Source organism: Nocardioides lentus, assembly GCF_039529515.1.
Lineage (GTDB): Bacteria > Actinomycetota > Actinomycetes > Propionibacteriales > Nocardioidaceae > Nocardioides > Nocardioides lentus.
Genome location: NZ_BAAAMY010000001.1, coordinates 304,878 through 349,264, shown reverse-complemented (window position 1 = coordinate 349,264; position 44,387 = coordinate 304,878). Strand labels below are relative to the sequence as shown.

Below are 44,387 nucleotides of genomic sequence, written 5' to 3'. Positions count from 1 at the left end.
GCGGTGGTGGACCGTGCCGGCCGAGGACATCCCGGCGGGCCGCGAGGAGCGGATCACGTGGCTCTACGACTGGTGGGACCACATCGACGACTGGGTCGCGCAGAACCGGCCGACACCCCTGGGGGGTGCCGGCCGGTCCTAGGCCGCGGCCCGGGGGCCGCGGGTGGTGCACTTCTCGTGCTGGCTCAGTCGCGCTTGTCGCCGTCCACGTCGATCGACGCGGCCGGGTGGTCCGGGTCGGTGACCGGGTGGGGCGCGTCGACGCGGTCCGAGACGGCCTCGGCGGCGTCGGCCCCGCCCGGGTCGTCCTCGACGCCGGGGCTCACGGCCGGCGCGGGGGCGGAGGTGGTGCCGGTCGCGCCCGCGACGTCGCGCTGCGGGCTCGAGGCGGGGGCCGGGGTCGGGGTGTACGACGACTGCCAGTTGTCCTGGCCGGAGCCGCGGACCTTCGAGAACACCACGGCGCCCACGGCCAGGAGCACGCCCAGGAAGAGGACCTTCTTCAGCTTGCCCCCGCCCTTCGCCTTGGTGGCCTCCTTGCGCAGGGCGGTGGCGCGGGAGTCGATCCGCGAGCTGGACTCCTCCGCCTTGGCCGCCAGGAACGAGGCCCCGGCGGCGGCGCGCTCGGCGGCGCTGGCCTTGCCCTCGGCGAGCAGCGGCTCGGCGCGGGTGCGCGCGCTCTCGACGTACGGCGCGGTCTTCGCCTTGGCCAGCGTCACGTACGGGTCGGCGTTCTTGCGGGCCTTCGTGGCCTTCTTCCGGGCGTCCTTCACGTAGGGCTGCGCCTTGCTGCGCGCCTCGTCGACGTACGGCGCCGCGGTGCTGCGGGCGTCCTCGGCGAGGTGGTGCGCGCGGTCGCGGGCGTCGTCGGCGAGGACGTGGGCCTTGTCCCGGGCCTCCTCGGCCAGCGAGGACGCACGCTCGCGCGCCTCCTCGAGGACGGGGGTCGCGCTCTTCTTGGCGCTCTCGAAGGCGGACTCCAGCGCCGGCCGGACGGCCTCCGCCAGGTCGTTGGCCTTCTCCTTGCCCTGATCGAGCGGGGACTTCTTCGTGCGCAGACCCATGGGCCCTCCTCGTGACGTCGTCGTGCCGTCCCCCGATCATGCCGCACCGGTGCACACGTCCGCAGGGGCGTCTTGTCGTCACGTGGGAGGATCGAGAGCACCGGTCTCCCGTGGGAGGCCCCCTGCGACGCGCCCCGCGTCGTCCCCGAACCCGAGCCCCGCGCGGGCTCCGAAAGGCAGACATGGTCGACGGCACCACCACCGCCACGCTGAAGACGAACAAGGGCGACATCGTCCTCAACCTCTTCGGCAACCACGCCCCCGTCACGGTCGAGAACTTCACCGGCCTCGCCGGCGGCACGAAGGAGTACGCCGACCCGCAGTCGGGCGCGAAGACGACCGGCAGGTTCTACGACGGCCTCGGCTTCCACCGCATCATCTCCGGCTTCATGATCCAGGGCGGCTGCCCGCTCGGGACCGGCACCGGCGGCCCCGGCTACCAGTTCCAGGACGAGTTCCACCCCGAGCTGTCGTTCGACCGCCCCTACCTGCTGGCGATGGCCAACGCCGGCCCGGGCACCAACGGCTCGCAGTTCTTCGTCACCCTCGCCCCCACCCCCCACCTGAACCGTCGCCACACGATCTTCGGCGAGGTCGCCGACCAGGCCTCGCGCGACGTCGTCGACGCCATCGGCGCGACCCCGACCGGCCGCCAGGACCGCCCGAACGACCCGGTGGTCATCGAGTCGGTCGAGCTGGCCTGACCCCGGTCACGCACCAGGTCCCCGGCGCCCCACGATGACCCCGTCATGACGGAGACGTCCGGCCCGCGCGCGCCGGGGACCGACGCGCCCACGTGCTACCGGCACATCGACCGGGAGACGTGGATCCGCTGCCAGCGCTGCGAGCGCCCGATCTGCCCCGACTGCATGCACGAGGCGTCCGTGGGCTTCCAGTGCCCCGACTGCGTCCGTGAAGGGGCGAGGGCGACCCGCTCCGGGCGCACGGCGTACGGCGGGAGGCGGCCCGCCAACCCGGCGCTCACCTCGATCGCCCTGATCTCGGTCAACGTCGGGGTCTGGCTGGCGATCACCCTCAGCGGCGGTCGTGCCAGCGCGCTGCTGCCCTACCTCGCCCTGCGGCCCGAGGGCTTCTGCCGCTCCGGGAGCGGCGTCTACACCGACGTGCGGTCGCAGGCCGCGTGCGACTCCCTGCCGGCGGTGAGCTCCTGGGTGCTCGGCGCGACGGGTGGCGCCCCGTGGCAGGTGCTGACGTCGATGTTCACCCACGTCGACCTCCTCCACATCGCCTTCAACATGCTGGCCCTGTGGGTGCTCGGCCCCCAGCTCGAGCTGGCGCTGGGCCGCGCCCGGTTCCTCGCGCTGTACCTCCTGTCCGGTCTCGCGGGCTCGCTGGCCGTGCTCTACCTCTCGAGCCCGTACGGCGCGACGGTCGGCGCCTCGACCGCGGTCTTCGGCCTGATGGGCGCGCTGCTGGTCGTCGGCCACAAGCTCGGCGGCAACGTCACCCCGATCCTCGGCTGGATCGGCATCAACGCGGTCATCACCGTCGTCGGGAGCAGCTTCATCTCCTGGCAGGGCCACCTGGGCGGGCTGGTCGGCGGCGTCGTCGTGGCCGCCGTCCTCGTCTACGCCCCGCGGGAGCGCCGCACGCTCTGGCAGGTCGCCGGTCTCGGCGCGGTCGCCCTTGTGATCGTCGCCGCGATGGTGCTGCGCGCCGTCGTCTGAGCGCCGTCGTCTGAGCCCGGCCGTCCGGCCCGAGCGGTCGCGGTGACGCCGGCCCGGTCATGTCCACAGGTGTGGGGAACCCTGTGGACGGCTTACACCGGTGTAGTTCTCCACACCGGTGGACAGACCTGTGGAGGACTACACCGGTGTCATTCCCACTTCGTGGCGTAGGTGAAGCCGACCGCCATGAACGCGATGCCGACGACGAGGTTGAACTGACCGAGGTCGTTCATGAGCGGCACGCCGCTGATGTCGTTGGTGAAGACGTAGAAGGTGCAGATCCACACCAGCCCGATCAGGAAGCACCCGAGCATGCCGACGACCACGCCGCGCCCGCGCCCGAGCGGGGTCGAGCGGTGCGCCATCACGACCAGGCCGACGAGGATCGCACCGAAGCCGATCGCGTAGTTCCACCGCTCGAGGTCGGCCATGAAGGCCGGCGAGCCCGGCTGTCCGTCGGAGCCTGGGCGGACCTGGGCGTAGTACCAGGCCATCCAGGCGATGCCGCCGAGGACCAGCACGAGGCCGGCGAGGAACCGCGGGGAGCGGTAGGCGCGGGCCGAGATCGGGTCGTCCAGCGAGCGCAGCTCGTCCTTCGGCTTGCGCTGCCGCGTGGTGCGGCCGGCCGTGGCCTTCGCCGGGTTGCCCGAGCGGCCGCGGGTGGCCGGGGTCGCGCCCGCCTTCCCGGCGTCGGTCGTCGGTGACCGGTCGGCGTCGGAGGATCGGGCCGTCTCGGAGGTCCGAGCCGTCTCGGTGGTGTCGTCGGACTTGTCGTCGGCCATCGGCCTGGTCACTCCTCGGTCGCGGTCACGCCAGCCCGGCTAGCGTAGACGCCATGACGAGCGGTACCGACTCCCCCCGGCAGCGGCCGGGCCGCGCCTCGGTGACGGTGTGGCGTCTGGGCACCCCGCTCGTGCTCGGCCTGTGCGCGGTCCTCGTCATCACGAGCGCCGCCAACAGCGACGGCACCGACCTGCGCCCGGGTCGCTACACCGACCTCGCGGCGGTCGTGCGGGCCGAGGACCGCGAGGTCCAGCAGCTGCAGGACCGGGTGAGCGAGCTGTCCGACGAGGTCGACGGGCTCGGTCGCGCGCGCGGTGACCGGTCCGCCCAGCGCTTCCGCGACGCCGCGGCCGCAGCGGCCACCCCCGCGGGCCTCTCGCCGCGCACCGGTGAGGGGCTGGAGATCACCCTGGCCGACGCCCCCGAGGAGGTCTTCGAGGTCTCCGAGGAGGACCCCAACCGGCTCGTCGTGCACCAGCAGGACATCCAGGCCGTCGTCAACGCACTGTGGCGTGGCGGGGCCGAGGCGGTCACCCTCCAGGGTCAGCGGATCGTGTCGACCACCGGCATCAAGTGCGCCGGCAGCTCCGTGCAGCTCCAGGGCCGCACCTACCCGCAGCCCTACGTGATCGGTGCGGTCGGCGACACCGACGCGCTGCTCGACTCGCTCGAGGGCGACGACTTCGTGTCCCTCTTCCGCGAGGACGCCGCTCGCCCCGACATCGCGCTCGGCTTCGACGTCGACCTCGACGACAGCCTCACCGCCCCGGCGTACGACGGTCTGCTGGACCTGTCCTACGCCGAGCCGATGGACTGACCCACCGCGCCGGGCCGCTCAGTCCCAGCGGGGACCGGGCAGCGAGACGCCGGTGCCGGTCTCCCCGTTGCCCCCGCCGTTCCCGCCGCCGTTGCTGTTGCCGTCCCCGTTGCCGTTCCCGTTGCCGTTGCCCCCGCCGTTGCTGTTGCCGTTGCCGTTCCCGTTGCCGGGACCGGTGGAGTCGTCGGGCTCGCTCGGGGTGTCGGTGGGACTGGGCTCCTCGGTCGGGGTCGGCTCGAAGGTCGAGACGAACAGCACGATCTCGGTGCCCTGCGGCTGGGTCGTGTCGCCGTCGGGTGACTGGTCCACGACGGTGCCGGTCGGCTGCTCGGCGCTGCCCGGGTCGGGGGTGATCCGGACGGTGAAGCCCGCCTGCTCGATCGCCGCCGTCGCCGAGGCCTCGTCGAGTCCGATGACGGTCGGCACCGCGACCGGTCCCTCGGAGACCGTGAGCGTGACGACCTGCTGCTCCTGCACCCGCGCGCCGGCGCCCGGGTCGGTGCTCAGGACCTCATCGGCGTCCTCGTCGGAGGCGACGGTCTCGACGCGGACCCGCAGACCGGCCTCCCGGAGCTCCCGGCGGGCGTCGGCGCGGTCGTCGCCCACGACGTCGGGGACCTCGACCTCGGGTGGCCCGTTCGAGACGACGAGCGCGATGGTCGCGCCCTCGTCGACCTGGTCGCCGTCGGCGGGGTCCTGGTCGATCACCTCGTCGACCGGGATCTCCGGGTCGGGCTCACGGGTCACGGTGATCCGCAGTCCCAGGTCGCCGAGCTCCGCACGGGCCGTGTCCTCGTTCTGACCGATGACGCTGGGCACGGTGATCTGGTCCGGCTCGCTCTCGAAGAGCGTCGGCAGGAAGAAGGCCCCGACCCCGAGCAACGCGATGAGGAGCAGGGCGAGCAGGACGAACCAGGGTGTCCGGCTGCCACGGCGCTCCTCGGCCGGCGGCGCGGTCGCGGTGGTCGTGGTGACCGCGGCGGTCGGGGCGTCGTCGACCGGCGCGACCGCGGCCACCGCCGGGGCCTGCACCGGACGACCGGCCAGGTAGCGCTCGATGTCGGAGCGCATGGCCGCGGCGCTCTGGTAGCGGTCCTCGACCCGCTTGGCGAGCGCCTTCATGACGATCGCGTCGATCTCGGGATCGAGGTCGTCCTCGAGGGACGACGGCGGCGTGGCGGGCTCCCGCACGTGCTGGTAGGCCACCGCCACGGGGCTGTCGCCCACGAACGGCGGCCGGGCGGTCAGCAGCTCGTAGAGCAGGCAGCCGGTCGAGTACACGTCGGAGCGGGAGTCGACGGTCTCGCCGCGCGCCTGCTCGGGGGAGAGGTACTGCGCCGTGCCGACCACGGCGGCGGTCTGGGTCATCGTCGAGGACGCGTCGGAGACCGCGCGGGCGATGCCGAAGTCCATGACCTTGACGTCGCCGCTCGGGTTGAGCATGACGTTGCCGGGCTTGATGTCGCGGTGGATGATCCCGGCGCGGTGGCTGTAGTCCAGCGCCGAGAGCACGCCCGAGGTCAGCTCGAGGGCACGCTCGGGCAGGATCTTGCGCCCTTCGCTGAGCACCTCGCGCAGCGTCCGGCCCGCGACGTACTCCATGACGATGTAGGGCTGGGCGACGTCGCTGCCGTCGCTGGAGAGCTCCTCGCCGGTGTCGTAGACGGAGACGATGGCCGGGTGGTTCAGGGAGGCCGACGACTGCGCCTCGCGGCGGAAGCGCGCCTGGAAGGTGGCGTCGCTGGCCAGGTCGGTGCGCAGGCGCTTGACGGCGACCACCCGGCCCAGCCGGGTGTCGGTGCCCTTGCGGACCTCCGCCATGCCGCCGCGACCCAGCAGCTCGCCGAGCTCGTAGCGCCCGCCGACCGTCTGCCCGGACGACGAGCCCCCGGTGGTGGTCACGGCCGCACCTCCTCCTCCGTGCCGTCCGCGCCCGGCCCGGCGTCCTCCGGTCCGGGCTCGCCGGGACCCGCGTCACCGGGGGCGGCCTCGTCCGGCTCGGTGGGCAGCGAGCGCTGCTCGGGGCCGCCCTCGCCCGGCTCCGGCGGCTCGACCGGCTCGGTGGGCTCGGTCGGGGTCGGCTCCTCGGTGGGGGTGGGCGTGGGCGTCGGGGTCGGCGTCGGGGTGGGCGTGGGGGTCGGCGTCGGCGTCGGGGTCGGGGTGGGCTCCGGCTCGGGCGTCGGCTCCGTGTCCTCGGTCGGCGCCTCGGAGGTGGGCTCGTCCGTCGGCTCGGTGGTGGTCTCCGTCGGCGTCGGGTCGTCCGTCGGCTCGTCCTCGTCGCCACCGCTGAAGACCAGCGCGACGAGCAGGACGCCGAGCAGCGCGGCCACCACGAACACGGCGGCGGGCAGCCAGCCGGGGACGCCCTTGCGGCGACGGTCCTCGGGCTCGGTCCCGCCCTCACGCGTGGTGGTCGTGACCGCCGACGTGGGCGTCGGGGCCGGGCGCGACATCGCCGCGGCCGCCCCGCCCGCGCCGGCGGCGAGGCCGGCGGCCCCGGCGCCCACGGCGGGCAGCACCGAGGTGGAGCGGTCGGTGACCGCGGGCGCCACGTGGGTGGCCTGGGTGGCGGCTCCCTCGGGGTGGCGCAGCGCACGGGCGAACTCGTGGCCGTCGGCGTACCGCTCGGACGGGTCCTTCGCGAGGCCGCGGCGCACCACGGCGGCGAGGTCGGCCGGCACGTCGTCGGGCAGCTCCGGCACGGGCTCGCGCAGGTGGGCCAGCGCGACCGCGACCGACGACTCGCCGGTGAAGGGCCGCCGGCCGGCGAGGCACTCGTAGGCCACGCACGCGAGGGAGTAGACGTCGGAGGCCGGCACCGCCTCGCGACCCTCGGCCTGCTCGGGCGCCAGGTACTGCGGGGTGCCCATCACCTGGCCGGTCTGCGTCAGGGCGACGCCCTCCGCGGCCCGGGCAATGCCGAAGTCGGTGATCTTGATCGTCCGGTCGGGCGTCACCAGCAGGTTGGCGGGCTTGACGTCGCGGTGCACGATGCCGGCCGCGTGGGCGGCACCGATCGCGTCCGCCGCCTGGGCCAGCAGCGGCACGACGACGGCCGGCGGCATCCCCGCGCCCTGGCGCAGCAGTGCCGACAGCGGCTGGCCGTCGACGAACTCCATCACCAGGTAGGGGCGCGGCACGCTCGAGCCGTCCCGCGGCGAGGCCTGGCCGTAGTCGAAGACGCTGGCGACGCCGGGGTGCTGCAGGCGGGCGGCGTTGCGCGCCTCGGTCTCGAAGCGGGTCCGGAAGGTGCCGTCGTCGGCGAGCTCGGCCTTGAGCAGCTTGACCGCGACCTGGCGGCCGAGGACCTCGTCGGTGCCGAGCCACACCTCGCCCATGCCGCCGGTCGCGATCCGCGAGTCCAGGCGGTAGCGGCGGGCGTCGTCGGCGTAGCCCTCGGGGTGCGCCGAGACGCCGCCGGTCGAGTACTGGTCGCTCACCGGTCGATCACCGCCTCGCTCACCGCGCGGGCGATGGGACCGCCGAGCGTGCCGCCCGCGATCTCGGCGGGCTGGCCCGCGGCTTCCACCAGCACGGCGACCGCGACCTGCGGGTCGTCGGCGGGCGCGAACGAGGTGAACCACGCGTACGGCGGTCGGCCCGGCGCGCTCTCGGCGGTGCCGGTCTTGCCGGCGACGTCGATGCCGGGGATGGCGCCGGGCGTGCCGGTGCCCTCCGCGACGGTGTTGACCATCATCTCGGTGATCACCTCGGCGGTGTCGGGGTCGACGGCCCGCGAGAGGTCGCTGGGGTCGGTGCGCTCCAGGACGTCGAGGTCGGGGGAGCGCAGCTCCTCCACCAGGTAGGGCTTCATCACGGTGCCGTCGTTGGCGATGCCCGCGGAGACCATCGCCATCTGCAGCGGGGTGGCGGCGACGTCGGACTGCCCGATGCCCGACAGCGCCGTCTGCGGCTCGTCGAGGTCACCGGGGTAGCGCGACTCGGCCTGGAGCGGCAGGTCGTCGAGGTACTCGGAGTTGAAGCCGAAGGCCTCGGCCTGCTCCTGCATCGCCTCGACGCCCAGCTCGTCGGCCAGCGCGAGGAAGGTGGTGTTGCAGGACTGCTCCATCGCCTGGGTGAAGGGGATGGTGTCGGTGCCGCAGTCGCGCCCGCCGTTCTCGATCGAGATGTCGGTCAGCGGCAGCTGGTAGGACGAGCCGCCCGGCACCAGGTCGTCGGCGGAGCTGTAGGCGCCGGACTCGAGCGCCGCGGCCGCCGTGACGATCTTGAACGTCGAGCCGGGGGGCAGCGTGGTCTGGATGGTGCGGTTGAGCAGCGGCTCGTCCTCGCGGGCGTCCAGCTCCTCGAAGGTGTCGTTGAGCGCCCCGAAGTCGTGGTCGGCGAAGCGGTTGGTGTCGAACGACGGCGAGGAGACCATCGCCAGGATCCGACCGGTGTCCGGCTCGATCGCCACCACGGCGCCCTCGGTGCCCTCGCCGAGGGCCTCGAGGCCCTCGAACGCCGCGGTCTGCGCGCCGTCGTCCAGGGTCAGCTCGACGGACCCGCCGACCGGCTCGGAGTTGCTCACCATGTCGACCAGGCGGGTCACGAAGAGCCGCGAGTCGTCGCCGGAGAGCAGCGGGTTGTAGGTCCGCTCGATGCCGGTCTGGCTGAAGTAGGAGAAGTAGCCGGTGACGTGGGCGTACTTGAACGGCGCCGGGTACTCGCGCTGGTACTCGAACTCGTCGTCGCTGGGCACGCTGCGGGCCACCGGCTCGCGGCCGACGAGGATCGCGCCGCGGTCGCGGGAGAAGGTCGCGTCGACGACCCGGCGGTTGGAGGGGTTGGCGTTGAGGTCGCCCGCGTTGACGTACTGCAGCACGGTCGCGTTGATCATCAGCGCGCCGAACAGCAGCATGCAGAACACGGCGAGGGTGCGGATCGGGCGGTTCACAGCTTCACCACCTGGGTCGTGGCCGCGTCGGGCTCCTCGTCCTCCTCGGGGAGGGCGGCCGGCAGCGGACGACGGGCCTGGTCGGAGATGCGCAGCAGCAGCGCGATGATCACCCAGTTGGCGACGAGGGAGGAGCCTCCCGTGGACAGGAACGGCGTGGTCAGGCCGGTGAGCGGGATCAGCCGCGTGACGCCGCCGATGACGACGAAGACCTGCAGCGCGAAGGTGACCGCGAGGCCGGTGGCGACGAGCTTGCCGAAGCCGTCGCGGCACACCACGGCGGTGCGCAGGCCGCGCTCCACGATCAGGCCGTACAGCAGGATGATGCCCATCACCGCGGTCAGCCCGAGCTCCTCGCCGATGGAGGCGAAGATGAAGTCGGAGTTGGCGAACGGGATCAGCTCGGGGCGCCCGTTGCCGAAGCCGCGGCCGATCAGGCCGCCCCACGCCATCCCGAACATGGTCTCGACGGTCTGGCGCCCCAGGTCGCTGGTGCCCTCGCCGTAGTAGGCGAACGGGTCGAGCCACAGGTCGAAGCGCTGCCGCACGTGCCCGAAGGCCTGGTAGCCCGCGAAGGCGCCGGCGGCGAACAGGGTGCCGCCGACCACGAGCCAGCCGGGACGCTCCGTCGCGACGTAGAGCATCACGAGGAACAGGCCGAAGAACAGCAGCGACGAGCCGAGGTCGCGCTGGAACACGAGGATCCCGAGGCTGATCAGCCACATCCCGAGGATCGGACCGAGGTCGCGGCCGCGGGGCAGGTCGATGAACAGCACCCGACGCCCGGCGAGCGCGAGCGCGTCGCGGTGCAGCACGAGGTAGCCCGCGAACGCGACGACCAGCAGGACCTTGGCGATCTCGCCGGGCTGGAAGGAGAAGCCGGCGACGCGGATCCAGATCCGCGCACCGTTGATCTGCGTGCCGATCACCGGCATCAGCGGCAGCAGCAGCAGCACGATCGCCGCCAGGCCGGAGGTGTAGGTGAAGCGCTGCAGCGAGCGGTGGTCGCGCAGCACGAGCAGGGTGGCGATGAACAGCGCGATGCCGAGGGCCATCCAGATCAGCTGCCGCGAGGCGAAGCCGTCGTCGCGGCCCAGCTCGGTGTAGGTGAGGTCGAGGCGGTGGATGACGGCGAGCCCGAGCCCGTTGAGCGCGGCGACGACCGGCAGCAGCACCGGGTCGGCGTACGGCGCGACGAACCGCACCACGACGTGGCAGGCGATGACCATCAGCGCCAGCACCCCGCCGTACGTCGCCATGTCGGCGGGGATCTCGTCCTCCATGCCGAGCCCGACGGCGGCGTAGGCGCCGAGCCCGACGGTCAGCGCCAGCAGCAGCAGGAACAGCTCCGCGCCGCGGCGGGGACGGTGGACGAACTCGCCCGGGGTGGCCTCGGCGGCGCTCATCGGCGGGCCTCCCCACCGGTGGAGCCGGTCTGGCTGCTCGCACCGTCGCCCGGCTGGGTGGGGCTGGGGTCGGTCCCGCCGGAGCCGTCGCCCGGTGAGGGGGACTCGCTGGGGGAGGGGTCGTCCTGCAGCGGCTGGGAGGGCTCGTCGGCCTGGCGGGAGGCGAGCTCGGTGACGGTGGCGCGGGCGTCGTCGAGGTCGTCGGCCTCGATCCCGCTGCGCACGGCGTCGGCGTCGGTGGTCGGCAGGGCGTCGACCGACACGTCGCTCTCCTCGAGCGGCGAGGACAGGCTCAGGCCGGGCACCTCGGCGTTGACGCCGCGGAAGATCGTGACTACGCCGCCGGACTCGGCGACGTAGTACTGCTGCTGGGTCCACGACCACGCGGCGGCGCCCGCCACCCACACCAGGCCGACGACCACGGCCAGCACGAGGGCGCGGCGCAGCCACAGGAAGCGCCGGGGCGGCCGCGGCGCGTAGCGGGCGCGCTCGGGGTCGATCGGGTCGCTCGGGATGGCGTGGGCGGCCTCGGGCGGCAGGTCGGCGGCCGCGCCCCCGGCGTCGGGGTGACCGTGGTCGTGACGGCTGCTGCGGAACAGCCCGGAGACCGCGCCGCGGCCCCCGCGCCGGGGGAGCTCCGCCGCGGCGCCCACCAGCAGCGGCACCAGCGCGCCGGTGTCGTCGACGGCGGCCGACTCCGGGTCGGGCGGCTGGTCGGCCGGCACGACGTCCGCCACCACGCAGGTGACGTTGTCGGTGCTGCCGGCGTCGAGCGCGTCCTGCACCAGCGACAGGGCGGCGCTGTCCGGCGAGCCGTCGGCGAGCACGGCCAGCATCTGGTCGTCGGTCAGGGACCCGCAGGCGCCGTCGCTGCACAGCAGCAGGCGATCACCCACGGCGAGGTCCACCACGAACAGGTCGGGCTCGGGGTCGCGCTGGCCGTCGAGGGCCTTGAGGATCAGGTTGCGGTGCGGGTGGGTGCGCGCCTCGGCCTCGGTGATGCGGCCCTCGTCGATGAGGCTCTGGACGAAGGTGTGGTCGCGGGTGAGCTGGGTCAGCGTGCCGGACCGCATCAGGTAGGCGCGGCTGTCGCCGACGTGGGCGATCCCGACGCGGGACCCGTCGAAGAGCGCCACCGTGGCCGTGGTGCTGGTGCCGTTGAGCGCGGGGTCGTCGTCGACCAGCTCGGCGATGCGGTCGTGGGAGCGGTGCAGCCCGCCGGCCACGAGCCCCAGCAGGTCGGGGCCGGGCTGCTCGTCGAGCCTGCGCAGCTGGGCGACCGCGGTGCTGGAGGCGATGTCGCCGCGCGCGCCGCCGCCGACGCCGTCGCAGACCGCGAGCAGCCACGCCCCGGCGTACCCGGAGTCCTGGTTGTCCTTGCGCACGCGACCCACGTCGGACACCGCGGAGAACGCCAGGCGCAGCGACCCGGCGGGCACCAGCCCCTCGGGGCCCTGGGCGGTGTCGTCCTCGGCCAGGTTGGTGACGGGGGTCGGCACCGTCGGCGGAGGCGCGGCGGGCGGCGCGGACGCGGGTGCCGGTGTCGGCGCCGGTGCGGCGGGAGGGCCGGCGGCCGGGTCGGGCGGGGGCTGGGGGGAGCTCATCGGTCGCTCACTTCCTCAGCTCGAGGATCGTCTTGCCGATGCGGACCTGCACGCCGGGGGTGATGGTGGTCGGCTGGGTGATGCGCGCCGAGCCGATGTAGGTGCCGTTGGTCGAGCCGAGGTCCTCGACGAACCACTCGTCCTCGTACGCCGCGACGCGGGCGTGACGGGTCGAGGCGTAGTCGTCGTCGAGCCGGATCGCGGCGTCGCTGCCGCGGCCGATGAGCAGCGGGGCGTCGGCGAGCTCGGCGCGGGCGCCGGCGTTGCTGCCCTCCACGACCAGGAGGTGCGTCGGAGCGCCGCGGCGCCGGGAGGGCTTGGCGGCCTTCGGGGCGCGCGCCGACTTCTCGCGCCGCCCGAACCGGCCGCGGCCGGTGTCGGCCACGCGTGCGCCGAACATGTCGGAGCGGATCACCGAGATCGCCGAGAGCACGAAGACCCAGAGGATGGCGAGGTAGGCGAACCGGATCAGGAACAACGTCAGCTCAGACACGACCGTCCTCCCACGACGCCGCACTGGCGCCCTCCACCGTGACCGTCAGCGTCGTGTTGCCGATCTTGACCACCGAGCCGTCGCCGAGCGGCGACTGCGCGACCTTCACCCCGTCGACCGTCATGCCGTTGGTCGAGCCCAGGTCGCGGACCGAGAGGTGCAGCGGGCTGCCCTGGTCGGCGCGACCCTCGCCCACGCGGAACTCCGCGTGGCGCCGACTGATGCCGGGGTCGTTGATCCGCACGTCCGCGTCGGTGCCGCGCCCGACGACCAGGCCGGGGGCGCGCAGCGCGTGGCGGGTGCCGTTGACCTCGAGCACCGCGCGCGTCGTGCGCTGCGCGGGCCGCGCCGGTGCGTCGTACCCGCCGGCCGGGGAGGCGGGTCGTGCCGGGGCGGCGTGGGCCTCCGGCTCGTCACGGGAGGTGACCTTGGCCTGCGCCCGGCTGCGGATGCGGAAGCGGCCGGTGGTGAGGTCCTCGGCGGCCTCGAACGAGATCGCGATCGGACCGGGGAAGACGTAGCTCTGCTGCTCGGCGTGGCGACGCAGCGTGTCGGTCAGCTCGCGCGACATCGTCGAGTCGTACGGCGCGAGCCGCTCGAGGTCGGTGTCGGAGAGCTCGACGTGGAAGTCGTTGGGCACCAGGCGGCGGTCCCGGCTGAGGATCTGGGCGTTGTTGTCGACCTCCCGCTGCAGCGCGGCGGAGATCTCGACGGGCTGCACGGCGCTGCGGAAGGCGCGGGCGAAGACGCCGGAGATCGCCTGCTCCAGCTTGTTCTCGAAGTTCTGCAGCCGTCCCATCGCACCTCCTCGCTGTCGTGGTCGTGTCGTCGGACCGACGGCCTGGCGGCAGCACGCACCGCCCGCGCGCTGGTCGGGTCGTGGGCGATCGTAACGGGGTCACGGAGGCCGGGCGTGCGTGCCACGAGGATGGACCCCGCCCGGTTTGGGGCCGCGGGTCGGCCTGGGATACGCTCACCGGGCTTCTGGCGCGAGTGGCGGAATAGGCAGACGCGCACGGTTCAGGTCCGTGTGCCCGAAAGGGCGTGGGGGTTCAACTCCCCCCTCGCGCACCACCAGCAGCACTCGGCGAGGGCCGGTCCCGCACGGGACCGGCCCTCGCTGCGTCGTACCCGGCTACTCCGCGATGCGCAGGGCGCGGATCTTGGCGTACAGGGTGGTGCGGGAGATGCCGAGGTCGGCGGCGGCGCGGACCTTGTTGCCGCCGTGGGCGCGCAGGGCGCCGACGACGGCGTCGCGCTCGGCCCGCTCCATGGCGCCGAGCGGCCGGACCGGGTCGTGGCTGCGGTGGCCCTCGGGCAGGTCGTCGACGACGACCCCGCCGGTCGAACGACGCTCCAGCACGTGGGCGAGCACCGCGCGGAGCTCGACCAGGTTGCCCGGCCACTCCTGGGCGGTCAGCGCCCGCAGCGCGCCGGGCGTGAGGTGCAGCGACGGGTCGGCACCGAGCTCGCGCAGCAGGCTCCCCGCCAGCCGGGGCAGGTCGTGGCGACGCCCCGCGAGGGGCAGCAGCTGCTCGCGGCGGGTGCACAGGCCGGCGAGGGCGGCGGCCCGGCCCTCGAGCTCCTCGACGGGACCGGTGACCAGGACGACCCGGGGGGCCACGGCACGGGCGAGGTGGCGTCGCACGAGGTCGGTGAGCGGCGGGGGGAGGAGGTCGGCGCCGTCGACGACCACGGTGCCGCGGCCGCTGCGGACGAGCACGTCGAACGAGCGGGCCCACGCGCTCACGCTGCCGACCAGGGCGTCGGCGGAGCTCAGCACCGAGGTGGGCGCCTCGGCGAGCTCGTGGGCGCGGGTGGTGCGGCCCGAACCGGGGGGACCCGACACCAGCACCGGCGCCGCGCCGGTGGGCCCGGCAGCCGCCGCGGGCCGGGCCGCGAGACCCGTCGTACGACGGCCCAGGCGGCGGGTGCGCTGCCGGTTCTCGCCGGGCGCCTCGACGGCGAGCAGGGCGCCGCCGCGGCTGCCGCCGACCCGGCTGGCGTGCACGCGCACCTCACGGCCCGAGGCGAGCACGAGCGGGGTGCGGCTGCCGTCGCCGGCGTCGGCGGCCATCCCCCGCAGGACCGCGAGGTCGGTCGCGTCGAGCAGGTCGAGGGCGGCCTCGTTGGACATCAGCAGGTCGTGGCCGACCGCGACGAGCGGGCGCCGACGGCCCGCGGCCTGGAAGGCGGCGAGCAGCTCGCGGTCCGCGATCCGGGCGCCGTCGAGCAGGCGCTGCTCGATGTCGGCGACCGCCCGGGCCACGAGCGGCACCAGCAGGGGGTTGGCCTCCGTCGCCAGCGTGGTGACGTCGAGGACCCCCTCCACCCGCCGCGTCGTCGGGTGGATGACGGGCTGGGCGTAGCAGCTGAACGGCCGCAGCGCGACGGCGAAGTGCTCCTCGCCGTGCACGCTGACCCCGGTACGGGTCTCGAGGACGACCCCCGGCGCGGTGGTGCCGACGGACTCCTCGAGCAGCGACGCCCCCACGTCGACGCCGACGTGGTCGAAGGCCCGCAGGACCCGCTGGTCCCCGCAGGAGCGGGTGACCACGCGCCCGTCGGCGTCGAGCAGCATCGTGCTGATGCGGGTGCCCGCGAGCCGCGCGTCGAGGTCCTCGAGCACGGGCGCGGCGGCGGCGAGCAGGCGGTCGGCGGCGTCGACGGCACCGTAGGTGATGCGGGTCAGCGCGGAGGCGGGGTCGAGGCCCGCCAGCTCGGTGCGGCGCCAGGACTCGGCGATCTCGTCGCGCTGCGAGGCGGGCTCGCGGCGCGACGCGGGCGAGATCGGCGGACCGGACATGACACCCCCCGGGTGTGGTGCACGTCACGTTAGCGCCGGCCAGGCTGGTCGGAGGTTGTCCAGTTTGTGAACACCCGGCGGCGGACGCCGTTGCGAGTGTGGCGGGCATCACGTCCGCGACGCCCACCGATCCGCAGGAGAGCCCATGAAGACCAAGGCCGCAGTCGTCTACGAAGCCGGCGCCCGCATCGAGATCGAGGAGCTCGAGCTCGACAAGCCCCAGGAGGGCGAGGTGCTCATCCGCTACACCCACGCGGGTCTGTGCCACTCCGACGTCCACGTCGCCCACGGCGACCTCGAGGCCCGTCTGCCGATGGTCCTCGGCCACGAGGGAGCCGGGATCATCGAGGAGGTCGGCCCCGGCGTCAGCCGCGTGAAGGTCGGCGACCACGTGGTCTGCTCGTTCATCCCCAACTGCGGCCACTGCCGCTACTGCGCCAACGGCCAGCAGTCGATCTGCGACATGGGGGCGACGATCCTCGAGGGCTACCTGCCGGGCGAGCGGTTCCCGATCACCGGCCCGCGCGGCCAGTACGGCGCGATGTGCATGCTCGGCACCTTCAGCCAGTACGGCGTCATCTCGCAGAACTCCTGCGTCAAGGTCGACGACGACCTGCCGCTGGAGAAGGCGGTCCTCGTCGGCTGCGGCGTCCCCACCGGATGGGGTGCGGCGGTCAACACCGCCGAGGTGAAGGCCGGCCAGACGGTCATCGTCGTCGGCGTGGGCGGCATCGGCATCAACGCCGTCCAGGGCGCGGCCCTGGCCGGCGCCAAGAACGTCATCGCCGTCGACCCGCTGCCCAACAAGCGGGAGAAGGCGATGGAGCTCGGCGCCACGCACGCCTTCGCCAGCACCGACGAGGCGATGGAGACCATCACCAACCTGACCCGCGGGCAGATGGCGGACTCCGCGATCCTCACGCCCGGCCTCATGACCTCCGAGATCGTGGCGGGCGGCTTCCACGCCGTCGGCAAGGGCGGGGTCGTGGTGCTGACCGGCCTCAACAAGCTGATGGAGGAGACCATCCAGCTGCCGGGCTCGATCATGACGCTGTACCGCAAGCAGCTGCGCGGCTCGCTGTTCGGCGACTGCAACCCGACCACGGACATCCCGCGGATCCTGGGGCTCTACCAGTCCGGCGACATCAAGCTCGACGAGATCATCACCAACACCTACACGCTCGAGCAGGTCAACGAGGGCTACGACGCCCTGCTGAACGGCGAGAACGTCCGCGGCGTGGTCATCCACGAGCACGCATGACCGCTGCGGTCCACCGCGCCGCCACCCCGGTCGTCGACCGGGCGCGGGAGACCGAGCTCCTCGAGGCGGCGTTGGCCAGCGGTGCCCACGTCGTCCTCGAGGGGCCTCCCGGCACCGGCAAGAGCACCCTGCTGCGCCAGGTCGCGGCTCGCCGTGAGGCGCCGTTCTTCCTCGTCGAGGGCAACGCCGAGCTGACGCCGGCGCGCCTCGTCGGTCACTTCGACCCCTCGCTCGTCCTGGCGCGCGGCTACACCCCGGACGTGTTCGTCGACGGCCCGTTGCTCGCCGCGATGCGCGACGGCGGCCTGCTCTACGTCGAGGAGCTCAACCGGGTCCCGGAGGAGACCCTCAACGCCCTGCTCACCGTGATGTCGGAGCGCGAGATCGTCGTGCCCCGGCTCGGTCTCGTCGCGGCCGCCGAGGGCTTCGGCATCGTCGCCGCCATGAACCCGTACGACGCGGTCGGCACCGCGCGGGTCTCCAGCGCGATCTACGACCGGACCTGCCGCATCGTGATGGGCTACCAGTCCGCGGCGGCCGAGGAGCAGATCGCGGCGTACCGGGCGCCCATGCCCTCGCCCGCCTGGTGCGCCCGCGCGGTCGCGCTGGTGCGGGCCACCCGGGACCACCCGGACCTGCGGATCGGCGCGTCGGTGCGCGGCGCGATCGACCTCGGCGGGCTGGCCCACCAGCTCGCCCGGGCCCGCGGCACCGGTGCGGAGGACTGGCACGTCGGGCTCGACGCGGCGCTGGTCGCGCTCTCCGGGCGGATCCGCGTGGCCGAGGCGTCGGTGCGCTCCCCCGAGGACGTGGTCACGGAGCTGTACCGGGACGTCTTCGGGCCCCCGCCCGAGGAGCGGGGCGCCGACGACGAGGACGCGGCCGACGGAGGTGGTGGGGCGGGGGAAGCCCGCCCCCGTCCCTAGACGGGACGGGGACCCCGCCGCCCGGCAGCGGGCAGGGTGACGGCGAGCCGCGTCGCTCCCGCCGGGGCCGACCGGAGCGCACGCTCGGTCGTTCGGAGCTCTCGCGGCACCCGCGGTTCGCGGAGATCTCCCCCGAGGTCGGCGAGCTCGACCACGACGCGCTCACCCGGGCGGTCGCCGAGGACCCCGACAGCGTCGTGCCGCTGCTGGCGCTGATGAGCAGCGCGACTGACGAGTCGCTGCGCGCGCAGGTGCAGGCCGTCGTGCCGCGGCTGGTGCTGGAGCGGGCCCGCAGCGGCCCGACGGCACGCGCCGGCTCCGGCCGGCTCCGTCGGGCTCCGGCCGACCGGGGCGGCGACTTCGACGTCGACGCCTCGCTCGACGCCCTCGCCGAGGCGGCCGGCCAGGGGCGGCACCCACGGCTGGAGGAGCTGACCGCGACCTCCTGGCAGCGACCCGGCACGGCGCTGTGCCTGCTGCTCGACCGGTCGGGCTCCATGGAGGGCACCCGGCTCGCCGTCGCCGCGATGGCCGCGGCGGCCTGCGCGCTGCGCGCGGGTCAGGCGGGGGGCGAGCTGGCGGTCGTCGCCTTCGACCGCCGGGCCGAGACCGTGGTCGGGCTCGGCGCCGGGGCGTCGCCGCACGCGGTGGTCGAGCGGGTGCTCGGCCTGCGCGGTCACGGCATGACCTCGCTCGACGCGGCCCTGCGTGCGGCCGCGACCCAGCTGGCGGGCGCCCGCGCGCGCCGCCGGGTCACCGTCCTGCTGTCCGACTGCCGCGTGACCGACGACGTCGACCCCGTGCCCGTGGCGCGGGCCCTCGACGAGCTGCTCGTCCTCGCGCCGGCCTCCGACGCGGACGAGGCCCGGGCGTTCGCCCGCGCCAGCGGCGCCCGGCTCGCGGAGGTGCTCTCGCTCGGCGACCTCCCCGGCGCCCTCGACCTGCTGCTGCGACCGTGAGGTACCTCACCCCGCCCCCGGCGTGACGATCGGCCCGCTCGCGACGACCAATGACGACAGCCTCCCGCTGTCCAGGCGGGGGCCCGTCACGGGAGGACACGGCATCCGGACCCCGCACTGCGACATCCCAGAGCCCGACGAGACCGCCCGCGGCGGCGTCCACGGGAGGGGCGTGCGGGGGGAGGGCGCCCACGGGGAGGGCCTCGAGCGGGCCGTCACCGTCCCGGAGCTCGGGGCGCCCCCGGGTGACCTGTGTTCTCAGGTGCTGGTCTTCGCCCACCTCGCGCAGATCGCGCTGGGCCTCGCCGCCCTGGCGCCGGACCGTCGCGACGACGTGGTCCGCGACCTCGACGCCCTGCGCCACGAGTGCGAGGACGGAGCGCCCCGGAGGCTCGTCGTGAGCGCCCTGGTCGGCGACGTCGTCGACCTGCTGCTGCCCGACCTCGACCCGGCCGTCACCCGCAGCCTCCTGGACGCCCTGCCGGCGCCGCCCGGGGGGTGACCAGCGTCACCGGGCCGACGGCGTGCCGATCCGGGGGTCCCGGGCGACCAACCTCCGGATCGCCCCGGAACGGCCGGGGCCCGCCCGTTCGGAGGACCACCAGATGAGCCGCGACACGGCTTCCCGTCCCGTCACCCCCACCCTCGTGCACCGCAGCGCGGCCGAGGCCGTCGGCACCTTCTGGCTGGTGCTGCTCGGGTGCGGCACCGCTGTGCTCGCCGGCGACCAGGTCGGCTTCGCCGGCGTGGCCCTCGCCTTCGGCCTGTCCGTCGTGACGATGGCCTACGCCGTCGGCCACGTGTCGGGCGGCCACTTCAACCCCGCCGTCACGGCCGGCCTCGCCGCCGCCGGGCGCTTCGCCTGGAAGGACCTCCCGGCGTACGTCGTGGCGCAGGTCGCCGGCGGCAGCGCCGCCGCGGGCGTCCTCTACGTGATCGCGTCGGGCCGACCGGGCTTCAGCCTCGCCGGCGGCTTCGCCACCAACGGGTACGGCGACCTCTCGCCGACCGGCTACGGCCTCGCCGCCGTCCTCGTGGCCGAGGTCGTCCTGACCGCGGGCTTCCTCTACGTGATCCTCGGCGCGACCCACCACCGCGCGCCGGTCGGCTTCGCCCCGCTGGCCATCGGCCTCGCCCTCACCGCGATCCACCTCGTGTCGATCCCGGTGTCCAACACCTCCGTCAACCCGGCCCGCTCGCTGGCCGTCGCCTGGTTCGACCCCGCGGCCCTCGGCCAGGTCTGGGTCTTCCTCGCCGCGCCCACGGTCGGCGCGCTCCTGGCCGGCGTGACCTTCGCGGTCGTGACCGGCGTGCGTCGGGCCGGCGAGGACGTCGACGGCGCCGTCGAGTCGGACCCCCGGCGGTGACGGCCCCGGGGCGCACCGCGGCCGACGACCAGCGGGAGCGGACGGCGGCCTTCGTCCACGTCGCCCACATCGCGGCGAGCTCCGCGCGGATGAGCGCCCGTGAGGCCGCCGCGCTGCGCCACGACCTGCGGGTCCTGCGCGCCGAGGCCGACCGCGAGTGCTACCGCCCGGCGCTCGTGGCGGCCCTCGTCGACGCCGTGCTCGACGACCTGCTGCCCACGCTGCCCGCCCCCGCGGCGGCGTGCGTGGAGGCCGCGCGCCCCGCGACACCTTCTTGCGCATTGGTCGCAACAGCGTAAGATCGGCTCCATCGCTGGTGCGGTCGGGTGAACGGGTGACCGGGCTGGTGGCTCCACGGGGCCGCGCCGGCGGGGTCCGTCCCGACCCGAGCAGGGCCGGACCGCACGACACACACAGGAGCGGGTGGCGCCACCGGCGCCACCCGCTCCGTCGTGTCCGTGCCCGAAAGCTCCCCGGGGCTACTCCAAGGCGTCGTCCGAGGGCTCCTCGGCGCTGTCGTCGGAGCTGTCGTCGGAGGGGCTCTCCGACGACGTGTCGTCGGGGGCGTCGGTGCCCGAGTCCTCCGAGCAGCCGGCGAGGGTGCCGACGAGGAGCAGGGCGCTGAGGGCGGTGGCGGCGCTGGTGCGGGTGAGCTTCATGTCAGGTCAGCCTTCCGAGGTCGTCGCGGGCGGCCCGGGGTCGGGCCGACGACGGCACCGTAGGGCGGTCCCCCGCCCCGGCGGACCCCCTCGGAGGGCCTCGTCGAGCAGTGTTCCGCGAGGCGTCGGCCACCGTTCTCCGGACCCGCCGACCGGTCACCCCGGCGTCGGCCCGGCGTCGGCCCGGCGTCGGCCCGGCGTCGACCCGGGGTCACGCGACCGTCACCGTGCCCCCGTCGTACGACGGTCGAGCCGGCAGCAGATCACCCCCGCAGGCGGGAGCTCGCGACGACTCGGCGGTCAGCGGGCGGGAGCTCGCGACGGCTCGGCGGTCAGCGGGCGGCGAGCGCGTCGACGAGCATCGACTCGAGGGCCTGCACCTGCACGTCGGCCGACGACCCGGCCTCGGCGTCGGAGCCGTCGAGCGCGCGCGCGGCGAGTCCGGCCTTGGAGTCGATGAGCTCGGCGATCCGGGCGTCGACGGTCTGGGCGGCGATGATCCGCCACGCCGTGACGGGCCGGTCCTGGCCGATGCGGTGCACGCGGTCGATCGCCTGGGTCTGCTCGGCGTCGGTCCACGACAGCTCGGCCAGCACCACGTCGGAGGCGACCTGGAGGTTCAGGCCGACGCCGGCGGCGGTCAGCGAGCACACCGCGACCTGCACCGACGGGTCCTCGACGAAGCCGTCGATCGCCGCCTGCCGCTGGGTCGGCGACTGGTCGCCGCGGATCGACACGTGCCGCAGGCCGCGCGAGGAGAACGCCTCCTCGGCCGCGTCCATGACGTCGATGTGCTTGGCGAAGAACACGACCTTGCCGACGCTGCGCGCGAGCTGTGCGGTGTAGTCCGCGGCCAGGCCGGCCTTGGCGCGACCGATCCGGCGCATCATCCCGAAGACGTTCTCGCCGGTCTTCTTCGACTCGGAGTCCTTGCGCTCGCTGACGGCGATGGCGTGGACGAGGTCGCGGTCCAGGTCGGCCGACGGCGTGCCGCGCGCGGCCATCGCCGCGTCGTACCGGGCGACCATGCGGGCCGCGAGCTCGCGCTCGGCGGCCGCGATGGAGCGGCCCTCCTCGCCGTCGAGCTCGACCGGCAGGTCGGCGACGCGGCGCGCGGGGATGTCGGAGGCGACGTCGACCTTGCGGCGACGCACGATGCCCATGTCGATCACGCAGCGACGGGCGGCGCCGGAGAACTGCGGGTCGATCGGGGTGAGCCCGGTGTCCTCCAGCCGGCCCAGCAGGTACGGCGTGGGCTTCTTGTCGTCGATCCAGCCGAGGTACTGCCAGATCGCGCGGAAGTCCTCGATGTCGTTGATCAGCGGCGTGCCGGTCAGCGCCATCAGCAGCGGGCGGGCCCGGCCCTCGCGGATGCGCTGGGCGATGCGCAGCACGTTGCGGGAGCGCTGGGATCCCTTGTTCTTGATGAAGTGCGCCTCGTCGACGACCATCCCGCGGAAGCCGAAGTCGCCGAGCCAGCCGACGTGGCGGTCGAGCACGTCGTAGTTGACGACGACGATGTCGGCGAACGCGTCGAGGTCGTGGCCGTCGCCGTGGATCGCGGTGACCGGGTGGCCCGGCGTCCAGTGGCGGGCCTCGCGCACCCAGCTCGACTTCACGACGTTGGGCACGACGACGAGCAGCGGGAACGCCTTGGCCGCCTGCGCGGCGAGCAGCGCCTGCGCGGTCTTGCCGAGGCCGGGCTCGTCGGCGAGCAGGAAGGTGCGGTGGCCCTTCTCCGCGGCGCAGACGAGCTGGGCCTGGTGCTCCATGAGCTGCAGGCCCGAGGGGGTGCGGCGCCCGGCCGGGTCGGGGAGCTCCATGGACGAGGCGGTGCCGTCGGCGGCGCGCTCGAAGGACTCGAACAGCGGCCCGAGCAGCTCCCAGCTGCCGAGGCGGCGCGGCGGGGTGGGCGGCGTGGTGTCGTCGAGGTACTCGGGGACCTGGAACGGGTTCGCCAGCCGCCGCCGCACGACGGAGCGCGGCACGACCTGGCGGTCGACCGGGGCGTCGGCGGGGTCCGCGGCCAGCGCGGCGGGGGCGTCCTCGCCCGCCTCGACGCCGGCCTGCTCGAGCATCTCGCGGCGCAGGGCGCGGGCGTCGGCGGTGATCTCGGCGTCGTCGCCGAGCAGGGTGAAGAGGGTGGAGTCGGTGGTGGCCGTCTTGGCCAGGATGGTCGCGATCCCGTCGAGCCGCTTGAGCTGCTCGGCGCGACGCGGCTCGGCGAGCTCGGGGTCGTTCTTGACCCGGGTGCGCTCCTCGCGGGCGAGCATGGCCACGACCTGGAAGGTGGTGCGCTGCTCGGAGCCCAGCGGACGACGCTGCGCGCGCGACTCGACCTCGCGCACGGCCCGGGCGAGCACGGGCAGGATGCCCTCCTCGTCGCGGGGGCGCCCGTTGCGGCGCTGTCGACCGGCCTGGCGACCGCCGGCCTGACGGGTGCCGCCACCGCCGCCGGTGCGGTTGCCGCCGCCGGTGCGGTTGCCGCCGCCGGTGCGGTTCTCCTGTGCTCGAGCCACCAGGCTCCTCCTCCGCGTGCGGGTCGCCGGGCCCGGGACGGTGGTCCGGGGCGCGGAGGCGTCTCACGCAGGTCTGCTCGCGGCGTCGTGACGACGCCTGTTCCCCTCGGGGGGCGGGTGCGGGCCCGTCGCCCGAGATGTCGGCGGAGAAGGCGCGGCGGGTCGAGGTGACCGGTCGCCGTGCTCCCCCTGCGGCTCGTCCGGAGGACCGGACGGAGGCCGGGACCCCGCCAGCAGCGGCGTCCGGATCCGACGATAGCAGCCCCGGCCCGCCCGTCCCGCGCCCGCGGCGGACCGCCCCGCCGCGGGCGAGGGGCCGTGGGGGAGCATGGGCCCGTGGACACCGAGACCGAGGTCGTCGTCGTCGGCGCGGGGCTCGCCGGTCTGCGCTGCGCCCGCGCGTTGCGCGAGGCCGGGCGGGACGTCGTGGTCTGCGAGGCCGCGGACACCGTCGGCGGCCGGGTGGCCACCGACGTGGTCGACGGCCACCTGGCCGACCGCGGCTTCCAGCTGCTCAACCCGGCGTACCCCGCCGTCGGCCGCTGGGTCGACGCCGACGCGCTGGGCCTCCAGCCGTTCCCCGCCGGGGTCGTCGCCCCCGACCTCGCCCCGGGCGGGACCCGGCTCGTGCTGGCGGACCCCCGGCGCGAGCCCGGCGCGCTGCCCGCGACGCTCTGGGGCGCCCTCGGGGCCGGGCGGGCCCCGCGGGACGCGGTGGCGCTCGCGCGGTGGGCGGCGCCGCTGCTGCGCCAGACCCTCGCCGACCCCCTGCCCGACGCCGTGGCGGCCCGGCCGCCGCGCCGCCGGGGACGCAGCCTCGCGAGCCGGCTCGACCCGCGCACCGACCGCCCGCTGCGCGAGGCGCTGGACGCCGTCGGCGCCGCGGGAGAGCTGCGCCGGGTGCTCGAGCGGTTCCTCGCCGGGGTGGTCCTCGACGACTCCGGCTCCACCTCCTCGCACTACGTCCTCCTCCTGCTGCGCTCCTTCCTGACCGGGCGGCCCTCCCTGCCCGCCGACGGGATGCGCGCCCTGCCCGCCCAGCTCGCCGCGCCCCTCGGCGACCGGGTGCTGCTGGGGCGCCGGGTCGAGGCCGTCGAGGACGCCCCCGACGGCGGCGTCGTCGTCCGCGCCGGCGGCGACTCCTGGCGGGCGCGCGCGGTGGTCGTCGCCGCCGACCCGCCGGCCGCCGCCGCGCTGACCGGCGCCCCGGTCGCGCCGACCCGCGGGGTCGTGACCTGCTGGTGGTCGCTCGACGAGGCCCCGACCGACAGCGCGCTGCTCCACGTCGACGGCGGTGCTCGGGCCGCCGGTCCCGTCGTCAACACGGCGGTCGTCAGCCACGCGGCCCCGTCGTACGCCCCGGCCGGGCGGCACCTCGTGCAGGCCTCCGCGCTGCTCGGCCCTACGGGCGCGCCGGACCGCCCGGAGCCCTCCGAGCCCGACGTACGACGGCACGCGGCGCGGCTGCTCGGCGCCCCCGACGGCGCGGAGGCCCGGTGGCGGTTGCTCGCGCGCCACGTCGTCGAGGTCGCGCTGCCGGCCCAGCCCGCCCCGCTGTCGACGCGGCGTCCGACCGCGGTGCCCGGGCGGCCGGGCGTCCACCTGGCCGGGGACCACCGCGACACCGCCTCGATCCAGGGCGCACTCGTCGGCGGCGAGCGCGCCGCCCGAGCCGTGCTCGCCCGGCTCGCCGGTGGCTGACGGCCCCGGCGGGGCCGGGGGCGCGGTCGAGCGGCACCGCCCGGGCACCCCGGGATTCCGGCGGCTCAACGCGGCCATGGTGTGCGCGGGGCTCGCGGCGTTCGGGATCCTCTACTCCTCCCAGCCCCTGCTCCCCGCGCTGTCCACCGACTTCGGGGTCGGCGCGGAGACGGCGAGCCTGAGCGTGTCGGCGGCGACCGGCGCGGTCGCGCTGGCCGTCGTGCCGGCGACGGCCCTCGCGGTCCGCCTCGGCCCGGTCCGCGCCATGCAGGGCGCCCTGGTCGTGGCGACGCTGCTGACGGCCGTCGGCGCGCTCGCCCCGTCGTTCGGGGTGCTGGTCGCGGTGCGCGGCGCGACCGGCCTCGCGCTGGCGGCGGTCGTGGCGGTGGCGATGAGCCACGTCGGCACCCAGGTCCACCCGGCCGGGCTCGGGGCGGCGATGGGGATGTACGTCGCGGGCAACTCCATCGGCGGCGTCACCGGTCGGCTCGTGGGCTCCGGGGTCGTCGACCTGTCCGGCTGGCGTGCCGCGACCCTCGCGGTCGCGGTGCTGGCGGCGGTCACGACCGCGCTGTTCTGGTGGCTGCTCCCGCCCCCGCTGCCCACGGTGCCCGCCGCGGCCGACGCCCCGCCGGCGGCGGGCACGCTGCGGCTGCTGAGCGACCCGTCGGTGCTGGGGCTGGTGCTGGTGCCGTTCCTCGTGATGGGCGGCTTCGTCGCCGTCTACAACTACCTGTCCTACCGGCTGCAGGCCGAGCCGTTCGCGCTGCCGGCGGCGCTGGCCGGCCTGGTGTTCCTCGCCTACCTCGTTGGCACCGTGACCTCGGCGTGGGCGGGGCGGCTCGCCGACCGCTTCGGCCGCGCCCGCGTGCTGCTCGCGAGCATCGTGGTGATGGGGGCGGGGGTGGCGCTCACGCTGCCGGACGTGCTGGCGCTGGTGGTCGTCGGCGTCCTCGTCCTGACCGGCGGCTTCTTCGCCGCCCACGCCACGGCCAGCGGCTGGACCCAGGTCGTCGGCGGGCGACGACCGGACCGCGCCAGCGCCTTGTACGTCATGGCGTACTACGGCGGCTCGAGCCTGTTCGGTGCCCTCGTCGGCCTGGCCTGGGAGGCGGAGGCCTGGCCCGGGGTCGCCGCCGGCGTCGGGGCGCTCGTGCTCGGCGCGCTGCTGGCGGCCGGCCTCGTCGCGGCGCGCCAGCGCCGCGGGGTGGCGAGGGCCTGAGCCGCGCGGGTGTGGTCGACTCCCGCCCGTGCTGCCCGAGATGTCCCCCGCCGTGTCCGTCGGTGCCCTGGTCGTCGGCCTCGTCCTGCTGGTCGTCGGCGCCGAGCTCGTCGTCCGCACCGGCTCCGCCCTCGCGGGCCGCTGGGGCATCTCGCCGTTCCTCGTCGGCGTGACGATCGTGTCGGTCGGCACCAGCCTGCCGGAGCTCGGGGTCGGGGTGAACGCCGCTCTCTCGGGCACGGCCGGCCTCGCCGTCGGCAACATCGTCGGCACCAACCTGGTCAACCTGCTCCTGGTGCTCGGCCTGGCGGCGCTGCTGGTGCCCGTCGACGTCGACGGCCGGACCCTGCGCATCGACCTCCCCGCCATGATCGGCGCCGCCGTCCTGCTGCTGGTGCTCTGCCTCGACCGGGAGCTGTCGACCCTCGACGGCGTCTGGCTGACCGCGTACGGCGCGCTCTACCTGGCGGTGGTCGTCGTGCCCATCGTGGCCCCGGGGCTCGTCGGACCACGGGTCGCGGCCCTCGCCGGGTCGGCCCCCGGCGAGACCGAGGCGCCCGCGGCGCCCGCCGACGGCTCCTCGTCCGGGCGGCAGGTGCTGCTCCTGCTCGTCGGGCTGCTCGTCGTGGTGGTCGGCTCCGAGCTGCTGGTCGGCGGGGCCGTGGACGTCGCCGAGGCGCTGGGGGCCAGTGACGTGCTGATCGGGCTGACGGTCGTCGCGATCGGCACCTCCGCGCCCGAGCTGGTGACGACCGTCGTCGGCACGATCACGGGTGAGCGCGATCTCGCGATCGGCAACCTGGTCGGCTCGAGCATCGTCAACGTCGCCCTGGTGCTCGGCCCGACGGTCCTGATCGCCCCGGGTCGGATCACCGTGCCGGCCGAGATCCTGGCCGTCGACCTCGTGCTGCTCGTCGTCGTCAGCCTCGTGGCGGTGCCCCTGCTCGTCAGCGGGCGCCGTCTCAGCCGGGCCGAGGGCGGCGCCTTCGTGGCCGTCTACCTCGGCTACCTGGCCTACCTGCTGCGCGAGGTGCTCTGACGGGTCGCCGACGGCACCCGCACGTCGAGCTCGGCCCCCAGCTCCGCGCCGCGCAGCTCGAGCTCGTCGCCCGACCAGAACCGGCCCGGGTCGTAGTAGTTGGTCGGCCGCTCGTCGCCCAGCAGGCCCATCGCCTGGTAGGTCGCGGCGACCACCTCGGCGCAGTAGGTCTCCTCGACGCCCGCGGCCCGTCGTACGCGACCCCGGGCCCAGCGGCCCAGCAGCGACGCGGTCTGGGGGAAGGGGGTGCCGTCGAGCCGCGCGATCGTCGACAGCACCGCGGCCTCCTGCTCGGCGGTGACCTCCGGCGTGAGCTGGCGCAGCCACGCGCGCTGGGAGTAGACGTCGTGCCAGCGCCGCACGGCGTCGCCGAGGTCGTGCAGCTGCACGCCGCGGTGGTGCCCGCCGGTCCAGAGGTCGACGAGGCCCCGGCCGAGCTCGGCGTGCCACATCATCGGCGGCATGTCGTCGATGACGACGGCCATCCCGACGTGGTTGACCGGCGCGTTGGTCAGCACGCGGATCGCCTGGTCGGCGGCGGCGCTGCCCCGGAACAGCCACAGGTCGCCCGTGCGGCTGAGGTCGACGGCCTCCGCGAGGTCCAGGGCCGTCCGACGCGCGCTCACGCGGAGCAGTCAAGCAGCCGACGGCGTGGGGCCCGCGCGCCGGCGCGCCCTAGGCTCGGGGCGTGACGCGGTGGAAGTGGGTCGGACTGGCCGGGCTGGCGGGCGTGACGGCGACGGGGGCGGTCGTCGTGCGCGACCAGCGCCGTCGCCGGCAGATGACGCCCGAGCAGGTCCGCGAGCGCCTGCACGAGCGGCTCGCGGAGCAGCAGGCCGCGGAGCAGGTCCCCCCTCAGGACGAGTGAGCCGGGGCCGCGTCGCCCGGCTCCCGCGCCACCGACCGCACCGCCCGCGTGACGGCGTCCAGCGCCATCAGCCGCAGCACGTCGACCGGCACGGCCGCGCTGCCGGCGGCACCGCCGGTGGCGCAGGCGACGAACCCGTCGCCGTCGAGGCGGGTGTGCGGCGGGGTCAGCGCCCGCGACAGGCCGTCGTGGGCACCCTGCGCGAGCACGCGGCAGCCGGTCTTGTCGAGCACGGCGTCGGTGACGACGACCCCGATCGTCGTGTGCTCGCGCCCGCCCTCCGACCCCGGCCCGCCGGGGGGCGGCGCCGCGGCCGCGAGGTCGTCCAGGACCCGCCCGGGCAGGTCGGGGTCGCCCGGGTCGACATCGCCGAACGCGTTGACCACGACCAGCGCGGCCACCGAGACCGCGACCCCGCCCACCTCCCGCCGGACGACGTGGTGCCCGAGGCCGCCGGGCCGCCGGCCGGCGGGACCGCGGTGCTGGGAGCGCATGGCCCCGGTGCCGGCGCCGAGGCGTCCGGTGAGGCGGCCGGTGAGGCGTCCGTCCGTCGTGGCGTCGGCGCACGCGGCGTACCCCTCGGCGGGGCCTGGACGCACGGACGCCGAGCCGACCGCCAGGTCGAAGATGCCCAGCGCCGGCACGATCGGCACCGGACCGGCGGGGGTGGGCACCCCGCGGCCCCGCTCCTCGCACCAGCGCATCACGCCGTCGGCGGCGGCCAGCCCGAAGGCGGAGCCGCCCGTGAGCAGCACGGCGTCGACCCGCGCCACGGTGCGCGAGGGGTCGAGCACGTCGGTCTCGCGGGAGGCCGGCGCACCGCCGCGGACCTCGCACGAGGCGACGGTGCCCTCGGGGAGCACCACGACGGTGCAGCCGGTCGCGGCGACCGTGTCGGTCCAGTGACCGACGCCGACGCCGGCCACCCCCAGACTGCTCGCCCCCGGACCGCTCGCCCCCTGCCCGCTCACCCGGGGCGCCCGCCCTCGGCGTCGTGGTGCGGGGCCTTGCGGGCGTCACCCGGCGTCGAGCCGGTGACGGGGTCCTCCGCGGGGTCGGGGGCGTCCGGGTCGACGGCCTCGTCGGAGATGCCGAGGCGCCGCTCCTCGCGCTCCGCGCGGGCCTCCTCGTCGCCGGCGTCGGGGGCCCGACCCGGTTCGGCGCCGGCCGCGGTGCCGGCGGTGACCATCTCGTCGAGGTAGCGGAACAGCTCGGCGACCGCGGCCACGACCGGCACCGCGAGGAACGCCCCGGTGATGCCGAACAGGGTGCTGCCGGCCGTCACGGACAGCAGGATCACGGCGGCGTGCAGCTGCATGATCTTGCCCTGCAGCCACGGCGAGAGCACGTTGCCCTCCAGCTGCTGCACCGCCAGCACGATCGCGGCCACGATGAGGGCGTCGGTGAAGCCGCCGGTGACCAGCGTGACCAGGACGGCGAGCACGCCGGCCACGACCGCACCGACGATCGGGATGAAGCCGCCGAAGAAGGTCAGCAGGGCGAGCGGGAGCGCCAGCGGCACCCCGACGGCGAACAGCCCGATGCCGATCAGCACCGCGTCGATGAACGACACCAGCGCCTGCGTGCGGATGAAGCCGCCGATGGTGTTCCAGACCCGCCCGAGCAGCTCGGTCAGGTGCAGGCCGGCGCGGCGACCGGCGACCCGGTCGACCCACGGCAGGAAGCGGTGGCCGTCCTTGATGAACAGGAAGGTCAGCACCAGGATGATGACGAGGTTGACGATCGCGTTGGTGGCGCTGCTGATGCCCGCGAAGACGCCGGTGCTGATGACGTCGGCCGAGCTCTGGATCTGGGTGATGAGCGCGTTGACGTACCCGTCGATCTGCTCCTCCGACAGCTGCAGCGGACCCTCGACCAGCCACTGCTGGATCTCCGTCACGCCGCCCGAGGCCTGGTCGGCGATGCCCGGGGCCTCGTCGATGATCTGCGGGATCATGAAGGAGAACAGCACGCCCAGCGCGGCGAACCCGGTCAGCATCATGATCACCGCGGCCACGGTGCTCGGCACGCCCCGGCCGCGCATCCAGGTCACTGCCGGCGACAGCACCGTCGACAGCAGGATCGCCAGCAGCACGGGGAACCAGATCACCCACGTGCGGCCGATGCCCCAGCCGAGGATGTAGAGGACGGCCGCGAGCACGATCAGCCGCAGCCCCCACCGGTTCAGCGCGGCCGCCCCGGTGTCGATGACCGACGCCCGGTCCGGCCAGGGCCCGGAGAGGCGGTACGGCGGCCGCGGGGCCTCGGAGGACTCGTTCGGCCCGGGGTCTGCGGTCATGCGCCGAGACTAGGCGCTGCTCCGCCGGCCCGCGGGCCCGCCGCGGGGCGCTGGCAGGATGACGGCATGGCCCGGTTCACCGCACGCAACCACTCCGAGGCCGTCGTGCCCACGGACCGAGCGACGATCTGGAAGGTCCTCACCGACCCGGCCCTGGTCGCCCGCCTGACCCCGCTGCTCGAGGACATCACCGCTGAGGGCGAGTACTGGACGTGGCGGCTGAGCCGGATCCCGGTGCTGAGCACCTCGATCGCGCCGCAGTTCACCGAGCGGATGACCTTCGCCGAGCCCGAGCGGATCGTGTTCACCCACGAGCCGCCCTCCGGGTCACGGGAACGCGCGGGCGCGGAGGGGCGTTACGACCTCGTCGAGGTGGCCGACGACCCCGGCTCCACCCACCTGACCATCGACCTGCAGATCACCGTCGACCTCCCGCTGCCCCGCGCGTCGGGACCCGCCGTACGGACGGTGATGAAGCAGGTCGTGGCCCGGATGGGAGACCGGTTCGCCGACAACCTCTACGACCACCTCGGCCTCGAGAAGGGCTGAGCCCACCACCCCAGGAGGAACCCGTGCGCGCCGCTGTCTACGACTCGTTCACCGACACCCCGGAGGCCCCCGGGGCCATCGAGGTCCGCGAGCTCCCCGAGCCCCATCTCGGCCCGGGCAGCGTGCTCGTCGAGGTCCGCGCGGCCGGGGTCAACCCCGTCGACTGGAAGCTCGTCACCGGCGGGCTCGGCGCGGTCATGGAGTCCGTGTTCCCCGTGGTCCCCGGGTGGGACGTCGCGGGCGTCGTGGTCGGCGTCGGGATGGACACCCCGGAGTTCAGCATCGGCGACGAGGTGATGGCCTACGCCCGCAAGGACGTCGTCCACGCGGGCACCTTCGCCGAGCGGGTGGCGGTCCCCGCCTGGTCGGTGGCCCGCAAGCCCTCCGCGCTGAGCTGGGAGCAGGCCGGCGGCCTCCCGCTGGCCGGCGGCACCGCGCTGCGCACCCTCGACGTCCTCGGGGTCCGCGCCGGCGACACCGTGCTCGTGCACGCCGCCGCCGGTGGCGTGGGTGCGCTGGCCGTCCAGATCGCCGCCGCCCGCGGCGCCCGCGTCATCGGCACCGCCTCGGCGCGCAACCACGACCACCTGACCGCGCTCGGCGCGGAGCCGGTGGAGTACGGCGACGGCCTGGTCGCCGCCGTGCGCGAGCTCGCGCCGGAGGGCGTCCACGCGGTCGCCGACCTCGTCGGCGGCCAGCTCGAGACGACCCTGTCGGTGCTCGCCCCCGGCGGTCGGCACGCCTCGATCGCGGACCCGAGCGTCACCGAGCACGGCGGCGTCCACGTCTGGGTGCGTCCCGACGGCCGCGAGACCGCCCGGCTCGGCGAGCTCGCCGCGGCCGGGCTGCTGAGCGTCGAGGTCGCCGGCACCTACGGCCTGGACCAGGTGGGCGAGGCCTTCGCCGAGTCCCGCTCGGGCCACGTGCGCGGCAAGCTCGTCATCGTCCCGTAGCCCGCCGACCCGGCACGAGCTCCCCCCGGACCCGGGGAGCTCGTGCCGACTCGGCCGTCGTACGGCGGGAGCTCGTGCCGACTCGGCCGTCGTACGGCGGGAGCTCGTGCCGACTCGGCCGTCGTACGGCGGGAGTTCGCGCCGACTCGGCCGTCAGACGTGCTGGGGGCGGCGGTGGCTGGGGCCGTCGCCGGGGCCGTCCGGGTCGCCGTCGGCCCGGTGGCTGCCCGGGGTGCCGGGGTCGTCGGGCGTGGCGTCGCGCTGGAGCGACTCGCCCTCGACGTCGACGTCCGGCAGCACCCGGTCGATCCAGCGGGGCAGCCACCAGGCCCTCTCGCCCATCAGGTACATGAGCGCCGGGATCAGCGTCATCCGGATCACGAAGGCGTCCAGGGCCACGGCCACCGCGAGGGCGAAGCCCATGGACTTGATGATCGCGTCCTCCTGCAGCACGAACGCCGCGAAGACCGAGATCATGATCACCGCCGCGGCGGCGACCACCCGGGCGTTGGAGCGGAAGCCCTCGAGCACCGCCTCGCGGCTGTCGGCGCCGTGCACGTGCGCCTCGCGGATGCGGGTCACCAGGAACACCTGGTAGTCCATCGCGAGCCCGAACACGATGCCGATCACGAGCACCGGCAGGAAGCTGATGAGCGGTGCCGGGTCGATCCACCCGAACAGGCCCTCCTGGAAGACGGCCACCGTCAGGCCGACGGTCGCGAGCACCGAGAGCAGGAAGCCGAGGGTGGCGGTCAGCGGCACGAGGATCGAGCGGAAGACGACCATCAGCAGCAGGAACGCCAGCCCGACGACCACCGCGAGGTAGATCGGCAGCGCCTCGGCCAGCTGCTCGGAGGTGTCGACCTGGATCGCGGTCAGGCCGGTGACGCCGAGCACCGTGCCGGTCTCGGCCTCGATGTCGGCCTGGCCGTCGCGCAGGTCGGCCAGGAGCTCGTCGGTCGCGGCCTGGTCGGGGCCCGTCGCGGGCGTCACGAGCACGAGCGCACCGGTGCCGTCCTCGTTGATGCCGGCCACCTGGGCGTTGACGACGCCGTCCTGGCCGGCGGCCCACTGCACGACGGTGCCGTACGACGCCTGCGCGGCGCCGGCGACCTGCTGGGGGTCGGCGTCCGCGCCGGCCTCCGCGGCGGCCGCCTCGACCACGTCACGCCCGTCGACCACGATCACCAGGGGGCTCTCGCGACCCGGGCCGAAGGCGTCGGCGACGAGGTCGGAGGCCTGGCGGGCGGAGGTGTCCGCGGCCGCGGTGGAGTCGGTCGGGAAGCCCAGGCGCATGCTCTGCGCGGGCAGCGCGAGCGCACCGAGGCCGACGACGACCACGAGGACGAAGGCGATCGGCGCCCGGCCCACGACCTTCGCCCAGCGGACGCCGTTGTTGAGGAGCCTGCCGTCGGCGCCGGTGGGGGACTGCTGGCGCCGGACCTGGGCGCCGAACGCCCTGCCCTTGAGCAGGCCCAGCACGGCGGGCAGCAGGGTCAGCGCGACCAGCACGGCGACCGCGACGGTGCCGGCGGCGGCCAGGCCCATGCTGGTGAGGAACGGGATGTTGACCACGGTGAGCGCCGCCAGGGCGATGACGACGGTGAGGCCGGCGAAGACGACCGCGGAGCCCGCCGTCCCGACCGCGCGGCCGATGGCCCGCTCGCGGTCGAGGCCGGTGGCCAGCTCGCTGCGGTAGCGGGCGAGGATGAACAGGGCGTAGTCGATGCCGACCGCGAGGCCGATCATCGAGGCCAGGATCGGCGTGGTCGTGCCGAGCTCGAAGAACGCGCTCGCCGACAGCACGCCGAGCAGGCCGACGCCGACACCGACGAGGGCGCTGAGGATCGGCAGGCCGGCGGCGACGAGCGAGCCGAAGGTCAGCACGAGCACGAGCAGGGCGACACCGATGCCGACGACCTCGGAGGTGACGCCGAACTCGGTGAGCGCCTGCAGGCCCTGCCCGTTGGCCTCGACGGTGAGCCCGGCGTCGCGGGCGTCGGCCATGAGGTCGTCGAGGGCCTCGCGGGTGGCGGGCTCGACCTCGGTGGGGGCGTCGACGTCGAACTCGAAGGAGATGATCCCGGTGGTGCCGTCGGTCGACAGCGGGGACACCGAGGCGACGTCGGCGGAGATCTGCTCCTCGGGGACCTGCTGGCCCGCGTAGCCCTCGCGCAGCTGCTGCTCGAGCGCCTGCGCGGCGACCACCGGGTTCTGGATGGCCGAGGCCCGGGGGTCGGCGTCGGTGTCGGAGAGTTGGGGCAGCCCCTGGAGCCCGGCGACCAGGGCGTCGACCTCGGGTGCGACGTCCGGGTCGGCGAGGGTGGCGCCCTCGGGGGCGCGCACCACGACGTTGGCGGTCGCGGCGTCGATGGCGTCGGCGCTGCCCAGGTCGAGCTCGCTCTGCAGCGCGGCGGCGTCCTCGGCCGGGATGCCGGGGATCGTGAAGGAGTCGACGAGCGGCTTGGAGAAGGTGCCGGCGAACACGCCGACGCCGATCAGCACGACCAGCCAGGCGGCGATGAAGGCCGGCCAGCGGCGGTACGCCGTGGTGCCGAGGCGCTGGAGCAGGGAAGCCATGGGGTTCTCTCCTGGGGACGGGGCTCAGGCGCCCGCGGCGGGGGCCATGAGGGCGCGGGTGGTGGTGAGGATCTCGGCGTACGTCGTGGCGAAGTCGGCGTCGGCGGGGCCGGCGACGAAGCGGTCGAGGGAGATGTCGAGCAGGGCGATGAACACGGCGACGGCGATCCGGGCGCGCGGGTCGTCCTCGCCGGTGCCCTCCCGCTCGGCGACGAGGGCGACGAACTCGTCGGTCCACTCCGCCATCCGGGCGTGGCTGGCCTCGAGCAGACGCTCCACCTCCAGCACGCGGCGGCTCAGCAGCGCCTCCTCGCGGGTGAGGGTCTGCGAGGAGATCAGCATCTCGGCGAGCCCGGCCATGTCGGTGACGAGGTCGCCGGTCGGGCCGCCGGCCCGGAACGTCGCGAGCGCGTCCTCGGGCAGGTCGGGCTTGCGCCCGAGGATCGCGTCGACCTTCGAGTCGAAGTAGTTGAAGAGCGTCCGCCGGGAGACGCCGGCGGCACGGGCGAGGTCGTCCATGGTGAAGCCGTCGACGCCGTGCGCGTCGGTGAGCCGCTGCGCCTGCACGGTGATCTGGTGCGACACCCGGGCCCGGCGACGCTCCCGGGCGTCGACGGCGGTTGCACTCTCGGTCACGGAGTGCATTGTTGCACTCGGGTGGGGAGGAGTGCACCCGTACGTCGTGTGACCTCGGCCGCAGCGGCGTGCTGCCCGGGCGTCCGGATACTGGCCGCATGGCCCCGCCCCCGACCCCGCCGCCGACCCCGCCCCCGACCCCGCCCCCGACCCCGCCGCCGACCCCGCCGCCGACCGCGTCCCCGACCCCGCCGCCGAGCGAGCAGCTGCGGAGCGGGACCGCCGAGCCGATGCGCTCCCGCTGGAGCCCGAGCTCGTTCGACCCCGCCCACGACCTCGGTGTCGTCGAGCTGGACGCGCTGCTCCAGGCGGCCCGCTGGGCCCCCAGCCGCGGCAACAGCCAGCCCTGGGTGGCGCTCGTCGTGCGACGGGGCGGACCGGGTCACGACGGGCTTGCCGCGGCGCTGACCCGCGGCAACGCGTGGGTGCGACGCGCGTCCGCGGTCGTGGTGATGTGCGTGCGCTCGGGACCGGACCCGGCGGCGGACCCCGGGTCGAAGGACGCGCGCACGCCGCCGGTCGACTACGCCTGCTACGACACCGGCCAGGCGGCCGCGCACCTGACGCTGCAGGCGACGGCGTCGGGCCTCCACGCCCACCAGTTCTCCGGGATGGACCTCGACACGGTGGCCGCCGTCCTCGGGGTGCCCGACCACTTCCGGCCCCTGGCCGGGATCGCCGTCGGGCGGCACCTGCCGCCCGAGGGGCCGGGTGCCGAGGACGTGCCCGAGGACGGGGGTCCCTCGGCCGCGTCGCTGGCGGAGCGGGAGGCGCGGCAGCGCGACCGCCGCGGGCTCGGCGTCGCGGCGCGCGACGGGGCGTGGGACCGGCCCTGGACCGAGCGGACGGACAGGAAGGAATGGGCGGAGCGGGCCGGCGGGGACGGCTCGTGAGCGCGATCGGTCCGGCGCGCTGGCTGCTGGTCGTCGCCCTGCTCGCGCTGGTCAACGTGCCCGTCGTGGCCTCGCTGGCCACCGACCGGCGGATCGCCACCGAGGGCGTGGCCACGACCGCCGAGGTCACCGACGCCGGGCAGGAGGGCGACCGCTACGCCCTGCTGCTGCGCTTCGACGCCGAGGTCGACCCGGCGCGGCGAGCGTGGCCCGTGGTCGTCGAGCGGGAGACGTGGCAGCAGGCCCGCGAGAGCGGCGAGCTCGCGGTGCGCGCGGTCCCCGGCGACCCGGGCGCCTTCGACGCCCCCGGGGAGGTGCGGAGCCGCACCGGGCTGTGGATGACCCTGCTCGGCAACGTGCTGGTCGCCGCGTGGGTGGCGGCGATGCTGCGCCGTGCCCGTCGCCGGCGGGCCGAGCCGGGCGACGACGACGGCGAGCCCGACCGGCCGGCCGGCTGAGCCGCGCCGACCGGCCGCGGACGCGACGAGAGGCCGGACCCCGTGGGGTCCGGCCTCCCGGAGGTGGCTCGCTCCCCCCGCGTGCCACCGTCGGTCCACCCGGCGCAGCCCCCCAGCGGGCCGAGCGGACCCGGTCGTACGACGCGGGTGTCAGCCCAGCGTCGAGGTGTCGATGACGGCGCGGTAGCGCACGTCGCCCGAGACGACCTTCTCGTAGTAGTCGTCGACCTGGTCCGCGCCGATGACCTCGACGGTCGCCGTGATGCCGTGCTCGGCGCAGAAGTCGAGCATCTCCTGGGTCTCGGGCAGGCCGCCGACCATGGAGCCCGAGATGGAGCGGCGGTTCGGGAGCAGCGAGAACGCGCTGATCTCCAGGTTGTCGCTGGGCGCGCCGAGGTTGGCCATCACGCCGCCGCGGTCGAGCAGGCCCATGAAGGAGTCCAGCGGGATGCCCGAGCCGACGGTGTTGACGAGCAGGTCGAACTGCCCGGCGAGGTCGTCGAAGACCTTCTCGTCGTCGGTGGCGTAGTAGTTCGTCGCGCCGAACGCCTTGCCGTCCTCGGCCTTGGCGTCGGTGCGGGAGAGCACGCTGACCTCGGCGCCCATGGCGGCGGCGATCTTCACGGCGACGTGGCCGAGGCCACCCATGCCGATGACGCCGACGCGCGAGCCCGGGCCCACGTTGTGCTCCTTGAGCGGGTGGTACGTCGTGATCCCGGCGCACAGCAGCGGCGTGGTGGCTGCGAGGTCCATGCCCTCCGGGATGCGGACGACGAAGTGGTCGCGGGTGACGACCTGCTGGCTGTAGCCGCCGAAGGTCTTCTCGCCGTCGTAGCCCTGGTCGTTGTAGGTCTGCACGACGCCGCGGGTGCAGTACTGCTCCTCGCCGTCCTTGCAGGCGGCGCACTCGAGGCAGGAGTCGACGAAGCAGCCGACGCCGACGGTGTCACCGACCTGGTGGTCCGTGACCTCGGAGCCGACCTCGGCGACGGTGCCGATGATCTCGTGGCCGGGGACCATCGGGAAGGTCTCGCCGCCCCACTCGCCGCGCACCTGGTGGATGTCGGAGTGGCAGATGCCGGCGAACTGGATGTCGATGCGGACGTCGTTGGGGCGCAGGTCGCGGCGCTCGATCGTGGTCGTCTCGAAGGAGGCCGAGGCCTGCGGGACGGACAGTGCGGTTACCGAGGTGGTCATGCAAGGCTCAACCACGCCCTGAGGTGGGTTATTCCGCAACTACTTACGGATCCTCGCGCCGCCCCCGTCGGCGACTCAGCCGAGACCGAGCTCGGCGCGGACCCCGGCGGGCACCAGGTCGGCGTACGACGGGTCGCGGCGGATCAGCTCGGCGACGAACGGGCACGACGGCAGCACCTCGTGGCCCGCCTCGCGCGCCGCGTCGAGGGCGTGCACGGCGAGCGCCCTCGCGAGGCCGCGGCCGGCGTACGCCTCGTCGACCTCGGTGTGGACGAGGTCGACCTGCACCCGCCCGCCGCCGCCCCGGAGCCGGTAGGCGAGGAGCCCGCCGGGCTCACCGTCGACCAGCACCTCGTAACGGCTCCGCTCCGCGACGTCGCGCACCACCACCGGCATGTGTCCGACGCTACTGCGTCGCGGGCCGTGGTGACTTGCCGGTAACACGGGCGTGGGGCGAGGCTTCGACCCATGGCCGCCACCACCTCGTCGTACTCGATCACGATGCGTCTGCACGCCGACCCCGACCACGGGGTGGTCGGACAGGTCGCCACGAGCATCGCCGAGGCCGGGGGCATCGTCACCGCGATCGACGTCGCCGAGTCGCGTCACGACCTGCTCGTCGTCGACGTCACCTGCTCGGCCGGCAACGCCGACCACTCCGGCGAGCTCGTCGAGGTCGTCAGGGCGCTGGACGGCGTGCGGGTGCACAAGGTCTCCGACCGCACCTTCCTGCTCCACATCGGCGGCAAGATCGAGGTCACCTCGAAGGTGCCGCTGCGGACCCGCGACGACCTGTCGATGGCCTACACCCCGGGGGTGGGTCGGGTGTCGATGGCGCTGGCCAACAACCCCGAGGACGTGCGCCGGCTGACGGTCAAGGGCAACTCGGTCGCGGTCGTCACCGACGGCTCGGCGGTGCTCGGCCTGGGCAACATCGGTCCCGGCGCGGCGCTGCCGGTGATGGAGGGCAAGGCGGCGCTGTTCAAGCGGTTCGCCAACATCGACGCGTGGCCGATCTGCCTGGCCTCCCAGGACACCGACGAGATCGTCAAGGCCGTGCAGATGATCGCGCCCGGCTTCGGCGGCATCAACCTCGAGGACATCGCGGCGCCCCGGTGCTTCGAGATCGAGGCCCGGCTGCGCGAGAGCCTCGACATCCCCGTCTTCCACGACGACCAGCACGGCACCGCGATCGTCGTCCTGGCCGCGCTCACCAACGCGCTGCGCTGCGTGCACAAGGAGCTGGCCGACGCCCGGATCGTCGTGGCCGGCGCCGGCGCGGCCGGCACCGCCATCGTGACCCTGCTGCTGGCCGCGGGCGCGGGCGACATCGTCGTGTGGGACCGCGAGGGTTGCCTGTCGGCGGACGACGACTCGCTGTCGCCGGCGAAGGCCGAGCTGGCCTCCCGGACCAACCCCCGCCGCGTGCGGGGCGACCTGCGGACCGGGCTGACCGGGGCGGACGTCTTCGTCGGGGTGTCGGGCCCCAATCTGCTCGACCCCGCCTGGATCGAGGACATGAACGACCAGGCCGTGGTCTTCGCCCTCGCCAACCCCGACCCCGAGGTCGACCCCGGCGAGGCCGGCAAGCGCGCCGCCGTCGTCGCCTCGGGCCGCTCGGACTACCCCAACCAGATCAACAACGTCCTCGCGTTCCCGGGCGTCTTCCGCGGGCTGCTCGACGCCCGGGCCACCGACGTCACCATCGACATGATGCTGCGCGCCGCCGACGCCATCGCCCACGTCGTCACCGACGAGGAGCTCAACGCCAGCTTCATCATCCCGTCGGTCTTCGACACCGCCGTCCCGAAGGCCGTCGCCCGCGCCATCGCGGGGGGCTGAGCGCCGGGCCCGCCCGCCTCAGGTGAGGCGGTGGGCCAGCAGGGCGGCGCCGACGACCCCGGCGCGGTTGCGGAGGGTCGCGGGGACCAGCGGCGTGGCGACGTCGACGAGGTGGAGCCACTCGTCGGCGTCCTTGGACACGCCGCCGCCGACGACGAGGACCTCGGGCGAGAAGAGCATCTCGAGGGTCCGGTAGTAGCGGGTGAGGCGCTCGGCCCACTCCTCCCACGAGAGGTCCTCGCGCTTCCGGGCGACGTTGGAGGCCCGGGTCTCGGCGTCGTGGCCGTCGACCTCGAGGTGGCCGAGCTCGGAGTTCGGCACGAGCACCCCGTCGTGGACCATCGCCGAGCCGATGCCGGTGCCGAGGGTGGTGACGATGACGAGGCCGGTCACGCCCCGCGCCGCGCCGTACGCCGCCTCGGCGACGCCCGCGGCGTCCGCGTCGTTGACGACGTGCACGGGCCGGTCGAGCCGCTCGGTGAGCAGGGCGTCGGCGTCGGTGCCGATCCAGGCGTCGTCGATGTTGGCGGCCGAGCCGACCACGCCCCGGCGGACCACCCCGGGGACGGTGACGCCGACGGCGGAGCGCGAGCGGGGGAAGGCCGCGACGAGCTCGGCGAGCACGTCGGCGACCGCGTCCGGGGTCGCGGGCTGCGGCGTCGCGAAGCGCACGCGCTCGTCGGCGAAGTCACCGACCGACAGGTCGACCGGGGCACCCTTGATCCCGGTGCCGCCGAAGTCGATGCCGAAGGGGTGTTCCATACGGCACATGCCACCACACAGCGCCGAGAAGCACCCCGACGGCACGCTGACCCTGCACCTCGGTCGTGAGGAGCTCGTCCTCCGCCGCCGCTACGAGTCGCTGAGCATCCTCAACGACCTCCTGATCGCGATCTGGTTCCTCGCGGGCAGCGTGCTGTTCTTCTCCGCCGAGACCACGTACGCCGGGACCTGGCTGTTCGTGATCGGCAGCGCCGAGCTCGCCGTGCGACCCGTGATCCGGCTCTCGCGCCGGGTGCACCTGCGCCGCGTCGGCGGCCACGAGTCCGCGGCGGACTTCTGAGCGAGTCCGTGGCCGGCCGCGACCGGCCCCATGATGGGACCGACGCCGGGTCCGACGAGGGGACCGACGCAGCCGCCGCAGGAGGCACCGAGGTGAGCACCGAGCCGACCCGCGCCCCGGGTGACTGCGCCCCCGCGCGGGTCGCGGACCCCGTCTGCGAGGGCGAGCCGGTCCGGCTCGGGACGCCCGCGGGCCGCGCCGTGGTCGTGGCGGCGACCCTCGGCTCCGGCATGGCCCTGCTCGACGGGACCGTCGTCAACGTCGCGCTGCGCAGCATCGGCGAGGACCTCGGCGCGGGCCTCGCGGCGCTGCAGTGGATCACCAACGCCTACCTGCTGGCCCTGGCCAGCCTGATCCTGCTCGGCGGGTCGCTGGGCGACCGGTTCGGTCGGCGTCGCGTGTTCGTCGTCGGCACCCTGCTCTTCGCGGGCGCGTCCCTGGTCTGCGGCCTCGCGCCGACGACCGAGGTCCTGGTCGCCGCCCGCGTCCTGCAGGGCGTCGGGGCGGCGCTGCTGACCCCGGGGAGCCTCGCGATGATCCAGGGCGCCTTCGCCCGCGAGGACCGGGCCCGCGCGATCGGGCTGTGGACCGGGTTCGGCAGCATCGCCGCCGCCGTCGGACCCCTGCTCGGCGGGACCCTGGTCGACCTCGCCTCGTGGCGGTGGATCTTCCTGATCAACCTCCCGCTCGCGGCGGTCACCGTGCTCGTGGCGGTGCGGGCCGTGCCGGAGTCCCGGGACCCCGACGCGGTCAGGGGATTCGACGTCGCCGGGGCGGCGCTCACCGCCGTCGCGCTCGGAGGGATCACCTGGGCGCTGGTCGAGCCGGGCTCGGACGCCGCGCTGCCCGCCGCGGTCGTGGGCGTCCTCGCGGGCGTCGGGTTCGTCGTGGTCGAGCGCCGCAGCCGACACCCGCTGGTGCCGCTGGGCCTGTTCGCGGACCGCACCTTCGGCGCCGTCAACGGCCTCACCCTGCTCGTCTACGCCGCGCTCGGGGCGCTGCTGTTCTTCCTCGTCCTGCAGCTGCAGACCGTGGCCGGGTGGGACGCGCTGCCCGCGGGGCTGGCGACCATGCCGATCACCGTCTGCATGCTGCTGCTCGCCGCCCGCGGCGGGGAGCTGGCCCAGCGCATCGGTCCGCGGGTGCCGCTCACCGTCGGTCCCCTCGTCCTGGCCGCCGGCACGCTGCTGCTCCTGCGCGCCGACGCCGACACCGACGGCCTGCGCGGCTACGTCGTCGACGTCCTGCCCGGCATCACCGTCTTCGGCCTCGGGCTCGCCCTGCTCGTGGCGCCCCTCACCGCGACCGTGCTCGCCGCCGCGCCCGACCGGTACGCCGGGGTCGCGAGCGGCGTCAACAACGCGGTGGCCCGCGCGGGCGGTCTCGTGGCCGTCGCGGCGCTGCCGGCCCTCGTCGGGCTCTCGGGCGTCGACTACCAGGTGCCCGACGTGTTCGAGGCGGGCTACCGGGCGGCGCTGCTGGTCTGCGCCGGCCTGATGGTGGCGGGCTCGCTGGTCGCGGGCCTGCTCGTGCGGGACCCCCGCTGAGGCTCCGGCCACCCCCGGCCGCGCCCTGGCCGGCCCCCGTCCACCCCACCGCGCGGGACGGTGCGGCCTTCTCACCCGGGCCCGCCTACCCTGGACCGGCACGGGCACGGTCACCGGGGGAGAGCGACATGCGGCACACGACGACATTCGGCGCGGTCGGCGTCCTCGGCGTGACCCTCGCCCTCCTGCTGGCCGCGTGCGGCGGTGGCACCGGCGACCAGCGCGCCGACGACGGGCCCTCGGCGGCCTCCTCGACCACCGCCGCCGGCGCCGACGAGGCCGAGCCGCGGGAGGCCCCGAGCACGGACCCCGCCGCCGCCGGCGACGGCGCGACCGGCATCGACGCCTCCATCCCGATGCCCACCCCGGGCCCGCTCGAGGGGCGCCTCTTCGGCGACGACCTGCTCGTCTACGGCCAGGACACCCTCGACCCCGACGTCGTCGCACAGGTCGAGGCCCTCGACGGCGTCGAGGCCGTCGAGCAGTTCTCGCTCGCCCCCGTCGCGGTCGAGGACCGCGTGATCGACGTCGCGGCCGTCGACCCCGCGACGTACCGGCGCTTCAACCCCGTCAACGCCGCCCAGTTCGGCGAGATCTGGGACCGTGTCGCCCGCGGCGAGATGGGGATCCTGCCGCGGCTGGGCCGCAGCGTGCAGGACGACGAGGGCTTCGTCCGCCTCGGCAACGACCGCGACGCCCCCCGGGTCCACATCGGCGCCTACGCCCCGCAGGTGCGCCAGATCGACGGCGTCGTCAACGAGAACTGGGTCGACCCGCTCGGCATGCGCCGCGACAACGCGCTGCTGGTCAACACCGGCTCCGCCGCGCCGCAGGAGGTCCGCGACCCGATCCGCGAGCTCGTCGGCGAGGGCACGCCGGTGCAGATCCTCGGCCCCGACCTCGACATCACCGCCACCCAGACCGCCTTCCTCAGCGGCGGCTCCGTGGCCGACGCGGTCGGCACCTTCTCCTACCGCGTCATCGGCGGCGGGCGGATCGCGCCCGACCCGGCGTGGGTGGAGGAGAACATCCGCACCGAGGAGGTCCCGATCCTCGGCGCCGTCACCTGCCACAAGGTGATGCTCCCGCAGCTGCGGGCGGCGTTCACCGAGGTCGTGACCCGCGGCCTGGCCGACGAGATCAACCCCGACGAGTACGCCGGGTGCTACTACCCGCGCTTCATCGCCGGCTCGAGCTCGCTGTCGCTGCACTCCTTCGGCATCGCCGTCGACCTCAACGTGCCGGGCAACCAGCGCGGCACGGTCGGCGACATCGACCGCGACGTCGTGGCGATCATGAAGAAGTGGGGCTTCGCCTGGGGCGGCGACTGGTCGTTCACCGACCCCATGCACTTCGAGATGGACCGCCTCGTCGAGGCGCGCTGAGGCGCTCGCGCGCCTCTGGCCGTCCCCGCGGGAGGATGCGGCCATGGACGTCCTGCGCTCGGTGCCGCTCTTCGTGCTCGCCGCCGTCGCCGAGATCGGCGGGGCGTGGCTGGTCTGGCAGGGCGTCCGCGAGCACCGGGGCCTGGTCTGGATCGGCGCCGGGGTGGTCGCCCTGGGCCTCTACGGCTTCGTGGCCACGCTGCAGCCCGACCCGAGCTTCGGCCGTGTCCTCGCGGCGTACGGCGGGGTCTTCGTCGCCGGCTCGCTCGCCTGGGGCGCGGTGTTCGACGGCTTCCGACCCGACCGCTGGGACCTCACGGGCGCGGCGCTGTGCCTGGTCGGCGTCGCGGTGATCATGTACGCCCCCCGCGACGCCTGACCCCGCCCCGCGTCCGCCGCGCCGGCTCAGTCGACGGGGTCGAGGAGGCCCGCGCAGGCGGTGGCGGCCGCGGCGGCGTCGCCGCGGATGATCGCCGAGGCCAGCAGGTCGAGGCGGGCGTGGAGCGCGGGGGAGTCCGCCGGGGCCGGGGCCGAGGTCGCCATGGTCTGGTCGAGGTCGGCGAGCAGCGCGGCGCCCGCGAGGCGACGGACGCACATCCACGTCTCGTCGAAGCGCCTCGGGCGGCCGTCGTCGGCGAGCATCGCGACCCGCAGCGAGTCGTTCGGGTTGACCGCGGCGGCGCGGGCGATGCCGGCGAGGATCGCCTCGCGGGCGGTCGTGACCTCCGCGCGCGGGTGGGCGGCCACCGCCTCGGCGAGCCCCGGGCCGGAGCCCGCGGCCGACCCGGCCGGCGCGTCCGGGTCGCGCACGAGCGCGCCCACGCCGTGGCGGACCTCGATGCGCCCGCGGGTCTCCAGCGCCGCGAGCGCGCGGGAGATCGTCGCGCGGCTGACGCCCAGCTCCGCGGA

43 protein-coding genes and 1 tRNA gene (1 of these 44 only partly in view) are annotated in these 44,387 nt (G+C 75.0%); 23 read left to right on the top strand and 21 right to left on the bottom strand.

Annotated elements, in window-relative coordinates; genetic code table 11:
• Positions 1 to 185: 185 nt before the first annotated feature.
• On the bottom strand, positions 186 to 1,064 hold the full coding sequence (locus tag ABD158_RS01645; RefSeq protein WP_344002771.1) for a hypothetical protein: 879 nt from the start codon (positions 1,062 to 1,064) through the stop codon (positions 186 to 188).
• 182 nt (positions 1,065 to 1,246) lie between these two features.
• Here ABD158_RS01645 and ABD158_RS01640 point away from each other — a divergent pair, with 182 nt between their 5' ends.
• The gene (locus tag ABD158_RS01640) at positions 1,247 to 1,768 is read left to right on the top strand and encodes a peptidylprolyl isomerase (protein ID WP_344002769.1); all 522 of its coding nucleotides are present in this window, start codon (positions 1,247 to 1,249) and stop codon (positions 1,766 to 1,768) included.
• 45 nt (positions 1,769 to 1,813) lie between these two features.
• Positions 1,814 to 2,752, top strand: a complete 939-nt coding sequence (locus ABD158_RS01635) for a rhomboid family intramembrane serine protease (RefSeq protein ID WP_344002767.1) — start codon at positions 1,814 to 1,816, stop codon at positions 2,750 to 2,752.
• Between the two features lie 149 nt (positions 2,753 to 2,901).
• Here the strand turns inward: ABD158_RS01635 and ABD158_RS01630 are convergent, their stop codons facing one another.
• Positions 2,902 to 3,534 (bottom strand): cell division protein CrgA, encoded by a 633-nt coding sequence (locus tag ABD158_RS01630; RefSeq protein WP_344002766.1) that lies wholly within the window; start codon positions 3,532 to 3,534, stop codon positions 2,902 to 2,904.
• A 53-nt stretch (positions 3,535 to 3,587) separates the two neighbouring features.
• Here ABD158_RS01630 and ABD158_RS01625 point away from each other — a divergent pair, with 53 nt between their 5' ends.
• Positions 3,588 to 4,352, top strand: a complete 765-nt coding sequence (locus ABD158_RS01625; protein ID WP_344002765.1) for a DUF881 domain-containing protein — start codon at positions 3,588 to 3,590, stop codon at positions 4,350 to 4,352.
• An 18-nt stretch (positions 4,353 to 4,370) separates the two neighbouring features.
• On the opposite strand, the gene pknB is transcribed toward ABD158_RS01625, so the two are convergent.
• The 7 genes from pknB to ABD158_RS01590 are packed head-to-tail and all read right to left on the bottom strand — an operon-like array spanning position 4,371 to position 13,548.
• Positions 4,371 to 6,254, bottom strand: coding sequence for a Stk1 family PASTA domain-containing Ser/Thr kinase (gene pknB / locus ABD158_RS01620; protein WP_344002762.1), 1,884 nt, complete (start codon positions 6,252 to 6,254; stop codon positions 4,371 to 4,373).
• Positions 6,251 to 7,792 (bottom strand): serine/threonine-protein kinase, encoded by a 1,542-nt coding sequence (locus ABD158_RS01615; protein WP_344002759.1) that lies wholly within the window; start codon positions 7,790 to 7,792, stop codon positions 6,251 to 6,253. The genes pknB and ABD158_RS01615 overlap by 4 nt, the downstream gene beginning before the upstream one ends.
• Entirely contained in the window at positions 7,789 to 9,246 is a 1,458-nt protein-coding gene (locus ABD158_RS01610) for a peptidoglycan D,D-transpeptidase FtsI family protein (protein ID WP_344002757.1), read from the bottom strand. Before ABD158_RS01610 ends, ABD158_RS01615 begins: the two co-directional genes overlap by 4 nt.
• The gene (locus ABD158_RS01605) at positions 9,243 to 10,652 is read right to left on the bottom strand and encodes an FtsW/RodA/SpoVE family cell cycle protein (protein WP_344002755.1); all 1,410 of its coding nucleotides are present in this window, start codon (positions 10,650 to 10,652) and stop codon (positions 9,243 to 9,245) included. Before ABD158_RS01605 ends, ABD158_RS01610 begins: the two co-directional genes overlap by 4 nt.
• Complete coding sequence (locus ABD158_RS01600; RefSeq protein WP_344002753.1) at positions 10,649 to 12,256, bottom strand: PP2C family protein-serine/threonine phosphatase; 1,608 nt, start codon at positions 12,254 to 12,256, stop codon at positions 10,649 to 10,651. The genes ABD158_RS01605 and ABD158_RS01600 overlap by 4 nt, the downstream gene beginning before the upstream one ends.
• 7 nt (positions 12,257 to 12,263) lie before the next feature.
• The gene (locus tag ABD158_RS01595) at positions 12,264 to 12,749 is read right to left on the bottom strand and encodes an FHA domain-containing protein FhaB/FipA (RefSeq protein WP_344002750.1); all 486 of its coding nucleotides are present in this window, start codon (positions 12,747 to 12,749) and stop codon (positions 12,264 to 12,266) included.
• Positions 12,742 to 13,548 carry an FHA domain-containing protein gene (locus ABD158_RS01590; RefSeq protein ID WP_344002746.1) on the bottom strand — a complete coding sequence of 269 codons (807 nt, stop codon included), beginning with the start codon at positions 13,546 to 13,548 and terminating at the stop codon, positions 12,742 to 12,744. Before ABD158_RS01590 ends, ABD158_RS01595 begins: the two co-directional genes overlap by 8 nt.
• 188 nt (positions 13,549 to 13,736) lie before the next feature.
• On the opposite strand from ABD158_RS01590, the gene ABD158_RS01585 reads away from it, so the two are divergent.
• A tRNA-Leu gene (locus ABD158_RS01585) sits at positions 13,737 to 13,823 on the top strand.
• Between the two features lie 61 nt (positions 13,824 to 13,884).
• Here the strand turns inward: ABD158_RS01585 and ABD158_RS01580 are convergent.
• The gene (locus ABD158_RS01580) at positions 13,885 to 15,555 is read right to left on the bottom strand and encodes a sigma-54-dependent Fis family transcriptional regulator (protein ID WP_344002743.1); all 1,671 of its coding nucleotides are present in this window, start codon (positions 15,553 to 15,555) and stop codon (positions 13,885 to 13,887) included.
• A gap of 145 nt (positions 15,556 to 15,700) precedes the next feature.
• On the opposite strand from ABD158_RS01580, the gene ABD158_RS01575 reads away from it, so the two are divergent.
• The 6 genes from ABD158_RS01575 (at position 15,701) to ABD158_RS01550 (ending at position 20,367) form a co-directional block, all read left to right on the top strand.
• A complete protein-coding gene (locus tag ABD158_RS01575; RefSeq protein WP_344002741.1) occupies positions 15,701 to 16,816 on the top strand; it encodes an NDMA-dependent alcohol dehydrogenase in 1,116 nt (371 codons plus the stop codon).
• Positions 16,813 to 17,742, top strand: coding sequence for an AAA family ATPase (locus ABD158_RS01570; protein ID WP_344002738.1), 930 nt, complete (start codon positions 16,813 to 16,815; stop codon positions 17,740 to 17,742). Before ABD158_RS01575 ends, ABD158_RS01570 begins: the two co-directional genes overlap by 4 nt.
• Positions 17,743 to 17,957: 215 nt before the next feature.
• Positions 17,958 to 18,701 (top strand): vWA domain-containing protein, encoded by a 744-nt coding sequence (locus ABD158_RS01565; RefSeq protein WP_344002735.1) that lies wholly within the window; start codon positions 17,958 to 17,960, stop codon positions 18,699 to 18,701.
• 172 nt (positions 18,702 to 18,873) lie between these two features.
• Positions 18,874 to 19,203: a hypothetical protein gene (locus ABD158_RS01560; protein ID WP_344002733.1), complete on the top strand. Its 330-nt coding sequence runs from the start codon at positions 18,874 to 18,876 to the stop codon at positions 19,201 to 19,203.
• 103 nt (positions 19,204 to 19,306) lie between these two features.
• Complete coding sequence (gene aqpZ / locus ABD158_RS01555; protein ID WP_344002730.1) at positions 19,307 to 20,068, top strand: aquaporin Z; 762 nt, start codon at positions 19,307 to 19,309, stop codon at positions 20,066 to 20,068.
• Complete coding sequence (locus tag ABD158_RS01550; protein ID WP_344002727.1) at positions 20,065 to 20,367, top strand: hypothetical protein; 303 nt, start codon at positions 20,065 to 20,067, stop codon at positions 20,365 to 20,367. Before aqpZ ends, ABD158_RS01550 begins: the two co-directional genes overlap by 4 nt.
• Positions 20,368 to 20,547: 180 nt before the next feature.
• Here ABD158_RS01550 and ABD158_RS01545 read toward each other — a convergent pair whose 3' ends face one another.
• Both ABD158_RS01545 and ABD158_RS01540 read right to left on the bottom strand, forming a co-directional pair.
• On the bottom strand, positions 20,548 to 20,727 hold the full coding sequence (locus tag ABD158_RS01545; protein WP_344002724.1) for a hypothetical protein: 180 nt from the start codon (positions 20,725 to 20,727) through the stop codon (positions 20,548 to 20,550).
• A gap of 332 nt (positions 20,728 to 21,059) precedes the next feature.
• Positions 21,060 to 23,246, bottom strand: a complete 2,187-nt coding sequence (locus ABD158_RS01540) for a DEAD/DEAH box helicase (RefSeq protein ID WP_344002721.1) — start codon at positions 23,244 to 23,246, stop codon at positions 21,060 to 21,062.
• 336 nt (positions 23,247 to 23,582) lie between these two features.
• On the opposite strand from ABD158_RS01540, the gene ABD158_RS01535 reads away from it, so the two are divergent.
• From ABD158_RS01535 to ABD158_RS01525, 3 genes are read left to right on the top strand one after another with little or no spacing between them, the layout of a single operon-like run.
• Positions 23,583 to 24,947 carry a flavin monoamine oxidase family protein gene (locus ABD158_RS01535; protein ID WP_344002718.1) on the top strand — a complete coding sequence of 455 codons (1,365 nt, stop codon included), beginning with the start codon at positions 23,583 to 23,585 and terminating at the stop codon, positions 24,945 to 24,947.
• Positions 24,940 to 26,169: an MFS transporter gene (locus ABD158_RS01530; RefSeq protein ID WP_344002715.1), complete on the top strand. Its 1,230-nt coding sequence runs from the start codon at positions 24,940 to 24,942 to the stop codon at positions 26,167 to 26,169. Before ABD158_RS01535 ends, ABD158_RS01530 begins: the two co-directional genes overlap by 8 nt.
• A 28-nt stretch (positions 26,170 to 26,197) precedes the next feature.
• The gene (locus ABD158_RS01525; RefSeq protein ID WP_344002712.1) at positions 26,198 to 27,208 is read left to right on the top strand and encodes a calcium/sodium antiporter; all 1,011 of its coding nucleotides are present in this window, start codon (positions 26,198 to 26,200) and stop codon (positions 27,206 to 27,208) included.
• Here ABD158_RS01525 and ABD158_RS01520 read toward each other — a convergent pair.
• A complete protein-coding gene (locus ABD158_RS01520) occupies positions 27,184 to 27,834 on the bottom strand; it encodes a hypothetical protein (protein WP_344002710.1) in 651 nt (216 codons plus the stop codon). The genes ABD158_RS01525 and ABD158_RS01520 overlap by 25 nt on opposite strands.
• A gap of 62 nt (positions 27,835 to 27,896) precedes the next feature.
• Between ABD158_RS01520 and ABD158_RS01515 the strand changes: the two genes are divergently transcribed.
• Positions 27,897 to 28,076 (top strand): hypothetical protein, encoded by a 180-nt coding sequence (locus ABD158_RS01515; RefSeq protein ID WP_344002707.1) that lies wholly within the window; start codon positions 27,897 to 27,899, stop codon positions 28,074 to 28,076.
• Here the strand turns inward: ABD158_RS01515 and ABD158_RS01510 are convergent.
• Together ABD158_RS01510 and ABD158_RS01505 are read right to left on the bottom strand one after the other, a co-directional pair.
• On the bottom strand, positions 28,064 to 29,002 hold the full coding sequence (locus ABD158_RS01510) for a P1 family peptidase (protein WP_344002704.1): 939 nt from the start codon (positions 29,000 to 29,002) through the stop codon (positions 28,064 to 28,066). The two genes, ABD158_RS01515 and ABD158_RS01510, sit on opposite strands and share 13 nt — an antisense overlap.
• A 41-nt stretch (positions 29,003 to 29,043) precedes the next feature.
• Positions 29,044 to 30,375, bottom strand: coding sequence for an AI-2E family transporter (locus ABD158_RS01505; protein WP_344002701.1), 1,332 nt, complete (start codon positions 30,373 to 30,375; stop codon positions 29,044 to 29,046).
• Positions 30,376 to 30,441: 66 nt separating this feature from the next.
• On the opposite strand from ABD158_RS01505, the gene ABD158_RS01500 reads away from it, so the two are divergent.
• Entirely contained in the window at positions 30,442 to 30,924 is a 483-nt protein-coding gene (locus tag ABD158_RS01500; RefSeq protein WP_344002698.1) for an SRPBCC family protein, read from the top strand.
• A 23-nt stretch (positions 30,925 to 30,947) separates the two neighbouring features.
• Positions 30,948 to 31,877 carry an NADP-dependent oxidoreductase gene (locus ABD158_RS01495; protein ID WP_344002695.1) on the top strand — a complete coding sequence of 310 codons (930 nt, stop codon included), beginning with the start codon at positions 30,948 to 30,950 and terminating at the stop codon, positions 31,875 to 31,877.
• Between the two features lie 153 nt (positions 31,878 to 32,030).
• Here ABD158_RS01495 and ABD158_RS01490 read toward each other — a convergent pair whose 3' ends face one another.
• A complete protein-coding gene (locus ABD158_RS01490; RefSeq protein WP_344002692.1) occupies positions 32,031 to 34,457 on the bottom strand; it encodes an MMPL family transporter in 2,427 nt (808 codons plus the stop codon).
• Positions 34,458 to 34,481: 24 nt separating this feature from the next.
• Positions 34,482 to 35,093 carry a TetR/AcrR family transcriptional regulator gene (locus tag ABD158_RS01485; RefSeq protein WP_344002689.1) on the bottom strand — a complete coding sequence of 204 codons (612 nt, stop codon included), beginning with the start codon at positions 35,091 to 35,093 and terminating at the stop codon, positions 34,482 to 34,484.
• A gap of 98 nt (positions 35,094 to 35,191) precedes the next feature.
• Between ABD158_RS01485 and ABD158_RS01480 the strand changes: the two genes are divergently transcribed.
• Both ABD158_RS01480 and ABD158_RS01475 read left to right on the top strand, forming a co-directional pair.
• Positions 35,192 to 35,986 carry a nitroreductase family protein gene (locus tag ABD158_RS01480; RefSeq protein ID WP_344002687.1) on the top strand — a complete coding sequence of 265 codons (795 nt, stop codon included), beginning with the start codon at positions 35,192 to 35,194 and terminating at the stop codon, positions 35,984 to 35,986.
• Positions 35,983 to 36,444: a hypothetical protein gene (locus ABD158_RS01475; protein ID WP_344002684.1), complete on the top strand. Its 462-nt coding sequence runs from the start codon at positions 35,983 to 35,985 to the stop codon at positions 36,442 to 36,444. The genes ABD158_RS01480 and ABD158_RS01475 overlap by 4 nt, the downstream gene beginning before the upstream one ends.
• 150 nt (positions 36,445 to 36,594) lie before the next feature.
• Here the strand turns inward: ABD158_RS01475 and ABD158_RS01470 are convergent, their stop codons facing one another.
• The gene (locus ABD158_RS01470) at positions 36,595 to 37,641 is read right to left on the bottom strand and encodes an NAD(P)-dependent alcohol dehydrogenase (protein WP_344002681.1); all 1,047 of its coding nucleotides are present in this window, start codon (positions 37,639 to 37,641) and stop codon (positions 36,595 to 36,597) included.
• Positions 37,642 to 37,716: 75 nt separating this feature from the next.
• On the bottom strand, positions 37,717 to 38,037 hold the full coding sequence (locus ABD158_RS01465; protein ID WP_344002678.1) for a GNAT family N-acetyltransferase: 321 nt from the start codon (positions 38,035 to 38,037) through the stop codon (positions 37,717 to 37,719).
• A 72-nt stretch (positions 38,038 to 38,109) separates the two neighbouring features.
• Between ABD158_RS01465 and ABD158_RS01460 the strand changes: the two genes are divergently transcribed.
• Entirely contained in the window at positions 38,110 to 39,483 is a 1,374-nt protein-coding gene (locus ABD158_RS01460) for an NAD-dependent malic enzyme (RefSeq protein WP_344002675.1), read from the top strand.
• Between the two features lie 18 nt (positions 39,484 to 39,501).
• Here ABD158_RS01460 and ppgK read toward each other — a convergent pair whose 3' ends face one another.
• Positions 39,502 to 40,245, bottom strand: a complete 744-nt coding sequence (ppgK, locus tag ABD158_RS01455; protein WP_344002673.1) for a polyphosphate--glucose phosphotransferase — start codon at positions 40,243 to 40,245, stop codon at positions 39,502 to 39,504.
• A 7-nt stretch (positions 40,246 to 40,252) separates the two neighbouring features.
• On the opposite strand from ppgK, the gene ABD158_RS01450 reads away from it, so the two are divergent.
• The 4 genes from ABD158_RS01450 (at position 40,253) to ABD158_RS01435 (ending at position 43,857) form a co-directional block, all read left to right on the top strand.
• On the top strand, positions 40,253 to 40,546 hold the full coding sequence (locus tag ABD158_RS01450) for a YrhK family protein (RefSeq protein WP_344002671.1): 294 nt from the start codon (positions 40,253 to 40,255) through the stop codon (positions 40,544 to 40,546).
• Between the two features lie 92 nt (positions 40,547 to 40,638).
• Positions 40,639 to 42,093, top strand: coding sequence for an MFS transporter (locus tag ABD158_RS01445; protein ID WP_344002669.1), 1,455 nt, complete (start codon positions 40,639 to 40,641; stop codon positions 42,091 to 42,093).
• A 128-nt stretch (positions 42,094 to 42,221) separates the two neighbouring features.
• Positions 42,222 to 43,478, top strand: coding sequence for a M15 family metallopeptidase (locus ABD158_RS01440; protein ID WP_344002667.1), 1,257 nt, complete (start codon positions 42,222 to 42,224; stop codon positions 43,476 to 43,478).
• Positions 43,479 to 43,521: 43 nt separating this feature from the next.
• The gene (locus ABD158_RS01435; RefSeq protein ID WP_344002664.1) at positions 43,522 to 43,857 is read left to right on the top strand and encodes a YnfA family protein; all 336 of its coding nucleotides are present in this window, start codon (positions 43,522 to 43,524) and stop codon (positions 43,855 to 43,857) included.
• A 26-nt stretch (positions 43,858 to 43,883) separates the two neighbouring features.
• Here the strand turns inward: ABD158_RS01435 and ABD158_RS01430 are convergent, their stop codons facing one another.
• On the bottom strand, positions 43,884 to 44,387 hold the 3' portion of the coding sequence (locus ABD158_RS01430; protein WP_344002662.1) for a FadR/GntR family transcriptional regulator. The gene runs 174 nt beyond the window's last position; 504 of the gene's 678 nt are visible here — the last part of the coding sequence; the start codon falls outside the window, past its right edge; its stop codon occupies positions 43,884 to 43,886.

What these genes read in the sequence shown, in the direction of transcription:
- ABD158_RS01645 (WP_344002771.1), bottom strand. Translation starts at nt 1,064, where the DNA reads ATGGGTCTGCGCACGAAGAAGTCCCCGCTCGATCAGGGCAAGGAGAAG.
- ABD158_RS01640 (WP_344002769.1), top strand. Translation starts at nt 1,247, where the DNA reads ATGGTCGACGGCACCACCACCGCCACGCTGAAGACGAACAAGGGCGAC.
- ABD158_RS01635 (WP_344002767.1), top strand. Translation starts at nt 1,814, where the DNA reads ATGACGGAGACGTCCGGCCCGCGCGCGCCGGGGACCGACGCGCCCACG.
- ABD158_RS01630 (WP_344002766.1), bottom strand. Translation starts at nt 3,534, where the DNA reads ATGGCCGACGACAAGTCCGACGACACCACCGAGACGGCTCGGACCTCC.
- ABD158_RS01625 (WP_344002765.1), top strand. Translation starts at nt 3,588, where the DNA reads ATGACGAGCGGTACCGACTCCCCCCGGCAGCGGCCGGGCCGCGCCTCG.
- ABD158_RS01605 (WP_344002755.1), bottom strand. Translation starts at nt 10,652, where the DNA reads ATGAGCGCCGCCGAGGCCACCCCGGGCGAGTTCGTCCACCGTCCCCGC.
- ABD158_RS01600 (WP_344002753.1), bottom strand. Translation starts at nt 12,256, where the DNA reads ATGAGCTCCCCCCAGCCCCCGCCCGACCCGGCCGCCGGCCCTCCCGCC.
- ABD158_RS01590 (WP_344002746.1), bottom strand. Translation starts at nt 13,548, where the DNA reads ATGGGACGGCTGCAGAACTTCGAGAACAAGCTGGAGCAGGCGATCTCC.
- ABD158_RS01580 (WP_344002743.1), bottom strand. Translation starts at nt 15,555, where the DNA reads ATGTCCGGTCCGCCGATCTCGCCCGCGTCGCGCCGCGAGCCCGCCTCG.
- ABD158_RS01575 (WP_344002741.1), top strand. Translation starts at nt 15,701, where the DNA reads ATGAAGACCAAGGCCGCAGTCGTCTACGAAGCCGGCGCCCGCATCGAG.
- ABD158_RS01570 (WP_344002738.1), top strand. Translation starts at nt 16,813, where the DNA reads ATGACCGCTGCGGTCCACCGCGCCGCCACCCCGGTCGTCGACCGGGCG.
- ABD158_RS01565 (WP_344002735.1), top strand. Translation starts at nt 17,958, where the DNA reads ATGAGCAGCGCGACTGACGAGTCGCTGCGCGCGCAGGTGCAGGCCGTC.
- aqpZ (WP_344002730.1), top strand. Translation starts at nt 19,307, where the DNA reads ATGAGCCGCGACACGGCTTCCCGTCCCGTCACCCCCACCCTCGTGCAC.
- ABD158_RS01545 (WP_344002724.1), bottom strand. Translation starts at nt 20,727, where the DNA reads ATGAAGCTCACCCGCACCAGCGCCGCCACCGCCCTCAGCGCCCTGCTC.
- ABD158_RS01505 (WP_344002701.1), bottom strand. Translation starts at nt 30,375, where the DNA reads ATGACCGCAGACCCCGGGCCGAACGAGTCCTCCGAGGCCCCGCGGCCG.
- ABD158_RS01500 (WP_344002698.1), top strand. Translation starts at nt 30,442, where the DNA reads ATGGCCCGGTTCACCGCACGCAACCACTCCGAGGCCGTCGTGCCCACG.
- ABD158_RS01490 (WP_344002692.1), bottom strand. Translation starts at nt 34,457, where the DNA reads ATGGCTTCCCTGCTCCAGCGCCTCGGCACCACGGCGTACCGCCGCTGG.
- ABD158_RS01480 (WP_344002687.1), top strand. Translation starts at nt 35,192, where the DNA reads ATGGCCCCGCCCCCGACCCCGCCGCCGACCCCGCCCCCGACCCCGCCC.
- ABD158_RS01470 (WP_344002681.1), bottom strand. Translation starts at nt 37,641, where the DNA reads ATGACCACCTCGGTAACCGCACTGTCCGTCCCGCAGGCCTCGGCCTCC.
- ABD158_RS01465 (WP_344002678.1), bottom strand. Translation starts at nt 38,037, where the DNA reads ATGCCGGTGGTGGTGCGCGACGTCGCGGAGCGGAGCCGTTACGAGGTG.
- ABD158_RS01460 (WP_344002675.1), top strand. Translation starts at nt 38,110, where the DNA reads ATGGCCGCCACCACCTCGTCGTACTCGATCACGATGCGTCTGCACGCC.
- ppgK (WP_344002673.1), bottom strand. Translation starts at nt 40,245, where the DNA reads ATGGAACACCCCTTCGGCATCGACTTCGGCGGCACCGGGATCAAGGGT.
- ABD158_RS01450 (WP_344002671.1), top strand. Translation starts at nt 40,253, where the DNA reads ATGCCACCACACAGCGCCGAGAAGCACCCCGACGGCACGCTGACCCTG.
- ABD158_RS01440 (WP_344002667.1), top strand. Translation starts at nt 42,222, where the DNA reads ATGCGGCACACGACGACATTCGGCGCGGTCGGCGTCCTCGGCGTGACC.
- ABD158_RS01435 (WP_344002664.1), top strand. Translation starts at nt 43,522, where the DNA reads ATGGACGTCCTGCGCTCGGTGCCGCTCTTCGTGCTCGCCGCCGTCGCC.